The sequence below is a fragment of the Bacillus sp. KICET-3 genome (assembly GCF_033261025.1).
Lineage (GTDB): Bacteria > Bacillota > Bacilli > Bacillales > Bacillaceae > Bacillus > Bacillus sonorensis.
In genome coordinates this window covers 173015-230685 of sequence record NZ_CP137345.1, presented here as the reverse complement: position 1 = coordinate 230685, position 57671 = coordinate 173015, and the positions used below count along the sequence as shown (strand labels likewise).

The following is a 57671-nucleotide window of genomic DNA, read 5'->3' as shown; positions in this document are numbered from 1 at the left end:
TCTCCTGCATTACGATAATTTACTTCATTTCTTTTCGACTCCGTTTCTACGTACGATATGTCGGCAATTCGTGAAGCAATATCCCGAATACTAGTTTTGGTTTTTATGCTATCCAACATATTGATCTAACCTCCCTAAATAAAGCCTTTAAAAAACAGCCTTCTTAAAACTGAAGCTTACACTCATTAATTACTAACCATAGAAGAGTTGCTATCAATTTGATCTTTTTCATATAAACTGCGATACACATCACAGTTCCTGATGAGGTCCGAATGATTTCCAATCCCGTCGACTGCACCATTATTAATCACCAAAATTTTCCCTGCATGTTTTGCAATTTCTACCTTATGAGTGATAAAGATGCTAATTTCATTAGTAGCCAATTTAAAGAAACTTTCGAATATATGTTTCTCGGAAATTGCATCTAGGGCTGAACTTGGTTCATCTAACAAAAATAAAGATGCTTCCCTATAGTAGGATCTTGCAATTGCTACCTTCTGCCATTGACCTCCTGATAATTGTGTTCCATCATCAAACCAATTGCCCAGTTGAGAGTTTAATTGATATGATTTATTCCCATCCTTTAAAAAAGTGACATTTGCCATTTCCAATGTTTTATTTATTTTTTCCGGATCATTCATATTTGAAGTATCCCCCACAGAAACATTGTCTCCAAGTGTAAATTCATACTTTAAATAATCTTGAAAGAGGACAGATATACATTTTCTATAAGATTCATGGTCAATTCTTTTAAGCTCTATACCATTAATTAAAATTTCACCACTATAATTAGTGTATAATCCGCAGATTAATTTGAGTATGGTACTTTTTCCTGATCCATTGACACCGATAATCGCAAGTAAATCTCCCTTTTTGATACGAAAAGATACATTCTCTAAGGAATTTTTACTTCCATCATAACTGAATGAAACATTTCTAAATTCAATCTCATCAATAGAATTTATTTTAATTTTATTAGAATCTACTGTTTCTATTTCAAGATTTAAAAACTCATCTAGTAGTTCCATGTATAAGTTACTCTCATACAGCTGATAAATGCTATTTATTAATGATTGACTATTAGATTGAACCATACTAATCGATTTAATATAAGTTGCTACATTACCTATTAATAATTTTCCTGTAAATGCACTAATTACAGCAATGAAAACAACAACACCCATGCAAATATCTTGAATCGTATTAAAAATAAATCCATATATCATTTTCTTTTTATTAATACCATTATCTTGGTCTCTAAAGCGTTGTTTAAGCCTCCAAAACCGGTTTAAAAAATAGTTTCTCAAACCATACATTCTTATTTCTTTAAAAGAAAAATCGTGCGTCATCAAATAGCTGATGTACCAGGCTTCTCTTTCTGAATTACTTCTTTCAAAGTGAATCTTAAAGTTCTCTTGTGCAATTTTTAAGTAATAAAACAAAGATAAAAACGGGAGTAAAAAGAGGATTATTATTAGGTATGGTTTCCATAATAGCAAAATAATCGATGAAGATATGATAGTTACACATGCTGAAATAATTCCCAACAAGGCCTGAAAAGTTTGAAAGGGCCTATATCCAACTTCATTTTCCAGGCGTGTAAGTTTATTATATATATCTGAATTCTCAAAATCCCTCATTGAGAGCAAGCTACTTTTTTCGATAAGCAGAAAGTTTATTTTATATTCAAGTAGAAGCCGTAACTTACCATTAAAATAAGACGATATATTATTCAACCACTCAGAAAACAAATTAAATCCCAAATAGATAAATAACATAATACATATTTCTTCAAGTAAGCTCTTTTTTAACTCAATTGCATTCAATAGCTGTTGAAACAATAAGACAGATACGACTGAAGTCAAAGAGGTTCCAATTGTAAGGATTACTACAAAATAAAAATTTCTACCAGTTATATTAAAAATCATCTTAATCGTCTTGCACAAAAGCGTTAGATTCTTCTTAATACTTTGCATTATTATCATTCCGTTTTATTTTTTTTGTTAGCAATTTATTATACAAATTTTAAGACTCATCATTTTTCTGTATGCAGTTCCTTTCATCCCAAAATTATGTATAGATTAAAAGGACTCTAGCACTTAACCTATTATTTCTTAGGCTAGCAGTTAAGCGCTAAAGCCCTAAGACGAACAATTCAGCTTTTAATTAGAACAATATATTACGCAGTTGTTGTGAAGCAAACCCACTTCCAACAAGATCCTGGGGTACATAAATATCTACTTCCGACTTCCGGTTTGACTACATCTTTTTCACTTGCTTGTTTTACGTTTAAATCAAAATCATCAAATTTTGGCAATTTCGGTCTCTCCCTTTCTAAATTTTTCGAATCTCTATTAGGTAATTTGCAAAACCTTTGTCTCATATTCATCCAATGGTTTAATTAATGATGTAGATCTAAAGAGTGTCTCAAAAACTATGTACTCCCTCCTATATCGTTGATTGAAAATTATCTCACTTTAACTCTTTAAGCAGTCGTTGTGAAGCAAACCCATTTCCAACAAGATCCTGGGGTGCATAAATATCTGCTTCCAACCTCTGGCTTAACCACATCTTTTTCACTTGCTTGTTTCACATTTAAGTCGAAATCATCAAACTTTGGCATTATCAGTCACCTCCTGTTAAGAACCATATTTTCAGAAGTACATAAGCTCAATTAAACCTTTTGAACCGGATTTTCTATATGATATTGGTTTTGCAATTTTGATAATATTAAAAAAATATCAAGATTTTATCAAGATTTTATATTTTTTTGATATTTTGCCCATTTAATGGTTTATTTCCCATACCAGGTATCTAATATTTTATGCTCATATCAAAAACACCCTTTTTCCTTATTTCGATCAAAAGCAAAAGGGCAATGAGGTTTTCGGATACAACTTTATTACTCTCAGATTATTTCATACTAGCGAGAATTTGCTCCACAGTGATGGTAAAGTGTTACTAGTATGCAGGTTAATCTCTGCTGTCATTCTTTGACGTTACCGAAGGTATAGTTTTAATTTTCAAAGGCAATGATCAATATGCTGTCTTATGTTGCTGTGAATTGAATCCATCAAAGTTTTGAGTTTTTATTTTAAGGAATTTGTAAATTCATCATCTCTTCTATACATAAAGCATCAGCCGTAACTAAACCAATGAATCAAAACAAAATGTAATATCACATTGAATAATTCCCCACTTCATCATCTGGATACACAAGTATGAATCATTTTTAATATAGAACTCTTGGAACGCACGCCACAAACGCTGAGTCATTTGCTGACCGGATGATCAGGCTCATGGATCAATTGCAATGAAGGCGAAGCAACGTGGAACGCCTTTGATGTCATCGGTCACCTGATCGAAGGGGAAAAGAATAATTGGATCCCGCGGATTGAAATGATCATCACAAAGGGAGAAACGGAAACATTTCCTTTGTTTGACCGTTTTGGCCAGATGGAGAAAAACGCTGAGAAAACCATTGAGCAGCTGCTTAGCGACTTTACGGATCTTCGCCGGGAAAACCTGGGGACATTGCGACGGCTGATTCATTCACAGACTGATTTCGAACAAACGGGCATACACCCTGAGTTTGGAATCGTCAAACTTAGAGAACAGATCTCAACATGGGTTGCACACGATCTTACTCACATCTCCCAAATTGCAAGAGTGATGGCGAAGCGGTATCAAGAGGATGTCGGGCCTTGGAAGGCTTATTTGCGGATTTTGAACAGTTAACATTGTTATTCTAGAACCTGATCAAGCGCTCCTTTGAAGACGGCCCTTCAGACACCGTTTGTCATCGAACCAATTCTTGAGCCGCGGCCTTCTTTAATGCACTTTAGAAGTTCTTCTGGACATTAAAAAAGCCCCCCCTTTGGTTAATCCCGCCAAAGGGGGGCTTCTCATTTTGGTTTCAATTAGCCTTTAAGATGACTGAACTTTGCTTTCGATTTGGCCTCAAGACTCAACTGCCCGTGCTGTCCTTCTGTTTTCATGTTGTTTAAAATATTCACTTTGCAACTGACCCATATGCACAATGTCATGCCATACACCTTCCCTGAACAGGGCCTCCCGACTGGTTCCCTCATGGCTAAATCCTAATTTCTCATACAAACGAATCGCTTTTTTATTGAAGGAAAACACTCTAAGATAAACCCGGTGCAGATTCATTTCTAAAAACGCATAGTTCAATAGCAATATCAATGCTTCGCTTCCGTAGCCTTTGCCCCAAAAATCCTTCTCTCCAATGTCGATAATACATTCAGCATTTCTGTTCTTATCATCAATATTGATTAATGATGTAATGCCAATCGGTTTTTCATTTTCCTTCTCAATCATCATATAACTTTTGGCCGTATTGGCGCCCAGGATCACTTGTTCAATAAAGTCTCTTGTTGCGTCAATCGTATAAATATCTAAAGAAGGGTTCGTATTTCGCATCACTTCGATATCATTTCTCCATGTATGGTAAAGCTCTGCATCATCTATCGTAACTTTTCTCAGCTTCACCCTGGAAGACTCGAATAACATGACTGTTCACTCCTTTTTTGTCGGTTTCATCATTTGTTCAAGAGAAAAAAGCAATACAGACAATTGCTCCTTAACTTTTGTGTTTGCATTCCCCAGTTGAAAGGTATCCAGCATTAAACCATTAATGAACGAAATGAGATACCGCGCGATAAGTGCAGGGGGCAGCTGGAGTTGAAATTCACCTCGTTCCACCCCTTTATAAATTGCTTTTTCAATAGCACTGGCAGTTCGCTCGTAGCGTTCAGAAATATAAGGGAAATTCCCTTTATTTTTTACAAACTTTGAGGAAATGAAAAATTCAGCTCTCGCAACCAATAGAGAATGATCCACTTCTTCAATTTGAATCTGCCACCCTTCTATCCAGCGTTTGATGGCTGGCCACAACGGTCTCTCATCTAAAAATAGATCGATATTATCCTGATCATCTAATTTAAGAACTTCGATAAAAATATGATCAATATTATCAAAGTAATTATAAAGAGTTCCCCTGGAAACATTGGCTTCATCCATAATATCCTGCATCGTGGTGTTAATATATCCGTTTTTGATAAACACTTTCTTAGCCGCGTTTAATAGTGTGCTTTTCTTTTCCTCCCTATATTCTTCATCGACTTTCGGAGCCATATTGATGTCACCCTCCTTTTAGATCAAAAATTAAAAAACTATACACGTGTGTCATTTTTATAGTTCGATTATAAATGACACGAGTGTATAGTTTCAATCTTAAAATGGAAAACGTTGCGGATTTTCCGGAGCATTCTTTACCATGTGTGCTTTTTTCCAAAATAGATGTTTGTGTTAAAAACTAACGGCTCCTGTTTACAGCGTATTCCAAGTTCTTATACGCCATTATTCTGCATAGTGCTATGACGAATGAAGCCAATGAACCTTCAAAGCTAATCAAGGCAGCGGATTATTGACTGACTTCTTTTACATTTGGTGCTTTCAGTTTAGTATCTGAATGAGAAGTCAGCAAAAAAACAACAACAGCAATCGCAACCCCCAACGCTCCAATCCAGGTAATAGAGGCCAATGATACATTCTCTACAAAAATACCCCCTACTCCTGCACCTGCAGCCATAGCCAATTGCATCATCGACTGATTGATGCCAAGCAAGACACCTGACAATTCCGGTTCTAGCGTCGCTAAGTGATATTGCTGCGTCGGGCCGGTAGACCATGCGGCAAACGACCATAATATGAGGATGATCAATACGCCGATATATGAGTGGGTGACGAGCGACAGCAAAATCAGTGTGATGATATGCAATGTCATCCCGCTAACAAGTGTAAAGGGCACTCCCCATCTATCAGTGCTATATCCCCCAAACTTCGATCCAACCAAGCTCGCGATTCCAAATATAAGCAAAACTCCGCTAAGCAGGTTGCCGCTTATCCCTGAAATATTCAGGAGGTACGGTGACAAATAGGTGTAAGCAATGGCATATCCCCCGAGCCAGAAAAAAGTGACGGACAATCCCATCGCCACTTTTCGTTTCCTCAAAAGGGAAAGCTGCTGAAGCAAAGGGACGGGCTTATCCCCTTCCGTATGCGGGAGAGTCAAGAATATAATGATCATGGCAATTAACCCCAATAAAGCAATTCCGCCAAATACAGATTTCCAGCCCAACGCTTCAGCTGTCATTCTTCCGAGTGGAACACCAATGATAAGAGAAGCGGTAAATCCCATGACGACGGTAGCGATCGCGCTGCCCTGTTTGCCTTCCGGAGCGATCTTGGCGGCAATCGTTAATGCGGTGACAACAACCATTCCCGCCCCCAACGCCATAATAACCCGTGCTGCAATAAACCAGCCGTAACCAGGCAAGGCAAAGGCCAGGATATTTCCGAGCACAAACAAACCGAGAGAATATATCATTAATTTGCGTCTATCGATACTTGCCGTCAACGCCATAAGAATCGGTGTGAAAATGGCATACACGAGTGAAAAGATCGTAATGAGCTGGCCCGCGGCCGCTATGGTAATCCCAAGTGTATGCGCAATATTATCCAGAATACCGGAAATGATGTACTCTGAGGTTCCCACTAAAAAACTGATAATGGCCAAAATATAAATTTTCCAGGTGTTAGACATAGTCGTTCACTCCTTAAGTTTTTGCATTCACATATCACGAAATACCGATACGATAATTTTAAAAATAAACACATCGCAATATGTCGATATGTATGGTGTAAAAATAAACATCTTGAGATGTTTATTTTTATATCTCCGTTTTTAGAAAGTCGGCCAGTTTTTTAATGGCCTCTTCATCTCTTTTGTAGTAAGTAAACTTACCGATTCGCTCCGCCTTAATTAAGCCGGCTCTTAACAGGATGGCGAGATATTGGGAAGCCGTCGACTGCGTCATTTTCAATTTGTCTGTAATTTGGCTGACACATACCCCGATTGTGTTCATATCAATCCCTTCATGGGGTGTAAAATGACGATCAGGCTCCTTCAGCCATTGCAAAATCTGCAACCTTGATTCATTGGATAAAGCTTTGAAAATTTCAATTGGTTCCATACGGATTATTATATCGTGATATACCGATATGTCAATACGTAATTTAACTTTGGATGTTTGTCTTAAAAACACCCCTTTGGTCAAGCCAAAGGAGGGCATCTTCCATCAAAATCATCTCTTTTCCGGACAAGGGACGTTCTCCATTATTCATTGTTAACAAAATAAGAAATTAGACCTTTCCAAAACGCAGTTTCCGTCGCGCTGTTCTGTCCGTGGAATAACGAAGCCTTGCTTTCAACCGCTTATTCCTGCTCGATAAACAGATAATTCTCAGTGCGGGCCACAGTAGAAAACAGCACCAGGAATACCTTCCATCCCCGGATCGGACTTCCGCATCTAAACTTCAGCACTTTTCCTTCATCTAAGGTAAACCTTAATGTTTGGCTTGTGCACCAATCAATTTTCACTTGAATAGCATGTTCGCCAGGCTGTAAATCAATTCGCAGCCTTCCGCCATCTTTGATTTTTCCCATCTCGACACCATCAATCAGCACAGAAAAACCTCTCATTTTATTAATGTACTGTGATGTCCTGCTAATTTCAATGTACGTCTCTTGATTCACAATTACACATCCTTAAAATAATTAAGATCCCACACACGGACGCCGTTAAGGAGCGCCTTGCCATGCCGCTGCATGAACCGATAAATTCGCTAGTTTAAACAATTTAAAGCCTATTTAAGGTTACCAAAAAACGTCACGCGCTCCAAGTAAGACATCAAAAAAACAGCTCTATTCCCTATCAGGCCCGGCTGGTTCAGTGCCATTGCCAACAGAATTCTCGCTTCTTATTTCGATTGAAATAAAAAAGTACAGCATTAAAAAATCTGCGGCTGCAGGGAACCTCGATTTGGCGCACATCTGCCACATTGGGGTGAGGATATACTTTTAAAAATTTAATCACGCATTGTATATATTGTATATAATGTGTATATTGAGGCGTAGACAATTAAAAGAGGTTTTGAAATGAAAATTATAATTTCGAATAATTCAAAGCAACCCATTTATGAACAAATTTACACTCAAATTAAGGATCATATTCTTGCAAATGAATTGAAACCGGGACAGCCGCTGCCTTCTATGCGCCAATTAGCAAAGGATATGAATGTAAGTCTTATTACGTCGAAGCGCGCCTATGAAGAACTCGAGAAGAATGGGTTCATTTATTCTGTGGTCGGGAAAGGCTCTTTTGTATCAGTTCAGAATGACGAAATGATGAAGGAAGGAAAAATGAAAGCGATTGAAGAGCAATTGTTGGCAGCAATTAAAAATAGTAAAGACATTGGCATTACCCTTACAGAATTAAAAGAATTGCTTACCATTTTATATCGGGAGGAAGAATGATGGACAATGTAATTGAACTCCGGCATGTTCATAAATCGTTCGAATGTTTTCATCTTAAGGACTTTTCAATGACGGTAGAAAAAGGGTTTGTCACCGGATTTATAGGCGGCAATGGTGCAGGAAAATCGACAACAATTAAATTGATCATGAATTTATTGCAACCTGACAGCGGGACGATTAAGGTGTTTGGCTTGAATTACAAGGAGCATGAGAAAGAAATCAAACAACGAATCGGTTTTGTATTTGATCACAATGTATTCTATGAACATTTAACATTTACCGAAATGAAAGAACTTATAAAAAGAGCCTATGTCAACTGGGATGATCAAGTTTTCAATGATTATGCAAAAACATTTAACTTGCCGCTAACGAAGAAAATCAAGACGTTCTCAAAAGGGATGATGATGAAAGCTTCATTAGCCATCGCTTTGTCCCATCATGCGGAATTAATTATTATGGACGAACCGACGTCCGGGCTGGATCCGATTTTCCGCCGGGAGCTGTTGGATATCTTGCATCAACTCATTCAGGATGGGGATAAAACGATCTTTTTTTCGACTCATATTACGACTGATTTAGATACGATTGCAGATTATATCACGTTCATTCATAAAGGAGAGCATATCTTTACAAAGGACTTTTATGAAATTGAGGAAGAGTATGCGATTGTCAAAGGCGGAATGGAGTTATTAGACAGGGAGACGGAACAGGAATTTATAGCGGTTCGAAAATCAACTCATGGATTTGAAGCATTGACTGCGAATAAATCACGAACAGAAAAAATCTTTGGGGACATGGCGTTAATAGAAAAACCGACTCTTGAAGATATTATGTTCTATACGAAGAAAGGAGCCAAAGAACATGTTCAACTTAATACGTAAGGATATTGTCTTGCAGAAAAAAACGTTGGCGGCTTCGTTTTTGGTATTATGTGTTTATTTAATGTTAGATATTTCTCCAATCTGGGTTGGGGTTGTATTTAGTATAGTTATATCGATGTATGCCTTTTCAATAGATGAAAAGTCTTCTATACATATGCTTCTCAATTCTTTGCCTTATACACGAAAAGAAATTGTCAGTTCAAAGTATATTGTCGTCGTTCTCTTTACATGTATGGTGGCTGCAGCCATATTTATCGTAAACTTTATCATTCACCGGGAACTTACGATCTGGAAAGACATTTTGCTAATGGTCGCCATTGTGATGACAGCTGCTTCATTCATGCTGCCATTCTGTTATAAATTCAAAAGTAACTATCTGTTGATTGCTTCTATTGTTGCATTTGGCTTGTATATGCTAACGATTAACTTTGTTGTCCATAATTTGAACGATCAAATCAGAGAGTTCATTCACATGCTTCTAACCTTACAAAATACTTCTCTGTATCTGATCGTTGCCATATCAATTATTACGCTGTACGGGTGTTCATGGCTTCTGTCGATTCGGATTTATAGAAATAAAGTGTTTTAAAAAGGATCGGGATGCTTTCGACTTGCCAATCTTTTTTCATCATTGACAACTCTACATGGTCAGCCTGTTTTCATTCGGAGTATATCAGATAAAAAACTGCACCGTCACACTTTTCGTCAGGTTGTTACGGTGCGAGCCCGGTTGAACTTCCAGCAACAGCACTTGCCTCAACGACCTATTCCTGCTTAATAAACGAATACTCTTTCTCAACTTGGAATATAAGGCCGTTACAATCCAAAAATATTGTTAGAGAACCTCTACAACAGGAACAAACTGGACGGCCAATTCTCTAAAAAAGCAGCTGAATTATAGTGCATCTATATCGACAGGAAATGTTCGTCCAAAAAACATTAGAGCGAATGGAATATTTCAGGAAAAAGCAGTAGGAAAGAGATGAAATGCTGAGTAAGACTCTCCGCTGTTTTCTAAAAAAACAAAAAAATGCTTGCAGCCTGTGAAGAAAGCGGCGGCTATTCTGGAAGTAAATAAAAACGAAGGCCGGATGGCCCGCTGACCCTGATTTTAAATTGATTTTTTGGTGAAGGAACTTATAAGCTTTGAGCGAAATAATATAATTCAACTATAAATCAAAAAATGGAGGTGCAATATGAAGCAATATAAAGTTCTATTTCTCTTGTTTGTTCTATTTCTCGCAGGATGTTCAAGCACTAAAGAAAACAAATGGTTTGATAGCGAAGAAAAAGCCATTGAGTATGGTGCCAAAAGCGAAAATATAAGCAAGAACGATATTTTAGAAAAAGTTGATTTGGACGGTGAAAAAGTAATAGTTTTCCGATTCACTGAATCTGCCGGAAAAGGCATTTGCATCGCTAACATCATCCACAAAGACAACAAATATCAGTGGAATCGCGACTTCCAGCATATAATTTTAAAATCAGAAAAATCCAATATAGGCAATTTAGATGTTTCAGCTAAATTCAAAACACCTCAAGGAAAGAAATACAAGCTATACATAGGCGTTGCCGATAAGCCCAATTTCACTTTTGAAACTGATGAAGGTCTTGATACTACACCAACAATCGATGAAAAAACAAAAATGTACTACTATATAATGGCTGAATAGTCGAATTTCGGATTTATTTGTCGAAGGAAAATATCACAAACACCTCCTTTTATCTGGTAATATGGTTCCAAAAGGAAAATAAGGGGGATTTTGAATGAAATTGTCTATCAAAGGGCTAGTAGCTTCTAGCGCCTTAGTACTTGGTTTGTCTTTTTCTCTTCCTGCTTTTGCAGAGGAAAATACCGAACCTACAGAACCAGAGCGCTTTTACGATTCCGAATTTGATGCTGAAATTATCGCCTATGAAAATACTGAAAATGGACTTGTACCTCTGACAGAAGAAGAATATAGGTCATTTACTGAAGAGCAAGAAGTCGAAGAACCGGAATTAGAATACTCCGACACAGATGAATTTAATCTTTTAAAACCTGTAGTAGCTGGAGATTTTAAAACACAAGACTACAGAGAGTACTGGAAGTATTCCGAATCCAAAGTTACTACATATACGGGAAATCCTATCCAAGCAACCTCAACGATTAAATGTAATACTTCTGGAGGTTGTAGCATTAGCAAAAATATCTCAGTCACAGTATCATCTTCCTTCAGTGTAAATACTCAGGCAGAAAAAAACGCAATTAAAGCCGGTGTCTCTTATACATGGGTGAACAGCGCCACTTCCTCAAGTACGTATACTTTCAAGCTTAAAAAAGGTGAAAATGGCTATATTGCATTTAAACCTACAAAAAGAAAGTCTACCGGAAAACTTAAAAGATATTCTAACTGGGATGGATATCTATACAGCAAGTCTGCTTATTGCAGAAACCCTGTTAAACTGTCAAACGGGGAAGCAAAAGGCACTTATGTATTCGTTCACAAAAAATAGCGTGAAATCAAAGAGAGTAGGTCTGGAGGCCTACTCTCTTACTTGTATATGTAGTTCTTGATTTCGGTATGCCAATAGACCATAACTAAAAACACCGCCGTTTGATATCCTTGTCATCGTCTTCCTTTGATTGAATATGCCAAGGCACCACCATCTTTGATCTTTCCAGCCTCGACACCATTAATCAGCACTGAAAATCGCCTCATTTTATTGACGTACTGCGATGTTCTCCTAACTTCAATGTATGTCTCCTTGTTCACGATTACACATCCTCAAAAAGATTATTATGTATACGAGCATTGTTCAAACCGCCCTGTCATGCCGCTGTGCGAACGGGCTTCACTTCTAGTTTAAGTGCTTTTTATAGTCCTTTTAAGACTGCCAAAAATATACCGGATGGACCACTCCGGTTTAATTTTGGGTTCACTTCTGGATTCGTCTTCATCAAAATGAACTGCGGGTGACAATCAACTTCCGTCCTTCAACTCAGACTTATTATTCTTTTAATCATAAAAATACCCCTTTAGATCATCAAATCCAAAGAGGTAAAACATCGTGAGGGTTCCTTATCCTGCGATTCATTCCTCATTCTGTATAAATCACTTTTCTTAAGCCGTTATAAGCTGTTATACCTTTTTGTTCAATCAGCTCAGTGATTCGTAAACACTTTTAAATTAATGATTGGCGGTATTTTTTCCGCTTCCCCGATCGGGTCATGTTCATATGTTTTTGATACTGTTTTAGATTCCAGACCATCTACCTGCGAATAGACTTTAAAAGAACCTCGCCATTGCTTTCAATAACACCTTTATACCAATAGAATGATTTTTTCTTCATTCTCTTCATCGTACCGCTCCCATCATCGTGCTTGTCAACATAAATAAAGCCATAACGCTTAGAGAACTCCCCGGTAGAGGCGCTCACTAAGTCAATGCACCCCCAACTTGTATAGCCCATTAAATCAACACCATCACCAATAGCCTCGCGCATTGCTTCGATGTGACTGCGCAAATAATCAATTCGATAATCATCATTTATGGAGCCATCTTCTTCAACCTTGTCGTAAGCACCCAAGCCGTTTTCCACGACGAAGAGCGGCACTTGGTAACGGTCATATAGTTTATTCAATGTGATGCGTAAACCTGTCGGATCAATTTCCCATCCCCAGTCACTTGCTTTTAAAAATGGATTTTTTACTCCTTTTAGCAGGTTGCCAGGGGTCAAATCAAGTCCAGTTTTATCTTTCTTCTCTGTTAAAGACATATAATAGCTTAGCCCGATATAGTCAACTCGATGTTCTTTAATTAATTTCAGGTCACCATCGCGGATATCTAGAGATATGTTGTGTTTTTTAAAAAAACGCTCCGCAAATGAGGGATACTCTCCTCGAACTTGTACATCTCCACAGAAATAATTAAAGATGCGTTCCTCCTCCATAGCGTACAAGACATTCTTAGGATTACAATCATATGAATAGACAGGCGCAGAGATGATCATAGATCCAATTTTAGCACCAGGAATCATTTCATGGCATGCCTTAACAGCAAGACTGCTTGCCACAAATTGATGATGGAAAGCTTGGAAAATCGGTTGATATTCGTCTTCTCCCTTTTCAATCGAAAAGCCCATACTCATGATCGGGAAGTGCAAGGCACTATTAATCTCATTAAAGGTCATCCAATATTTCACTTTGTCTTTATAGCGATTGAAAATAGCATTAACATAACGTTCAAAAAACGTAATAACTTCCCGGCTTCTCCACCCGCCATATTCTTTTACAAGATTCAACGGCATTTCATAGTGGGAAATCGTTACGACTGGCTCAATTCCATACTTGTGTAATTCATCAAATACACGGTCATAAAACGCAAGTCCTTCTTCATTTGGCTCTAACTCCGTTCCATTCGGGAAGATGCGGGACCAAGCAATTGACATACGATAAACTTTGAAGCCCATTTCAGCAAATAATGCGATATCCTCTTTGTAACGATGATAAAAGTCTATTCCTTCATGATTTGGATAATACTTTTTCTCATTAATTTCAAAATTGAAACCTGGTTCTTTTAATACTTTTAGTCTCTCTTTACCCCCGGGAAGAACATCAGCGATGTTTAACCCTTTGCCCCCTTCAAGATAACCGCCTTCCATTTGGTTGGCCGCAGTCGCTCCTCCCCATAAAAAGTTTTCAGGAAATTTAGTTTCAGATTGATTCATTGTCATTACCCCCATTATCTAAATCTGCATACAAATAAATTTTCTCCTCTTGATACTGCTTGTTGATCTACGTGTACAATCTCGTCGACTTTATCAGAGTAATTTGTAATGACGATCGGTGTAATAATCTCCTTATTCTCATTTCTTAAAAATGAAATATCAAAATTTAATAAAGGATCTCCCACTTTAACAGTTTGACCTTCTTTAATGAAAACATTAAATCCCTCACCATTGAGTTCTACTGTCTCCAATCCAATATGCAAAAGGATGTCTAACCCCGAAACAGATTTAATGCCAATCGCATGTTTTGTGTGAAAAACTTGAACGACTTCTCCTTCAACAGGAGATACAAGCACACCTTCTTCCGGTATGACGGCGACACCATCCCCCATCATTTTTTCTGAGAAGACAGGATCCGGCACCTGCTCTAGCGGTACCAATTGACCAGTAAGCGGAGAAAAAATCTCCTCCTTTTTTATTTTCTTTTTGCTTTTGAAGATCTTATCTAACATTTTCTTTAACCCCTAATTCATTATTTGAATTTCATAAAACGATTAATAGAAGATCGAAAAATTTTTCGGGCTCTTCCCATTACATGTTAGAAACATAGTCAAAATCTTTTTTCTCCAATTATTAAAACGTCCGAGCCAAACATATGCATATCAATAATGGTTCTATTTTCTTCATATGACACGTCCGCTTCTCCAAAACGTCTATATTCTAAATCTATTACCGTGAATTCATAATCTTCAAGAAGCTTGTCTAGCTTTAAAACTGTGTTAACAGGAACATAAATGGCAATTTTAGTTGAATCACTGCTACTCGCAGCCCTTATCTCCTCTGTGTTTTTTAACACGATATCCAGCGGTTCCAAGTCATAAAGATCATATAATTTAAATATCTTCTTGGCGAACGCATAATCCCAGGCACCTTCAAACTTCAATGCATCTTTCCAATCATAGGGTCTGTCAAAAGCTTCGCCAATTAGTCCGAAACTTTTCCCCTTCTTATGCCAGCTCCATATTCCGTGAGCTCCATATGTAATGCCTGCACTGGCACCTGATAATAAACTTTGCCATGCAGCTTTTCTGACATCAAACTGCCCAAATCGTCCGTATAAATTTCTGCTATAACCGATTTGTTCATAACATGGCTCTGAATTAAGGGAAGGTCGTTTGACCGGCTTGTTGCTAAACTCTTCTGCAAGTTTGTAAGTCATATTTTGGAATTGGGCGTTATGCCCCGATTGAAACATATAAAAGTCTAATTTGTCACTATATAAAAACGCATCGGGTATTTCCTGCAATCTCCCTCTGATATGCAGAGTCGTTAGGCAATGCGGGCTTAATCGCTTTATTGTGTTTAAGGCTAACGAGTAATATTCAATGGCACGATCTGTTGGAAAATCAGTATCTCCACTCACCAAATAAATAGGATGATATTTAGAAAATCTAGCATCAACATACTTTATATAATCCTCAACTAATTCAAGAGGCATATTATTTACATCACTAATCTCAGATCCCCATGTATCCGGTACATAGTTACACCACAATAGGACGAGCGCTGGTACAAACCCTTTTTCCACTGCCATCGCAACCATCTTTTCAGCACGTTCAAAGTAAGCATCATTTCTCTTGTAGAAATTGAAGGAACCATCTTCCTTGTATTCAAACGGTTTTATATTCAAATCTGATTCACTGGCATCCCATTGTTGGAGAATATTGATTTGCAGTACATTAAAGCCTTGCATCTTTCTATAATCAAGATAATCTCCCCACCCCTCCAATGTAGCATTGGTGAATGCACTCCATACTGTATCTGCTAAAAAAAAGAACGTTTCCCCTTTTTCTGTTTCTAAATGTTGTTTACTTTCCGAAACCCTTAATTTTATCAATGAATTCCCCTCCCTATTCAAGAGAAGAGAAAATAGTTTTAAACTATTCTCTCTCCAAATTTAAAACTCTTAGGTTATGCCGACTTTTTTTGATCTTGATTTAATTGCATTTTTTGGCTGTACCCAAATAGGTAAGTTAAGATAAATGCAACTCCCAAAGCGACAATCAACGAAACAGCAAATCCATAAAATTCTGAATTGGCGCCTTCCGGATTAATAAACATCGGGATGCCAAAAACTCCGCCGGATGCAAATCCTCCATACATCTTCCCGCTGAAGAACCCTGCGATTGCGCCACCTGCACCGCCTCCAATACATCCCATAATAAATGGCCGTTTAAGCGGTAAGTTAACCCCATAAATTGCAGGCTCGGTAATACCTAAAAATCCAGATAATGTAGCCGTTGCTGATAACGTTTTCATTTTAGTTTCTTTCGTTCTTAATGCAATGGCCAAAGCTGCTCCTGTTTGAGCAAAGACCGTACAATACAATAAAGCATTTATAGGATCGAAGCCTAAAGTTGTTATATTATTTATGAAGATCGGAATAAACGCCCAATGAAGTCCAAATATCACCGCAATTTGCCAAATTCCAGCAAGAATCAAGCCTGTAACAGCAGGGCTTAACGAATACAAAGCCATAGCTCCTTTAGCTAACAATTCGCTGGCATATACAGAAATCGGCCCTATTACAATAAATGATAAAGGAACAATGATCACTAATATGATTAAAGGAACAAAAATTAATTGCAATGACTTCGGAATGGCTTTAAGAAGCAATTTCTCGAATTTAGCTGTAATGAATGCAGCCAGTATAATCGGAATAACTGATTGCGTATAATTCATTAAGACAACAGGAATCTGAAGAAAAGTTAACGCTTCACCGGCATTATAAATTTCCAACATCGTAGGATAAACAAGAGTTGCTCCGATAACAGCTGTTGTATATTGATTCGTTTTAAATGTCTTACCGGCTGAGAATCCGAGTAAAATTGGCATGAAATAAAAGAATGCATCTGAGGCAGCAAATAAAATCTTGTAAACGCCCATTTCCTCTGATATCCACCCAAGTACTGTTAAGGCAACCAAAAATCCTTTTAAAATACCAGCAGCGGCTAATACCCCCATGACAGGCATAAATATCCCGGACATCAGCGCTACAAACTTGCTGAACAAACCCCCTTCTTCAACCGTTTCATCTGTATCTTCAGCAGTTTCTTTTCCGATTAATTTGGATACTTCAGCATACACATTGGGAACTTGATCACCGATTACAACTTGGTACTGACCGCCGCTTATTACAACTGTCATTACTCCAGGCAATTCTTTTATCACTTCTGTTTTCGCAAGAGACTGATCTTTAAGCTTGAACCTTAATCGTGTCACACAGTGTATCACGCTGTTGATATTCTCTTTACCGCCTACCTCTTGTATAATTTGCCTTGCTAGCTTTTCATAGTTCATATTTTAAGCCTCCAATCTCGTATTTACTACTAGCTATTTAAAATAAGCAGCAAAACATCTCTTAGTATTTGTAAGGCAAAATCAACTCCTCCTCCTCAACCACATGTACACAGAAAACTCAAGTTTTGCTCAGATGGCGTTGATACAGTGGCCATTCACTTAAAAAGTTTAGTTATCGATTATCCCTTTTACAGTGGTGCCTGCAATTCCGTTTAGATTAATAGCGAGTGAATAGCATGTTTCCATTCTGAATAGAATTGCTCTCTTGTTTCTTGAGTCATTTTTGGCTCAAAGATATGCTGTTCATTTCTTAATTGATTGATCTCTTCGATAGAATTCCACAACTTTATTCCAAGCCCACCAAGGTATGCAGAACCTAGGGCCGATAACTCAGAAACATTTGAAACAATCACTTTAATACCGAGCACATCAGATAGAAATTGCATTAAAAATGCATTTGATGTTGCTCCGCCATCCACTTTTAATTCTTTAACGGCAACATTCGTATCTTGATAGATAAGCTGTATAACATCTTTTACCTGGTACACGATGCTCTCTAATCCAGCTCTTATAATGTGAGATTTGTTTGTGTTTCTGCTGATGCCCGTAATACCGGCTCTTGTATTTGGACTCCAATAAGGCGCACCTAACCCTACAAATGCAGGTACTAAATATACGCCGCCGTTATCCTCTAACATGGCTGCCAATGACTCTGCTTCATCAAAGTCATCAAATAAAGTCAAATCATCTTTCATCCACTTTATAATGTCACCTGTCGTATGAATGATTCCTTCCAAAGCATATTTAACCTCTTTATTAAGGCCCCAGGCTATAGAAGTAACTAAACCGTCTTTAGCATCTACGAGCTCTTCTGTGAACACCATTACGGATGTTCCTGTTCCAAAAGTAGCTTTTGCCGTACCTTTATGAAAACATCGCTGAGCAAACAGAGCTGCTTGCGAATCACCTATAACACCCGAAATTGGAATTTTAGGTAGTAATAATTCGCTATCTTGAATAAATCCATATATGTCATCGGAAAATCTCACTTCTGGCAGCATCAATTTTGGTATATCAAAAATTTCGAGTAATTCATCATCCCAATTCAAGGAATTAATATTAAATAGCAGCGTTCTGCTCGCATTTGTCACGTCTGTAGCGTGAACGTTCCCATTTGTCAGCTTCCATAACAACCAACTATCGATCGTTCCGAGTAAAAGGTCGCCATTTTCCGCTCTCTCTCTGACACCCGAAATATTGTCTAGAATCCATTTTACTTTAGTTGCAGAGAAGTAAGGGTCTATCGTCAGACCTGTCTTCGAATGAACCTTTTCTTCATATCCTTTATCTTTCAAAAATGTACACATTGAAGCAGTTCTTCGACATTGCCATATGATTGCGTTATATACCGGCTCACCGGTTTGCTTGTCCCAAACAATAACCGTCTCGCGTTGATTCGTTATTGTAAGGGCTTTCACTTTGTCGATTATCTTTTGATTGGATTCAGCTATTGCATTGATCGCTGCCTTTACACTTTCGTATATCTCAATCGGGTCATGTTCCACCCAACCCGATTGAGGATATATTTGCTTGTGGCTTCCTGTCTTTCTTGCAACAACACTGCCTTGTTGATCGACAATAAGCGCCTTTGTGCCAGAGGTGCTTTGGTCTATAACAAGAATGTATTTCTCGTTCATTTCAAGCAGCCTCCCTAGTTGCCCATCATTTCTTTAGCAATTGTAGAGACATTCGCAACACTCAAGCCATAATGTTCAAATACTTCTTTTGTATTGCCTGTGATCGCTGGCTCATCCGGGATACCAAGAATTTTGACAGGAACCGGGCAGTTTTGCGAAATAACTTCTGAAACGGCAGAACCAAGTCCGCCATAAATACTGTGTTCCTCTATCGTAATGATTCGTGCCGTTTCTTTAGCTGCTTTTATAACAGCCATCTCATCTAATGGCTTGATCGTATGCATATTTAATACTCTGCAACCAATCCCCTCAGATTGAAGTAAACAAGCTGTATCAAGCGCAATGCGTACAGTTTCTCCCGATGCAATAATGGTTAGATCGTTTCCTTCATGCATCGTAACTGCCTTGCCAATTTCAAAATCGTAATCTTCATTTATATAAGAATCCTCCACAGGGTTTCTGCCAATTCTCATATAAACAGGTGTATGATAATCCACTAAGGCTTCGGTCATTTTCTTGGCTTCATGACGATCAGCAGGCATCATGACGTGTAAATCTGGTATAGCTCTGGTCACAGCCAAATCTTGCAGGGAGTGATGTGACATACCAAGCGCTCCATAACTCACGCCGCCGCTAATTCCAATTAACTTAACATTCGTTCTTGAGTAAGCAATATCAACTTTAATCTGCTCTATGCTTCGCATGCTTAGAAAACAGGCCGGAGAAGCTACAAACGGTTTTTTTCCAGAGGCCGCCAAGCCTGCTGCAATACCTACTAAGTTTTGCTCTGCAATCCCTACTTCTACTAATTGATCGGGCAGCGCATCTGCGAATGGCGCCATGGACGCTGAACCTCTGGAATCACTTGTTAATACTAAAATATCTTTATTTTCTTTTGCCAAATGTAGCAGAGTATCACTAATAACTTTCCGATTTGCAATATTATTTCCAGGTTTCTTTTTAAGTGCTGCATGATTCATGATAATCCCTCCAATTGCTCAGAAAGTTCCTTCATAGCTAATTCATACTCTTCTTTAGTCGGAACGTGATGGTGCCAGCCAGCTACATTTTCTGCCAGTGATATTCCTTTTCCTTTAATTGTGTTGGCAAGGATGATTGTAGGTTTGCCAATCGTCTTGGGCACTTCATTTAGAACTTCTACTAGTTCAGCTATATCATTGCCATTTACTTCAACAACACTCCAACCAAAGCTCTCCCACTTTTTATCAAGCGGTTCATTACTCATCACGTCACTTGTACTGCCTGTGATCTGCAATCTATTTCTATCAATGATTCCTATTAAGTTATCCAGCTTATATTGTGATGCAGCCATAGCAGCTTCCCAAACAGAGCCTTCTGCCAGCTCACCATCCCCCATTAGCGTGAAGACTCTATAGGATTTATGATCCTTCTTAGCAGCTAAAGCCATCCCCACTGATACTGATAAACCATGCCCTAATGACCCAGTGTTCATTTCCACGCCCGGAACCTTATTATTTGGATGTCCTATTAATCTAGAGTTGAATTTAGAAAACGTCTTCAACTCTTCTTTCGGGAAAAATCCCCTGTCAGCTAACACCGCCCAATAAGACTCAACAGCATGACCTTTACTTTGAATATAACGATCCCTGTCTTCCCATGTTGGATTTTGCGGGTCGACATTCATCACATTATAGTAAAGAACTGTTAAAATATCGGTGTTTGATAAGGATGAACCAGTATGGCCTGTACCAGCTTCATAAATTGTTTCAAGCAACAACTTTCTGATTTCAGCAGCTTTACGCTTCAAAAATTTTATATCCTCCATAAATCTCCCTCCAATCGTATTATTTATTTATGTCACTGCCTCGCAGCCACGCTTGAATCTCTTCTACTGTAGGATCTACCGGGTCTGGTGTTAAACCCGGTATATATTGACATGCTTCATATATAACGGGTATGACATTGGCATGGATTCCAGTTGAATGGTGAATATATGGACCTTTCACTAATTTTTCTTCCCATAGCGGCCAATCATTCACTTCTACCCATACATACGATCCTCTTGAGTACGGCCCCTCAATCCCTTTAGCTTTTCCTAAAAAAATTGAATACTCTCCATGGTCACCATCAAAACGCGCTATTGTCATCTCTCCGCCTTTTATCTCCCCTTCATGCGTACCTGGTGAATGATCTTCGAATAAAAAGTGTTTATTTAATGTAGGCCTATCCTCGACACTTAGTGAAACCGGAAAATTTCCGCAATGGAATAACAACTCTCCATTTGGGTTTTCAGGGTGTCTAATTGTAATATCTGCAAAAAAAGTTGGTGACGTGTTTAAAGTTGCAGCTTGAACCATAATGGATGTAATTGCGCCATGAATATCTGTTTCGCAAGTGACTGGGATTTGTTCATCAGTTAAGATTGCATTTGCCAAACAAGGCATAATGCCTATAATGTCTTGTAATGTAGACCAGCATTGAATAGCAATAGCCGAGCTGCCCGTTTCTTCAGCATATCGCTTCATCGCAACTTTTAGTGAAGCAATACGACGTACGTGTTTTTCTTCAACCATGCTCCAGTCAAGTGTTTCTTTAATATAATCAATCGCTTGATCTAACTCTGCGCTTCCTTCTTCCTCAACTTTTAGCGTTTTCTGCTTTATTTCATCTAAGGTAATCGGGTAAATTTGAATCCCGAACTTTTCAAGCAATTCCCCTTCGTTACAAATCACTGACCAAAAATCAGAAGGTCTAGTTGAGATTTGAAGTATTCGGAGCTGTTTAAAATGCTTCACAACATTCGCTGCACCAATAAAGTTTTTAAACCCTCTTTCAAAGACTTTAGAATCAACAGCACTGTTTGTTATGTAAGTAAACGGTACATTAAATCTGCGTAGCACCTTACCAGTTGCAAAGATTCCGCACTGTGTATCCCGAAGTCGCATCCCGTTTTCCAGTGGAGCTTCATCTCTCGGCCCCCATATTAATACAGGTTTATCAACTGCTTTGGCTATTTTGGCTACAAGGTCTTCCGTGCCGAAATTACAATGCGGAAAAAATAATGCATCTACCCCCTCGGATTGAAATCGATTTACAATTGCAGCTTCATCCGAGCGATTATATAATAGACCTTCCTCATTGATTCCTTCTAAATCGACTATTTCAATTTCTAACCCAAAACTTTTTATTTTTTTCATTATTAACTCTTTGTATTTATAAGCGTCTTCTTTACTAAACACGAATCTCCGTGTTGGAGCAAAGCCCAACTTTAGCTTTTCCATGTTCTCCCCCCTCAAGACTATAATCCTATTAAACATCAACTAAACAACAACTAAACTGAAGTAGACGTTTTTTATCTAAACATTTATATTGATTTCTCAAAATTAGAGTATCACCCCAACTAAACGAAAGTCAACATATTTTATATAAATTTAATTCCTTTTTTATAAAATGTAATCGTTTTATTTTAGTTTTGTTTAGTTCTGGTGAGGGTTGAGTGCTTTATTATTTATAGGTGTTAAGCCTGATTATACATATATTTCACCAAGTTTGACACAACTAAATTTTTTCACTAAACTATGAGTAAATATGTTATTAAACATAGGCGGAGGGTATACATGAAGATTGATGACATTGCAAGGATAGCCGAGGTTTCTAAATCCGCTGTCTCATTAGCGTTAAATGGGAAACCCGGTGTCAGTCAAGAAACGAGAGAAAGAATTTTAAAGATCGCAGAGAAGCACAAGTATAATCCAAGACCTTCTTCAAAAATACAAAACAATAAGCAATCAAAGATTTTCCGTTTTGTCGCATGCACACATACCGGAATTATCACTGAACAGTATCAATCCCAGTCCTTTTTTATGGAACTTATCAATAATATAGATCAATCTTTTACATCAAAAGGATATTCTTTAATCATTTCTTCAATTAATGTTGACTCATTAGAACAAGAAATCTCCAATCTTGAAAAACAGCAAAGTTCTTCGGGGATATTAATGCTGGGAACTAACTTAACTGAAGAGCAAATCAAAAGCGTAGCCAAATTGCAACCAAATTTAGTTGTTTTAGATACATGCTTTGAAACCCTGGATATTAACTTTATCGTTATGAATAATGTTTTAGGGGCTTACCAGGCGGGAGAATATCTTATAGAGTTGGGCCATAAAAAGATTGGCTATGTTGAATCCAGTTCCAGAATGTATAATTTTGATATGAGAAAAAAGGGATTCCAAAAAGTCATGTCAGAGAACAATTTAATGATCCAACCTGAACACACATTTCAAATGTCACCTACGGATGTCTCTGTGCAAGAAGCATTCAAACAATCGATTTTGAATCTAAAAGGCAACTTGGCCACAGCATTATTTTGTGAATGTGACTACATGGCAATTAGTGTAATCAAAACACTTAACGAATTAAACATAAATGTCCCTGAGGATATATCGGTAATTGGTTTCGATAATATTGCCGAGTCTCAAATCATAAGTCCAGAATTAACTACAATCCACGTAAAGAAAGACAAAATTTCATCACTTGCTGTTGAAAAGTTAATCAGGGAAATTGATCATAATGAAGATGATAAGATGAAAATATTTGTCGATACGGAACTCATTATAAGAAAATCTTGCTGCTCACCAAATGAAAAGTGAAAAGAAAGCATCGATTTTAAAGGCTTCAGAAAGCTAGTGTAGGGCATTCATTCAATTGCCCATAATGAAATGCGCCTTGTAGAAAGACACTAAAGAATGGCTTTCTACAGGGCAACAACAGATTTCAGCCAAATTATACAGTTTCGTTCTCCAATCTGATAAATTATCTGTTCGTTTTACTGCCTTTCAACCTGATGAGGAAACGTCCTGAACATTTAACTACGACTGACAAGTCTGCTTAACACAATGCCCGACCTTCTTAAACCCTCTAGATGTTATGTTTCTTTTGGACAAAAAACCCCTTTAGACAATCGTATCTAAAGGGGTAGAATTTAATTTATTTCAAAAGTCTCCTTACTCCACCGTCACACTCTTCGCCAAGTTCCTTGGCTTATCAACGTCACAGCCGCGGTGCAGTGCAGCGTAGTATGCGATCAGCTGCAGCGGGATGACGGAGACGAGCGGAGATAGCTCCGGATGCACTTCAGGCAGGACGAAGCGGTCGTCTGCTTCTTCCAGGCCTTTCAGCGAGATCACGCAAGGGTTGGCGCCGCGGGCTGTCACTTCTTTGACGTTTCCGCGGATGCTTAAGTTGACGTGTTCCTGTGTCGCAAGGGCGATGACCGGTGTGCCGTCTTCGATCAATGCGATCGTGCCATGTTTCAGTTCGCCGCCGGCGAAGCCTTCAGCTTGAATGTAAGAAATCTCTTTCAGCTTCAGGGAGCCTTCAAGGCAGACGAAATAGTCGAGTCCGCGGCCGATGAAGAAGGCATTGCGTGTGACCGTCAAGTATTCGCGCGCGATCATTTCCATTTCATCTTTTTGGTCGCAAAGGGCTTCCATCGCGTTTCCGATGATGCCGAGTTCTTTTACTAGGTCAAAGCCGAGCGCTTTGCCATGGCTTTCTGCAGTGACAGCTGCCAGGATGGCCAAAACGGCGATTTGCGCTGTATACGCTTTTGTTGAGGCGACCGCGATTTCCGGTCCGGCATTCAGCAGCAGCGTATAGTCCGCTTCACGGGAAAGCGTTGATCCCGGTACGTTTGTAATCGTCAGCGCTTTGTGGCCAAGGTTTTTCACCTGGACGAGAACAGCGCGGCTGTCAGCCGTTTCTCCGCTTTGAGAAATAAAGATAAACAGCGGTTTCTCGGAAAGCAGCGGCATGTTGTATGAAAATTCACTCGCGACATGGACTTCAGTCGGAACTTTCGCCCATGTTTCAATGAATTGCTTGCCGACAAGACCGGCATGGTAGCTCGTTCCGCAGGCGATGATATAAACGCGGTCCGCTTCTGCCACCGCATCGGCGACATCGCCGGGAATGGAAAGCCTGCCGTTTTCGTCTTGGTAGGTTTGAATGATTTTCCGCATGACAAGCGGCTGTTCATCAATTTCTTTTAACATGTAGTGAGGGTATGTGCCTTTTTCGATATCGCTGGCATCAAGCTCTGCAATATAAGAGGCACGGGACATGATGTCACCGTCAAGATTTTTGATCACGACTTTTTTGTCGGTGACGATGACCATTTCTTTATCCATAAGCTCCACATATTCATTCGTGACTTGAAGCATCGCCATCGCATCTGATGCGACAACATTGAATGTATCTCCAAGGCCGACGAGCAGCGGGCTTTTATTTTTTGCTACATAGATGGTTTCTTTATTCTCATGATCAAATAATGCAATCGCATAGGAACCTTTCAGCAGCATAAGCGTTTGGCGGAACGCTTCCTCTGTGTCAAGGCCTCCGTTGACGAATTGTTCGATCACTTGAACGACAACCTCTGTATCCGTATCACTTTTTAGTTCTACGCCTTGCAAATATTCGCGTGTCAGCTGAACATAGTTCTCGATGACACCGTTATGAACAAGCGTAAAGCGGCCTGATGCGCTTTGATGCGGGTGTGCGTTTAGACGGCTTGGTTCACCGTGAGTCGCCCAGCGTGTATGTCCGATTCCAGCCTGGGACAGCACGTTTTCATCAACAGCTTCACGAAGATCGGCGATGCGTCCTTTTTCCTTAAACACATGGACTCCGTCTTCATTAGCCACAGCGATTCCTGCTGAATCGTAGCCGCGGTACTCCAATTTTTCCAAACCCTTTAATAAAATTTCCTTTGCATCAAGCTGGCCAATATAACCTACAATACCACACATATTGTTCTTCCTCCCGAATACGCAGGAAGGAGACGAAGAAGTCTGCTTTTCAGGCGGGGACGTTTCTTCGTCCCCTCCTACATGTTTTTGTTGGAAGATCATGAAATTTCCCTTTGTTCAAAGAGTCGCCTCTTTGGTTTGAGGAAATCCTTGCGGCTGTGATCTTTTAGGTCAGCCGGGAGGCATCCGCCGAATATTTCGATAACCTCCATCCTCGTCAACTAAGCTCTTTCATCCGTACGCTTAGTCCGGGCGCTATAACTATATAAATAAAAAATCTTCAACCCTGCCTTTCCTTTTGAATAAAACAAGACAAGCTGATTTTACTACAGGCAAAAAGAACCGTCAAACGTTTTTCACACGATTCACATTCTTTTCAAGAATTGAAACCGGTTCCCTTTATCTTATGTCAAATCAGCATGTCCTGTTCATCGGTTATCTGCGGAAATTTACTCCGCTCCCATTTCCGCCTTTACGACGTCTACAATCCGGCCGACGTATTCCTCACAAAGCTCCTTCGTTCTGGCTTCAGCCATTACGCGGACAAGCGGCTCTGTCCCTGAAGGGCGGACAAGGATACGGCCGTCGCCGTTCATTTCTTTTTCAACCTCTTCAATAACCGCTTTGACTTTTTCGTTTTCGGTCACTTTATTTTTATCAGTCACCTTCACATTGATGAGCAGCTGTGGAAATTTCTGCATTTCCGCTGCAAGCTCTGATAAAGGCTTGCCTGTCATTTTGATCGTGTTCATCAGCATAATCGCCGAAAGCAGGCCGTCGCCCGTCGTATTGTAGTCAAGGAAAATCAGATGTCCTGACTGTTCTCCGCCGAGATTATAGCCGTCTTTTTTCATCGCCTCGACGACATAGCGGTCGCCGACTGCTGTCTGAACGCTTTTGATTCCTTCAGCTTCAAGCGCTTTGTAGAAGCCGAGGTTGCTCATCACGGTTGAGACAACGGTGTTTTCCGCCAACCGGCCTTCGCCCTTCAAGTACTTCGCGCATATGTACATGATTTGGTCGCCGTCGACGATATTGCCTTTCTCATCCACAGCGATCAGCCGGTCGCCGTCGCCGTCAAACGCCATGCCGACGTCAGCTCCTTTTTCTTTTACAAAAGCGGCAAGTGCTTCTGGATGGGTCGAACCGACGCCGTCATTGATATTTAAGCCGTTCGGAGACGTTCCCATCGTCGAAACATCGGCATCAAGGTCGGCAAACAGATGGGTAGCCAGTGAAGACGTCGCCCCATGCGCGCAATCGAGCGCGATATGAATGCCTGTAAAGTCCTCATCGGCAGTCTGCTTGAGAAATTGCAGATATTTTTGTCCGCCTTCAAAGTAGTCATTAACCATGCCGAGATCGGCTCCCACAGGCCTTGGCAGATGATCTTCCGGCTGATCCATCAGGCGCTCGATTTCAAGCTCCTGTTCGTCGGAAAGCTTAAAACCATCGCCGCCGAAAAACTTGATGCCATTATCTTGGACAGGATTATGCGAAGCTGAAATCATCACGCCTGCTTCGGCATCCATTGCTTTTGTCAAATAAGCAACTCCGGGCGTCGAAATGACGCCGAGGCGCATCACTTCGGCTCCTATTGAGAGGAGACCGGCGACAAGGGCTCCTTCCAGCATATGGCCGGAAATACGCGTGTCACGGCCGATCAGCACCTTGGGACGTTCTTTGTCTTTTGTTAGGACATATCCGCCAAAACGTCCGACTTTAAAGGCCAGTTCGGGTGTAAGTTCACTGTTTGCGACACCTCTCACACCGTCTGTTCCAAAATACTTGCCCATTTATATCGCTCCTTTTTGATTCATGAAGGTTGTGAATCTGTTTCAGAATGATTCTTTTCCTCGTCATCCTGACCTTTGTCATTTTCTTTTTGAGATGTTTCAGAAGAAATTCTAACTCTAACATGTTTTTGCGGCAGCGACCATGCAATATTCTGCGGGCCGTTGACTTCAAGTTTGGCGTCGTGCTCGCCATCGCTCAGATCCGCTGCATTGATATAGAGTTCGATGTCTGACGGCTGAAGCTTTGCAATCGCGGCTTCTGAACCCTTTGCCGTGATATCCAGCCTGCCGGTTTTCGGATCGAGAAATTCAAGATCCTGGCTGTCGCTAAGCCCGACGGTTTTGATCGAAACGTTTTTCAGCTTTTTCTCTTCTTCTTTGTCTACTTTCACCTTGATGTTCACTTTTTCCGGCGACACTTTTTTGGCCCCTTCCGGCACCGGAATATCAGCCTCAAATTCAGTGTCGTCTTTAATTTTACTTAAATCAATTTCAGTACTGTCGACAAATTCTAACGAATCCAGGACATTTTTCGGCCCATAGACGGTCACTTCCCCGGGGCTTGAATCCAAGCTGGAGATGCTGATGCCCTCAGGGAGGCTTCCTTTTCGCCCAAGCTTAATGGGAACCTTTTTGCTCGGGCTTGTCACCGGAACGGTGATTTTGACGACGGACGGGTTAACTTCGACCGGAAGAATATTTCCGTCTCTGTCATACACCGTCAGCTTTGCTTCCTTTTCCACCGTTTGGTCTACGCCTTCCAAATTGATCGTCGCCTTTATGCTTGCGATTCTGTCGATCACGGCTTTCGCTCCCGTGACACTGACGTTTTTCGGATTGACGATCGGCTGCTCCGGCGTATAACCGTCCTTCATCTTATTCTTATTGTAAAAATCGGCCTCAACCGGAAATTCCTTCGTCGTTCTTTCTTCAATGGTTACCGTGGTTACAGAAGGATTGATTGTCACGCTCAGTCCTTCCGCGACATTTCTTGCCTTTAATTCCACTTTATGTCTGCCGGTTTTCAGGTTCTGCATATCGGCATAGATTTCAAAATCCTTAACCTGTCTCACTTTCTTTACAGTACTAGTCGGTCCCTTGATCGTGACGTTCACAGTTTGCGGCACGCCTGTCACCACATAGTTTTCATCATCATAATACGCTTTTACCGGGATATCGGTAAGGGTCGCTTCATCTGTCGTCGATGTCGGAAAGAAAGATTCACCCGGTTTCTTCGGGGTCGGTGCTTGCGCACTATGAACCGCAAAATACAGAAGAAACGCGAGCAATAACGCGATCACTTTGACAGACCAGGGATTGTTCAGGAATTTATCCATTTTTCTTCCCCCTCCAATACCAGCGGTATGAGGAAGTTTCCCGCGAATTTTTTTTGAACTCTGCCTCAAGCATATTTTGCAGCGCTTCTTCCGACAAATCGCGGTGAAGGTCTCCGTTTTTGGCTACGCTGATGCCGCCGGTTTCTTCGGATACGACAATCGTCAGACTGTCGGTCACTTCACTGATCCCCACTGCCGCTCTATGCCTCGTGCCAAGTTCTTTAGAAATAAACGGGCTTTCAGACAGCGGCAGATAGCAGGCTGCTGCGGCGACCTCATTGTTTTTCATGATCACGGCGCCGTCGTGAAGCGGTGTGTTCGGAATAAAAATATTGATCAATAGCTCAGAGCTGACCTTTGCATCAATCGGGATCCCTGTTTCTATGTAATCGCCCATTCCGGTTTCCCGTTCAATGGTTAAAAGTGCGCCAATCCGCCGTTTTGCCATATATTTGATCGCTTTTGTAATCGCGTCTATCGTTTTTTGCTGCTGCTCTTCCTCAGGAGTTCCGCTTCGGGAGAAGAAGCGTCCGCGGCCGAGCTGCTCCAGCGCTCTCCTCAGTTCCGGCTGGAAAATGATGATGACCGCTAAAAATCCCCATGTGATCGCCTGGTCAACCAGCCATTGCAGTGTGCTCAATCCTAAAAATTGGCTGGCCACCCGGACAAGAACAATGACTACGATTCCCTTTAAAAGCTGAACCGCTTTCGTTCCGCGGATGACCATTATTAATTTATATATCACGTACCAAACAAGGAGAATATCAACGGCATCGCCGAGGTACTGCAAAAAAGGGATATCCTCAAAAGCCATTTCCTCGTCCTCCAAGAATTCAGTCATTAGTTAAGTTTATATGTTTCAACATTGTATTATATATAATTTTATATACAGAGGCTATTATACCACACTTTAATTTTTCAAGGGAAATGGCGGTATCATAAAAAAGAGCAAAGCCGCTAATATCAGCTTTGCTCTTCATCTTTAGAATCATTCACGCCGAAAACCGCTTTTCCGGCCGATTTGATTTTGTACCAGATCCAGTCAAACGCCGCGTTGATTTCGTGGATCTGACCGGTGACTTGTCCGGCTGAAGCCGTATATTTTTCTCCGTTTACAATGGTGACATCACCATCTATTTTACCCTTGATAATCAGCTTGCCGTTTTTAACGGTGACATCGCCCTCTACGACTTCGCCTTCGGGTACGGTGACGGTGTTGTTTTTCACGACCAGATTCGGCTGATTGGATACGCTGAAGTCATGGTCATTTTTCCAGCTTGAAAAAAAGCTGCCGCCCATCAGAATGACAAACAGCGCTGCAGCCACGATAAACGGATGAGCTTTCAGCCATCTGTTAATGGAGACCGTCCGTTTTTCCTTCGGCAGATTTGCCAGCACATTGGCCGTAAAGTTTGCCGGAGCTGTTAGATGTGACGTGCTCTGCACAAGAGCGATCGATTTTTCCATTTCGTGAAGGTGTTTTCTGCATCCTTCACATGATTGCAAATGCTCTTTCAGCTGCGTCTCATCATCCGGAAGAATGTCTCCATCAAGATATTTGTGCATAAGCTGAACAATGTGCTCCGGACAGCTCATTTCATCACCCCACTTAAAGATCCCTTAATTGTTTTCTGAGAGCCTCTCTGCCTCTGTGTATTCTGGTTTTTACAGTACCCACGGGTATGTTTAGGATTTCGCTGATCTCGATCAGTGAGAGCTCGTCAATGTACTTCAATACGATGACCGTCCTGTATTTATCGGGAAGCCTTAAGATTTTTTCCTGAATGGTACTGTGCAGTTCCAAGGAAAGCACTTCATCCTCTGGAAGCGCAACATCCGCCGCAACCTGTGAATACATCGTCAGTCCTTCTGTTCCTGCCACCTCTGCATCCAAGTAATAGTCCGGCTTTTTTTTGCGGATACGATCGATGGTCAAATTGGTTGCAATTCGATAAAGCCATGTCGAAAATTTCCGGTTGATATCAAAACTGTCGATATTCACGTATGCTCTGATAAATGCTTCCTGCGCAATATCTTCCGCCTCATGCGCATTGCCGAGCATACGGTAGCAAAGCTGATAAATTTTGTCTTTATAAATATCCACGATGTCTGCAAATGCGTTACGGTCGCCTTTTTTCACCTGTTTGATTCTTTTTTTTATCATTGTTTCCATATTTATCTAACCTCTGCCTTCACCGGTCTTTATGTATACGGGTTGATCTTTAAAAGGTTTCATGAAATTCATAAAAATAGTTTAACAAAAAATTGGCAGAGTGTAGATGGTTTACACAGGCTCAGGCCCTTAATATTAGCTTAAAATTATTATACAACATAAACATTTTGAAATTGAGGTTTTCAGGCGAATGATCGGCGGCCGCTCCGCCGCCGAAGACCGTCTATAATAATTTTTCCCCAAATAATGAACCCATTAAAGCAACAGCCGTCTCTGCCGTCCTGTTTTTCTCGTCCAAAATCGGATTCACCTCTACAAATTCAGCAGACGTGATGAGGTTGGACTCTTCAAGCATTTCCATTGCCAAATGGCTTTCTCTGTAGCTGATCCCTCCAGCAACGGGAGTTCCTACACCTGGCGCATCGTTCGGATCAAGGGCGTCCAGATCAAGCGACAAATGGACGCCGTCTGTCCGTTCCCGCAAGTATTCAATCGTTTCCTCCATGATCCTTGTCATGCCGAGGCGGTCGATTTCATGCATCGTATATACTTTGATTCCTCTGTCGCGGATCAGCTTTTTTTCCCCGTCATCAAGAGATCTCGCTCCGATGATGACGATGTTTTCCGGCTTAACTTTGGCACCATCCCCATAAATCCCGGTCAGCCGTTCATGTCCGATCCCCATGCTGATTGCTAGAGGCATTCCGTGAATATTGCCGGATGGCGAAGTTTCCTTTGTATTTACATCCGCATGTGCATCATACCAGATCACACCCAGATTTTGATAATGCTTCGCAAGTCCAGCCAGCGTGCCGATCGCAATGCTGTGATCACCGCCGAGAACGAGCGGAAATGAACCTGAAGCAACCATTTTATCAACGGTCTGAGCCAGCTTTACACTCGCGCTTGTAATCGCTTTCAAATTGCGGATCTCTTCTTCTGAGGCAGGTTGACCGCCTTCCTTTTCATCCTCCCTCTGACCGATTGTGATATCTCCCAAATCTTCAATATCATCGCAAAGGCTTTCCAAACGCTCATTGACGCCGGCACAGCGAATCGCGCTCGGGCCCATATCCACTCCCCGCCTTAATTGGCCAAGATCCATGGGCACACCAATCATGGAAATCTTTTTAAACATATCATATCCCCCTTTCAGACTTTCATTGTACAGTCCAATTTAAAATTGACTCAACAAGACATTTTTTTGAATAGTTATACAATCAAGGCAAAATAAAAAGGACATCCAAACAGGATGTCCAAAAACTGGGCTAGCTGGATTCGAACCAGCGCATGACGGAGTCAAAGTCCGTTGCCTTACCGCTTGGCTATAGCCCAAAAATGGTGGAGGGGGACGGATTCGAACCGCCGAACCCTGAGGGAGCGGATTTACAGTCCGCCGCGTTTAGCCACTTCGCTACCCCTCCAAAACAGTGCCGGCCAGAGGACTTGAACCCCCAACCTACTGATTACAAGTCAGTTGCTCTACCAATTGAGCTAGACCGGCATCATATCAACATCTTATGCAGAAACCATCGCGGTTGTGTCTAAAACCGCTCCGAAAAATGGTGGAGGATGACGGGATCGAACCGCCGACCCTCTGCTTGTAAGGCAGATGCTCTCCCAGCTGAGCTAATCCTCCGCAGTACAGGACGTACAAGTGCATGCGTTGCAACAGGACGTTGCGCTCTCAGCATGCCTTCCTTTAAAAACTCTGGACGAAATACCTTACGCTTCTTAACATGCTGTCCAAAAAAGAATGGTGACCCGTACGGGATTCGAACCCGTGTTACCGCCGTGAAAGGGCGGTGTCTTAACCACTTGACCAACGGGCCAAATCACAATTTCCAACAGCTGTCGTAAAGCTGACAAAAGTTATTATATACAGGTTGCTGCCTGTTTGTAAAGAGGTAAATTAAAATTTTTATTTTCAAAATTTTTGTCTGAAATTCTTAGAAATGATGAGGGTTTTTGTTTACACTATGAGTAGCTTTACGCACGGAAAGGAGAGCACAGACATGATATTGGTCAGCTCTTGTTTGGCGGGCATTGAATGCCGCTATGACGGGAAGCACAGCTATATCGAGAAAATCAATAAACTCGTTGAAGAAAATAAAGCGATGATCGTTTGCCCTGAATTGCTCGGCGGTTTTCAAACACCAAGGGAACCGGCAGAAATAAAAGGCGGGACAGGCGAAGATGTTTTAAACGGCGACGCCGTCATTTTAACCAAATCGGGCGAAGACGTAACAGACCTTTATATCAAAGGGGCTTATAAAACGCTCGAGATCGCCAGGCAGATTCAGGCGGACACCGTCATTTTAAAAGAAAACAGCCCATCATGCGGAAGCAGCAATATATACAATGGGAGTTTCTCCGGACAAAAAATTGCCGGGAACGGCATTACGGCGGCTCTTCTTAAAAAAGAAGGATTTCGCGTCATGTCTGAACATCAACTGGATGAGCTGTAGATGCAAGCGCAGTTCAAACTGCGCTTGATTGTATTCTTCCACAGCAGCTTTTAGACCCTCTTTAAAATAAAATTTCACAATCATCAATTTTTCATTGAAATAAAATTCCAACAAAAATATACTGAAAATTAAGAAATATAATCTATTTTGATCAGGGGGATGCCGGATGAAAAACAGCAATCTCAGCTCCTTAACGACCGAACGCCGAAATGAAAAGACAAAGCAGATCCATCAGGCGGAAACATTTGACATTCTGAGAATCATTAATGAAGAGGACAAAAAGGTGGCTGAAGCGGTTGAAGCGGTTTTGCCCGATGTAAAAATCGCCGTCGATTATGCCGTCGATTCGTTAAAGAAAGGAGGGCGGATCATCTACATCGGCGCCGGTACAAGCGGGCGGCTCGGTGTACTCGATGCGGCGGAATGCCCGCCGACGTTCAGCATTTCTCCCGATACAGTCAGGGGGCTGATCGCAGGAGGAGAAAAAGCGCTATTCGAAGCTGTCGAGGGTGCCGAGGATCGTGAAGAGTTAGGCATGCGCGACCTGAAGGCGATTCACCTGTCAAACAAGGATACAGTGATCGGCATTGCCGCCAGCGGACGAACTCCCTATGTCCACGGTGCGCTGACATACGCCAGAAAAACCGGTGCAAAAACAATTTCCTTAACCTGCAACAAGCAATCGGCCATCAGCAAAGCCGCCGCTCACAGCATTGAAGTCATCGTCGGTCCTGAGGTAGTTGCGGGATCGACACGAATGAAGGCGGCAACCGCACATAAAATGATTTTGAACATGATATCGACAACGGCTATGATTCAAATGGGAAAAGTCTATGAAAACCTGATGGTGGATGTCAATGTCAGCAACGAAAAACTAAAACAGCGGGCGATCCGCATCATCCAAGCTGTCACCGGAGCCGAACAGCAAACGGCTGAAAAAACGCTTGAATCAGCCGAATATCATGTCAAAACGGCCATCATCATGTTGAAAACAAATACTGAAGCCGCTGTAGCGCAAAAACTGCTAAAGCAAGCAGAAGGCAACATTGAAAAAGCCATATCCATTCATAAAGGAAACGCGTGAAAGAAGGGAAAAACAATGGCCGCAGGCGGATTGGAAATGATCCAGACTATGCTTCACAAGCTTCCGGAATCGGAGCGAAAACTCGCTGAATATATTTTGGAAAACCCGCATGAGATCGTGAACAGCACCATCCATGAAGTCAGCTCTTCCGCAAAGACAAGCGGAGCTGCAGCGATTCGGCTGTGCAAATCACTTGGATTAAAAGGATATCAAGAGTTGAAAATGCGCGTCGCCGGAGATTTAATGAAACCCGCTGACCACGGCTACCGGGATATCATACCGCAGGAATCGATTTATTCCATCGCTCAAAAAACGGCTAACAATTCGATACAGGCCATCCGCGACACATATGGCAATATTGATCGCCAAACTCTCCAAAAGGCAATTCAAATGCTGATCGGCGCAGGGACGATTCATTTTTGCGGAATCGGCGCTTCGGGCATTGTCGCACAGGATGCCCAGCAAAAATATTTGCGGATCAAAAAATCGGCCACCGCGTTCACAGACATGCACCTTGTCGCCACATTAATCGCTAATGCCTCTGAACATGATGTTGTATTTGCCATCTCACATTCAGGGGAAACCCGCGAGATCATCAATGTCTTAAAACTGGCAAAAGAACGCGGCGTCAAAACCATCGGATTAACCCGCTTTGGACAGTCATCGGTTTCATCAATATGCGATATTGCCTTGCATACGTCATGTTCAAATGAAGCACCGTTTCGCAGTGCTGCCACCTCCTCTCGTTTAGCTCAGCTTTACATGATTGACATTTTGTTTTTGGGAATGGCCGCTGAGCGGTATGACGAAACCGTTCAGTATATCGATCAGACAAGAGCAGCCATCCGGATGATGGAAACAAACGGCTCGGAAAGAAACAAAGGGGGATAAATCATGAGCGATGAGAAGCAATACTACGGCTTGGCAAAGGACATTTTGGAGTATATGGGAGGGGCGGAAAATGTCGCAGACCATACCCATTGCATGACACGTTTACGGATCACGCCTGTCAGCAAAGAAAAAGCAGACATCGAATCGATCAAAACGCTGAACGGAGTCATCGGCGTTGTCGAAGCGGAGACGCTTCAAATCATCCTCGGCACTGGCGTCGTACAGCATGTATCAGATGAATTCGGAAAACTTCTCAAAGCAGCGGATCATTTTGATGTCAAAGAAGCCGCGGCCAAACACAAATCTGCCGTTTCCAAGAAAAACGCCACACCCTTTAAATTGTTTTTGCGCCGAATCGCCAGCATTTTTATCCCGCTTATTCCCGCATTGGTCGCATCCGGTTTGATTACGGGCATCACCAAAGCCGCAATCCAGGCCGGCTGGCTGGATGATAAGTCTCAGACCGCCATCATCCTCACCGTCATCGGCTCCGGCTTGTTTGCGTATTTGGGTATTCTGGTCGGCGTGAACGCGGCCAAAGAATTCGGCGGGTCCCCGGCGCTCGGCGGTCTGGCGGGTATTTTGATCCTGAATCCGGCTGCAGCGGATATTACCCTTTTCGGCGAAGCGCTTCTCCCGGGACGAGGCGGTTTGATCGGCGTTCTTTTTGCCGCAGTGTTTATCGCCTTTATCGAAAAGCGGGTCAGGCGTTTTGTTCCTCATTCACTCGATATCATTGTCACACCTACCGTCTCCCTGCTGCTCACAGGAATCGTCACCTACGTGATTTTCATGCCGGTCGGCGGCTTCATTTCTGATGCAATTACTTCGGGTCTTTTAGCCATATTAAACATTGGCGGCATATTCGCCGGATTTATATTGGGAGCAGCCTTTCTGCCGCTTGTCGTCACAGGCCTGCATCAAGGACTGACACCCGTTCATATGGAATTGCTCAATTCAATCGGGGATGACCCGCTCCTGCCGATTTTGGCAATGGGCGGCGCAGGGCAGGTAGGAGCCGCATTTGCGATCTATCTTAAAACGAAAAAAGCGAAATTAAAACGAGCGATCGCCGGCGGACTCCCATCAGGCATGCTCGGCATCGGCGAACCGCTCATTTTCGGAGTGACGCTTCCTCTCGGCCGGCCGTTTTTAACCGCTTGCCTTGGAGCAGGTGTCGGCGGGGCATTTCAAGCTTTTTTCAAAATCGCAACCGTATCTATCGGCGTATCAGGACTCCCTCTTTCATTTCTCGTTCATACCCATCAAATCTTTCTGTACTTGATCGGCTTATTCATCTCCTATGCTGCAGGTCTTTTCTTCACATACGCATTCGGCTTTAACGATGATATGGCGGTTGAATTTGATTAAACGTTTGTTTAATATTTCCACTAACACGTCGGTAAGAAAGGGGCTGCGGCATGAACAAAGTGGTCATCGGCGCGGTTTCAGCGCTGTTCGCTGTTTCATTTCTATTTCCGTCTCCAACATCTGCACACACGGCTTATACAAAAGACAGACACCAGCAATCATTTCCCGTTTTAAAGAAAGTGAAAAATCCAGAAGAAGCCGGCTTCTCTTCAGAAAAATTGAAACAAGTTGACAGGCTGATCGAACAGGATGTTGCGTCCGGATTTCCCGGCGCCTCCCTCCTTATAATCAAAGACGGAAAAATCGTGAAAAAAGAAGCATACGGATACAAACAGAAATACAACGGACTCCATCGGCTGAAACATCCAAAAAAAATGAAACCAGATACGATGTTTGACCTTGCCTCCAACACAAAAATGTATGCCGTCAATTTTGCCCTTCAGCATTTAGTAAGCTGCGGAAGACTTGATCTCAACGCAAAAGTTTCTCGATATATTCCCGAATTTAAAGATCAGCCGGAAGACGCCATCAAAGGAAAAGACGGGCTTCGCGTCATCGATTTGCTTCAGCATACAGCGGGATTTCCGGCAAGCTGGAACTATTATGATCCAGAGACAGCCGGAAAGCTCTACTCCCAGACAAGAAAAAAAACATTACGATTTCTTTCAAAAACACCTTTAGCATATGAACCAGGCACAAAACAAATCTACAGCGATATCGACTACATGCTGCTTGGACTGATCATTGAAAACATTACGGGCCGGCGCTTGGACAGCTATGTTGAAAAACAATTTTACCGTCCTCTCGGTTTGCGCCACACATTGTTTAACCCGCTGCAAAAGGGCTTTCAGCCTTCGCAGTTCGCCGCAACCGAATTAATGGGAAATACGAGAGACGGCGTCATCTCGTTTCCTAACATCAGAAGCTATACCCTGCAAGGAGAAGTACACGATGAAAAAGCGTTTTATTCCATGGAAGGCATTTCAGGCCATGCCGGCTTATTCTCAAACACTGAAGAAATGGCGGTGCTGCTCCAAGTCATGCTCAACGGTGGCGGTTACGGCTCTCAACAGCTGTTTGACAAGACTGTTATTTCTCAATTTACCGCGCCGTCAAAAACAGATGCCACATACGGGCTCGGTTGGCGGTTGAACGGCAATCCCGATATGGAGTGGATGTTCGGAAAGCATGCGAGCACCAGGGCCTACGGACATACCGGCTGGACCGGGACCGTCACCATCATCGACCCGGCGTATCAATTAGGCATTATCTTATTGACCAATAAAAAACATTCTCCTGTCATCGATCCGGCGAAAAACCCAAATCAGTTTGAAGGCGATTTATTTTCAACCGGAAAGTATGGAAGCGTGATCACCGGCATTTATGAAGCGCTAAACCATAAATAGGAGGGATTAATCAATATGAAAGCACTGTTTCGATACGCGCTGATCGGCATGCTGCTTGCATCAGCGGCCTTACAGTCCAATTCTGGCAGAGCCGAGGCAAAACGCGATTCCGAACAAAGCGTCAAGCAACTGGTCAGTGAAATGACGCTGGAAGAGAAAATCGGACAAATGCTCATGCCTGATTTTAGAAACTGGAAGAAAAAAGGGGAGTCAAGTGCGAAAGGATTAACAGAAATGAATGATGAAATAGCCGGCATTATCCGAAAATATCATCTTGGCGGCGTGATTTTATTCGCCGAAAATGTCACTGGGACGGAGCAAACGGTGCGCTTAACAGACGGCCTGCAAAAAGCGAGCCGCGGCGTACCGCTCTTTATTACAATTGATCAGGAAGGCGGGATCGTCACCAGACTGGAGTCGGGCACAAACCTGCCGGGCAATATGTCCATCGGCGCAACGAAAAGAGCGCAAAATGCTTACCGATCGGGAAACATCATCGGAAAGGAATTGGCGGCTTTAGGAATCAACGTTAATTTCAGCCCGGTGCTCGATGTCAACAACAATCCCGCCAACCCCGTCATCGGCGTCCGTTCCTACAGCTCCAAACCTGAATTAACCGCCCGGTTTGGTATCCAAGCGATGAAAGGGCTCCAAAATGAACATATCATCGCCACAGCGAAGCATTTCCCCGGTCACGGAGATACAGCGGTTGACAGCCATTATGGCCTGCCGCTCGTTCCGCATGATGCAGAGCGGCTGAAAAGCGTTGAGCTTTATCCGTTTCAGAAAGCGATCGACGCCGGGATCGATATGATCATGACGGCTCATGTGCAATTCCCCGCATTCGATGATACGACCTATAAAAGCAAAAAGGACGGCCGGGATATCATGGTTCCGGCAACACTCTCCAAAAAAGTGATGACAGACCTGCTGCGGAAAGATCTTGGATTTGACGGTGTCATAGTAACAGACGCATTAAATATGAAAGCCATCTCCGATAATTTCGGCCAAGAGGAAGCCGTCGTTATGGCCGTTAAAGCAGGTGTTGACATCGCCCTTATGCCGGCGGCAGTCACATCCCTGGAGACGGAAAAAAACCTGGCCAATGTATATGAAGCTCTTTTGAAAGCCGTTCGGCAGGGAGACATTCCTATTGAGCAAATCAACCGCTCGGTGGAACGGATCCTTTCTTTAAAAAGCAAGCGCGGCATTCTCGACTCCCGCTCTTCTGCATCACTTCGGGACAAAATCAAATACGCCTTGAAAACGGTCGGAAACAGGAAGCATGAAAAAACAGAGAGGAAAATGGCGAGAGAAGGTGTCACCGTCTTAAAAAACGATGATCGAACACTCCCGTTTAAACCGAAAAAAGGTGACACCATACTCATTCTCGCTCCATACGAAGATCAGGCAAAAGCCATATCCAAGACAATCAAAAGAATAAAGAAAAAGACAGTCGTAAAGGAATACCCATTTGCCGAGAAAACGTTTAATCAAGACATTCAAAAGCTGGTCGATCAAGCTGATTATGTGATCACCGGGTCATATGTAGTCAAAAATGATCCGGTTGTAAACGACGGCGTCATCGACGATACGATTGAAGACTCGAGCAAATGGGCAACCGTTTTTCCGCGAGCCGCTATGAAATACGCACAGGCCAAACAGAAAAAGTTCGTCTTAATGAGCCTCCGCAACCCATATGACACGGCTAATTTTGAAGAAGCAAAAGCGGTTATTGCGGTGTATGGTTTTAAAGGCTTCTCAAACGGACGCTTCAGACAGCCAAACATTCCGGCTGGTGTTGAAGTCATATTTGGAAAAGCGAAGCCTAAAGGAACCTTGCCCGTTGATATCCCTTCCGTGACAAAGCCCGGAGAAATTCTTTACGAATACGGGTACGGATTGAATATAAAAAACGGCAAACCGCTTAAACTGGAGGGAGCACGATGAGAAAAAAGGCGTTCTGGCTGCTCGCCGGAGTTATCGTTTTCGGTACATTAACGGCAGCAGCGGCCTGCCCGGAAAAAGAAAAGAAAGCGAAAGTCGCACCGGGTATTGAAGTGCTCATGAATAAAAAAGGAATGTTAAAAGGCAAAAAAGCGGGCTTGATCACAAACCCTACAGGGGTGGATTCCAGACTGAACAGCAGCATCGATTTGCTTCATCAAGACCCGGACATTGAGCTGACGGCGCTATTCGGGCCGGAGCATGGCGTTCGGGGCGACGCTCAAGCCGGGGACAAAGTGGAATCGTATATCGACGAAAAAACCGGTCTTCCCGTCTACAGTCTTTATGGCGATACGAGAAAACCGACTCCGGAGATGCTGAAAAACATCGACGTCCTCCTGTTCGACATCCACGATGTTGGAACCCGCTTCTACACTTACATTTACACGATGGCATATGCCATGGAGGCGGCAAAAGAAAATGACATTCCATTTATCGTGCTGGACCGTCCCAACCCGCAGGGAGGGATCAAAGTCGAAGGGCCTGTTCTCGACCCAAATTATTCGTCCTTTGTCGGGAGATATCCCATCCCATTAATACACGGTATGACGGCCGGCGAACTCGCGAAGCTGTTTAATCAGGAATTCAACATCGGCGCCGATCTGACCGTTGTCAAAATGAAGGGCTGGAAACGGCGCATGTCTTTTGAAGATACGGGGCTTCCCTTCGTCCTTCCTTCCCCTAACATGCCGACGGTTGATACTAGTGCAGTCTATCCCGGCACTGGCTTAATCGAAGGAACAAATATTTCTGAAGGAAGAGGAACGACCAAGCCGTTTGAGTTGATCGGCGCTCCCTTCATAAAAAGCACTGACCTCGCTGAAAAATTAAACAGCCTGAAACTGTCCGGCATTCGATTTAGAGCCGCTTCGTTTACACCGACATTTTCAAAGCATCAAAATAAATTATGCCACGGGGTAGAGCTGTATGTGACAAACCGGTCCGCTTTTCAGCCTGTAAAAACCGGCATTTCCATCATTAAAACCATACATGATTTGTATCCAGAGGACTTTCAATTTCTTTCCTCCAACAATTTCAATCGTCTGATCGGCAACGGCTGGGTCAAAACCATGATTGAAGAAGGGGCTTCAGTTGAGGAAATCGTCAAAAAATACGAAGCTGAACAAAAGCGGTTTATGGATATCAGAGAAAAGTATTTGCTTTACTAAGAAGAGCGACCCTTGCTCTTCTTTGCTTCTTACTAATCAATCACATCCAGTTCATGTAAGATATGAGAAAAAACGCGACGATTTAAGCGAAATTTTATATCGCAGACGTAATTTGCCTGTATTTAAACAAACGTTTGATAAAGACAATCTGGACAATACTTGAAATTCATTCTAATGAAATGGAAGCCAACTTTCCTACCGGCCTCCCTGCCGTTATCGTTCCTTTAACCACAAATTTCGCGATTGTTTCAGCGCGCCTGAAGATCCGGCAACAGAAGTGCAATGGAGTGCCAAGCCGGCTATTTGCCGCACGACCAATAATTTTGTGAAATACGGATCAGCCTGAACAGGGGTATGAAATAAATCGTCCTTCCTTGCTCTCTATTGAATCTGAATAAACGGAAGACGACACCGATATTCACGTCGGGGGAGCGTGTCCATTTGATCACAAAAGGAACTTGGCATACCTAACAGAACAAGGTCTGCCTTCTATGAAGGCAGGCTTGTTTTATTATCCAACTGATACGCTCTTTTCGACTCGCTCCTTGCCAGCAGATGCCCATACAAGGCCGCCAGAATTTGCTGGAACAGCATGCCGATCACAACGGGCACCGCCACCCGCGCAGGAAAAAAACTTGTGGCCAGGACGGCCCCAGCGCTAATATTCCGCATGCCTCCGGTAAAAATTAAAGCGACGATTTCTTCCTGAGGCCGTTTCATCATTTTGCCTAAGAACCAGGCCGTGATATAGCCGGTAAAAGCGACTGCAAACACCGTGACTGCAATCGTTAAAAAGCGAAAATCGACCGAATTTAAATAAGGGGCAACAACCGAGCTGTTGATCGCCACCACTGCTGCCAAACCCATTTTTGAAAATGGGGCGCAATTTGCGCTTAAACGCGCCGTTCTGTCAGGGGATGAAAACTGGTTGACCAGCATCCCCAACAAAGAAGGGATTACGACCATTCCGAACAGTCCCTTCATCATGCCCGCTACATCCATTTCAACCTGTGCTCCTGCAAGCACCGAAAGACTGAATGGTACGATAAAGGGGGAGAGAATGGTATCCACCAGTATAACCGACAGGGTCAGCCCAATATTTCCTTTATACATCGCAGCCCAAATCATGCTCGTTATGCCGGTCGGTATTACGACGCCGAGAATAAGCCCCGTAATCGTCAATGGGTCGCCTTTAAACACAATATGTCCGGTCCCCCATGCCAGTACCGGCATAAATATATGCAAAACAAATAGAGCCAATAGCAATGGCAGTGGATGAACCACAGCGGCTTTCAACGACTGAAAGTTGGCACTTAAACTTCCGGCAAAGGTCATAAAAGCAAAAATCCACGGTACAAAAGCAGCAAATCCATTTAAATGTTCTGAAAGCAATACCCCGCAGATGACGCTCACAGGCGTCAGCAAAGGCATTATTTTTCCCAGGGTTTTATTGATTGTCTGAAGCATAGATGGTAAACGCCCGCTCTCTTTAATACATGTAATACTTTCATTATAACAAAAGATGGAATATTAAAACAGGAAGGCAAAAATGGAAGAGGAGGTGCGGAGAAGGCCGTTTTACGCATAATGAACCGAGTTGCTTCTTTTTTGAAACGGAAAAACTGCCAATATCGAATCAAACCTAAACACTCTGATCTGTTGTTTTTGAAAACAAAACGCTTTAACATAACCATTTTGGATGTCCTTGACAAAAATCGTCCGCTTTGAAAATTCATTTTTCTTCATGTAAATGATTTCAACGGGAAATCCATCTGTCATGGCCCGGCGCAGCAATTTTTCCATCCTCTCGCTCCTTTCATATATACTCATTTTATACGAACACTTGTTCTATTTCAAGTGTTAATTTTTGAAAAATATAAGCTTTTCAGGATCATGTATGAAAACATATACAATTGGAAGAAACTTTTTAAAGGGATCATGCGTCAGTAAATACGTCACATCTCTACATAAGGAGCACTGTCATGTCCAGAACATACAGAAAAACAAGAATAGCGAAAAGAAGAAAGCGCAACAAAGCAAGGTTATTTCTCCTGTCGGCCTTCCTTCTTGTTTGCGGAATTATTTACATTGCTTTTCCGGGGACACCCAGCGATCAGCAGGAACATCATTTGCAGGCAACTGAAAAGCAAACAAAGCCAGAAAAGAAAAAGACAGGGAAGCATAAAAAAGAAAAAACCCGCAGTGAAATCGTCACGAAAAACGACAACAAACAATTGGATGATTATTTAAAAAGCATTGACTTCAGTGGAACAGCGTTGATCGTGAACGAAGGCAAAATTGTTACAAGCAAAGGCTACTCATACGCAAACCGCGAGGAAAAAGTGCCAAATACACCTGACACCGTCTATTATATTGGTTCTACACAGAAAGCGATCATCGCCGCTTCTATTTTGCAGCTTGAAGAAAAAGGCCTTTTATCTGTAACCGATCCGGTCTCCACATATATACCGGATTTTCCAAACGGGTCAAACATTACTCTTTACAATCTGCTGACTCATACATCAGGAATTAGAGGCCATATTGAAGGTAACGGATATATTTCACCGGAAGATCTTTTAAAGGATATTAAGACTCAAGGAATTAAAAATCCACCCGGGAAATGGGACTACAGAGATTCCAACTATTCTGTTCTGGCATACATCGTATCGAAGCTGAGCGGACAATCTTTACAAACATATGTTACAAATCATATTTTTAAACCTGCCGGCATGGAACACGCAGGATTCTACAAATCCTTTGCTAAAGAGTCCCATCCATCAACGGGCTATAAACTCGGTCCGCTAAAAAAGCTGTATACTCCAGACATACCTGACTTATCACAGCTGTATGGAGCAGGGGATATTTATATGACTGCTTATGATATGTATTTGTTTGATAAAGCACTTTTAGAAAGAAAGATCATCTCCGATGAAAGCTTCACAAAAATGTTTACGCCTAATAAAGCGACTTATGGAATGGGCTTTTACGTTTCTCCGGGCAGCTATTCAAATCATGGCGTAATGCCCGGCTACAACATGTTAAACAGCTTTAGCCATACAGGGAACAAATATGTGATTCTATTCTCTAATATACAAAATAACATTAAATCTTTTGGCGCCGTTAATAACCGTATATTCGCTATTTTAAATGCTTCTTGATTAAGGATTAGCGGGCAGATTCTTTTTAAAGAGCAAAGCTTCCTGTTTTATGACAGGAAGCTTTTTAGCGTGATTCCGGAAGAGGAAAGCCTGAAGATCTGCCTAATGCCTGTTAAAGGAGGGGGGGTTTAATGAAATCAAGGTGATCCCATCTCATCTAGCACGAATCTTTTTTTCGGCATTTATTTTATTGGGATTTTTGATGCCGTTCCATGCTTGAATCGCCTTAACTGGAGACACAACTCACATTAAATTTGAGGATGTTGTTGGTGTAGAAATAAAGTAAGACCTATTATTCAAAGAGCAACATAGTTACGCCATACCTTCCTTATCTTAATCGTTTTTTGTTTCCTTTCTGATTTATCCCTCCAAAATTCTAATTCATTACACCTAGTATAATTTCATTAAGCACAAGAATATAGATGGTTCTTTTTTACTAATATGCACACAATGCCCCAAATTACCTTGTTTTTCAAGCGCAATGAATTTGAATTAAAAGAAGAAGGGTGGCATTATTGTGAAAGAAAAGAAGCACAATGGTTTTAAGACATTTGTTATGATACTGACATTAATATTGGTTTCACCTGTATTTTCAATATCAGTATCAGCGTCAGAACTAACTGACAAAAAACTACATACTGAAACTTCTGGAGCATCTAAAGGAAATTCTGTGCCCGAACAAAAACTGAATAGCGAAGAATTTACGAATGTAAAGGTGAATATGAATGATGTAAAGAAATTAGAAGCTTATCTTAAATTAAACGCAGATGCAACTCTTACCTTAGATCCATCGTATACTAAACTAGATATTTCCCGTTCTGTCACAAACGAAGTTCAAGACTGGATTAAATACTTGAACGGTTTAGTAATACAAAAAGAAGCTGTCATTAACTCCGATTTTAGTGTGAAAATTTTAGCCAAAGACGGTAGTGTATTGACACTTGAGAATGGAAACAGTATTAAAATGAAAGTGGCGAAAAAAGGTTGCGGTCGATCTGGTCATAATGTCTACTGGTGGGGATATAATCTTTATTTTGACTGTAATGAAACAAGAACACTATATCAATCATTTAAAGCAGGGGGTGGAGCAACCTCTGGTCTTGCTGCAATATCAAGGTTTATACCCGTACCTCCTACACAATTAGCAAGCACAATTGCCGGAGTAATCGGATGCGGACTAGTTGGTTTTGGTCAAATGATTTAAGACGAACATGAAGGGCATGGTATTAGAATACGTTTTACTGGACTTGGATATGCAGCTGTTCCAACTGGGGTTTTTCTACAATAAAAATGAAAGAGGGGAAACTATGACTTTCTTAGTTTTAATGGCAGGGCTATTTCTTTTGATTTACATGAAAGAACCATTCAGCAAGAAAATGTATGGTTATGTTTACTTGGCTTTTTATTTAATGGTTTTAGCCCTATATATAATTAACACTACATTTGTAAATTTAATATCTAGCAAACTCTTATTAATTATAACAGTAATTGTCATTTCACCATTGTTCATTAGTTTCCTTAAATCCTCAAATGAATCTCGTTAGTTCAAAGACAGAGGAGCAGGCATAATGCCTGCCCCTTTTACTTCAATAATGCTTCAAGTTTCGCCTTTATCTTCGGTCGAGACTCCGGCCGCTCCTCCTGTGAAGCTGACGACCATCATCATTCAATACATCCGAGTTCACACTTGATAAGGGATAGGTGCGGCTCCCGTTCTGGCCATTAAAAAAATGGCCGCCAATCAGCTGCACAACATAACCATGTGCAAAAGATCAGCCTCCGCAGGCTCTCCATCTTGGACTCAATATTCATGTTCCATTTTTCTTGTCTCTATCGTATGACAAAGTGGAATAGAAAAAGGCCTCCATTTTATCCCCTTTTTTGTCGGATTTGAACATAAAAAACCTTGAAAGGCTATTGCCAATCAAGGTCATTCTTCAAAATTAATCAATTCTCAAGTCAATTTAAGCATGAATATAATAGTCTGGTTCTTCATCCATTTTCTTCAAAAATTCTTCGAGTGATGTTGCAATTTTCTTTTCAAAATAGTATACAGGACAAATACCGTTCTCTTGTTCCTGATCTAAATCTAGAGTGAGATATGTCCCCTCTCCAACTTCAAAAAACACTAACATGTTCTCTGGGTATAGTTCCCTAATGCTTGAATCTATAAAATCGTCCTCATCTAGTAAAAAATCAGCTACACTATGAGGATCCATTACTCTATCTCTATGGGTTTTATCAAGATTACAAATAAAACCATACCCTACTCTTAAATAAAACTCTCTTAGTTCATTAGGAAATTTTTTTCCTAATCTCTCTTCTGCCTCAATAACATCATCTTCTAGGCGATATATAACATGCTTTTTCTTTTGGTTTTGTGGATCATCTATTTCCGATACATATTTATTTAAGAATTCAAAATCATACATAAGGTCTTTCCTCCATATGTTTTAATTATAATATTAATCATTTAAACAATCTTTTTTCTGGTCCGTCTTTTCGGTGAATACCACTTTGGTGCTCGTCTGGTCTTTTAGCTGGATGGATATTATACCATTCATTTGGACCGCCATGCTCATTTTTTATAACATGGTGGGCATCATACTTATCACCTTTTTGAATATATACTCGCCCTCTTTTTGAAAGTATTGGTTCTGAATATGTAGGCCATTTTTGGCCTGTATTCTTTTCCCATTCATCAATTAATCCGTCTTTTTTACGTTGAAAATCCTGCCTGTGTTTCATTACCTCTTCTCTAGGTAATTTATTGGAATAATCATTTTCTCTCAACTCTTTCTTAAGTAGAGCCCTTTGGTTGTCTGGTATTTTTCTCCCTGTAATACTTTCAACGTCTTTAATATAGTCTTTTACCCCATGTATCTTCTCGGAATTCCCCGTACTCTTAACACCTTTTTCAACAGTCGAAACCTTCTTAGCCGTCTTCGCGCCTTTAGTCGCTTTGAAAACATATTTCCCTATCTTAACTGCCTTAGTCGCCGGTATGACAGAAACACCAGCCAGGATACGATCAGTGACAGATAGTTTTTCACCTGTGACTGGGTCGACACCTGTTATCGCTCTATAACCATCATAACCACCGGACAATTCTCCAGCTGTGTCTTTAGCCCAATCAAAAGCTTTTTCAATGTCGCTTTTCTTCACCTTATTTTCAGGTATGCGGCTCACAAGCTCGTACTTCACTTCACCGCCGGATATGTACTTCCGCACAATTTGACCGTTTGAATAAAGCGAGTATGAACCGCCGACGAAGTCCTTGCCTGTACCGATTTCATCGGTGACGTCGACAGAACCGAGCTTTTTGTATCCCTTCATATTATACACTTTGCCATTGATGACGCGAATCCCTGTATCAATCTTTTTAGAATGATCTGCTTTGGCAAGTGAATCAACTTCAGTTTCTTCTTGATCGGACAATTTTTTCAGCATGATTTCCATCGGTGAAAGCTCAGCATTTTCCAACTCTCCCTTGAGACCGACGGCCGGACCGTTAATGTTTGTATTCTCATCCGGTTTTAAAATTGAACCTTTTTTATAGCCTGTGATCTCGATTTTCGGACCAGTGTACATTTTCTCAAGCTGTGTGATGTATTTATGCATCGTCTCAAGGTCTTGTTCAGCAGTTTTAAGAGCGTTTGTTTGCTCCCTGTCAAAAGCATGAAGCTTTTCGAGAGTGCTGCTGATTTCCTTTTTCGCTTTCTGATTTTGTTCATGAAAATCATTGTCATTCAAATCCGGTAAATCAACAATATGGCTGACTTTTGAAATCGCGGCGTTGGCTTTGGATACCAAATGTTTCGTTGTTCGATCAGCCGCGTTTAAGCCTTGTTCCAGATCGTGATCGATAAAGGCTTGCGAAATATAACCGTTGTGATTCGGTTCGAGGGAATTCAGTGCATTTTTCATTTTTTTTAAAGATGACTGGTATTCCTCAATGAAAGATTCATAGAACCGCAAAAACGGAGTGTGGCATTCTTCGTAAAAGGCGCGAATCGCGTCGCCGCCTTTACCTTTTAAAGCATCGTCAAGAGCCGTTATCCCGTTGACGCTTTTTTTGACTTTGGCGATTTCTTCTGATTGTTTTTTTAATTGTTCCAGCGTTTGATCAATTGCATGGTGCAACGCACGGACATCAAGAGTCTTCATGGCATTCCCCTCTAATACTAAAGTTACAATCAGTATAGAGTTTACCACTATACGGAAATGGATTGGTGAATAAATCCTGTTTATCCATGAAAATGAATCTTATTGAGTAGGTCTTAAAACCCAACACGCTAGACAGAATTTTTCCGAATTCCAAAAAAGGAAAATCATTGTCAAAAAATGATCCTTTCTGTAAAATGAAAGGTATGCAGAAAAAGGAAATTGATACCCTTAATTTTTCGAATATTTTAAATCGACTATACGAAAGGATGATAGGGGCATTGACAGTCAAAATTGCAACTGAAAAAGTTATAAAAATGCTAAATCAATGGTACGGGATGATTAGACAACAAAAAGTTGAACAAGCTATTGCCATAAAGGATGAAATCGAGAACATGCTGCCATATATGGAAGAAGACCAGGACGTGCTATTGTATTTTAATGTTTTGGATTTTCGACATAAAATCATGTTAGAAAATTTAAATGAATCTAAGCTGCTGTTTAAAAAACTGGAACTGGAAAAAGAGGGTATAGAAAAGACAGATGCTCTGCTCCAATACTATTTCTATTTCTTCTCCGGACAGTATGAATTTCACAACAAAAATTACATAAAAGCAATTAACCTTTACCAAATAGCCGAAGATAAACTTAAACAAATTCCTGACGAAATTGAGAATGCAGAATTTCACTATCGTGTTGCAATTGCATATTATAGAATCAAACAACACTTCTTTTCACTATCCCACGCTCAAAAAGCTTTAGAGTCCTTTCGAGCAGATGACAGCTACTCTGAAAAAGCTATTAATAGTGAAATGATTTTAGGTGCAAATAAAATGGATCTGTTCCGTTATGAAGAAGCCGAAATGCACTATAAAAATGCATTAGATAAGTCACGAGAAGAAAAATTCCCATATGCAGAAAGCTTGGCATTTTATAATTTGGGGCTGAATTATGGACGAAGAAATATGCTATTAGAGTCTGCGAATTGCTTTCGAAAAGCTCTTGAAATCGAAGAATGTCAAAAAAGACGTTTAGCCATTAAAGTAAAGTTCAACTTAGCATTGATCCTTTATAAATTGGGTTTAAATAATGAAGCTCAAAGCTTATGTGAAGAAGGATTATTCGATGCTCAAAAAGTCGATGAAAAAGAATACATAGCAAAAATCAACTTTATCCAAGCCATATATGATAAAGAAGCCTCTGGAAAAATTGAGGAAAGTTTGGAATACTTAGAAGAGAAAAAGTTATGGTTCCACGTTGCCGAATTAATGTTAGAAGCTGCTTTTCATTACAAAGAAACAGGTAACATCACCAAAGCAGCACATTTTTTCGAAAAAGCACATTGTGCAAGAAATCAAATCTTCAAAGTAACGGAGGGATTAAAGTGAAAAAGATTTCAAAAGTGTTTTTACCTACGGTCGTAATAGCTTTAAGTATCATATTATTTTCAGTGCAATCATCGGAAGTAACAACTTCGACCAAATTTAAAGTTATGGATGACGCCGAATTTGCTGTAATTCAAACAGACAGCAAAAATACATTCGAAAAGTCAAATGAAGACGCAATTTTCGGTGCAGCTCATTTTAAACTTACTGAAAACGGTGCATTCGGATAAAGAGAGGCGGACTCATAAGAGTCTGCTTTTTTTGTTCACACAACCCTCAGATAATCCCGAGAGCTGTTGCAAGGTTATAAATGGCCTGCCGTTTGATCTGATAATATTTGTCCTTTTTTCAGCCCAATCTCCATATAAATTTCAATGTCCTTTATTTTTTGGGGAGAGAGATACTTGGCCTTTATGATATTCAATTCATCATCATCAAGACTCTGTGTTAACGCCCTGTCCATCTGTGCAACTTTTAATTCATTTAAGCATTACTTCTCCAAATACATGGTGGCAGAGATTCACTGATAGACATAATTAGACCAAGCCGACTTCATGACATGAGGCATACACATGCTACCATGTTAATAAATCAAATTGGAAAAGTGCCAGGGTTGAATATTAAAGGAATTTCCAAAAGACTCGGCCATGCAAATGTTCAAACAACCCTAAATATATATACACACGCCAATCAAGAATCAGATTTATTGGTGGCGGATGCAATTAGCAAAGTAATAAAACTGGGTGCAAATTAAGGAGTAATTCTCGATTTGCCACCCGTATGCCACCCAACAATTTTTAGACAAAAAAATAACAGTTCCATATATCGAGGAAACTGCGTCAGATCAACATATTCACTTAAGCTTCCAAGCGGGCTCGAACCGCTGACCTCTTCCTTACCATGGAAGTGCTCTACCTGCTGAGCTATGGAAGCATTGGCTCCGCAGGTAGGATTCGAACCTACGACCGATCGGTTAACAGCCGATTGCTCTACCACTGAGCTACTGCGGAATAGAAAAGGCTTCATTTCATGCAAGGTAAAGATATAAATAAACAGCTTGGCGGCGTCCTACTCTCACAGGGGGAGACCCCCAACTACCATCGGCGCTGAAGAGCTTAACTTCCGTGTTCGGCATGGGAACGGGTGTGACCTCTTCGCTATCGCCACCAAACTATGCCTTCAGGACGAAGGTACTGGGCGTTCCTCACAGGATGTGAGGGCCTTTAGCCGAGTTTCCTTGCCTTTGGCTTTTGAGAGCATTCTCTCAAAACTAGATAACGGGTAAAGACCATTCACAAATATTTAGGTTAAGTCCTCGATCGATTAGTATCTGTCAGCTCCATGTGTCGCCACACTTCCACCTCAGACCTATCAACCTGATCATCTTTCAGGGATCTTACTTCCTTGCGGAATGGGAAATCTCATCTTGAGGGGGGCTTCATGCTTAGATGCTTTCAGCACTTATCCCGTCCGCACATAGCTACCCAGCGATGCCCTTGGCAGAACAACTGGTACACCAGCGGTGCGTCCATCCCGGTCCTCTCGTACTAAGGACAGCTCCTCTCAAATTTCCTGCGCCCGCGACGGATAGGGACCGAACTGTCTCACGACGTTCTGAACCCAGCTCGCGTACCGCTTTAATGGGCGAACAGCCCAACCCTTGGGACCGACTACAGCCCCAGGATGCGATGAGCCGACATCGAGGTGCCAAACCTCCCCGTCGATGTGGACTCTTGGGGGAGATAAGCCTGTTATCCCCGGGGTAGCTTTTATCCGTTGAGCGATGGCCCTTCCATGCGGAACCACCGGATCACTAAGCCCGACTTTCGTCCCTGCTCGACTTGTAGGTCTCGCAGTCAAGCTCCCTTGTGCCTTTACACTCTGCGAATGATTTCCAACCATTCTGAGGGAACCTTTGGGCGCCTCCGTTACCTTTTAGGAGGCGACCGCCCCAGTCAAACTGCCCACCTGACACTGTCTCCCTGCCCGATAAGGGCAGCGGGTTAGAAGGTCAATACAGCCAGGGTAGTATCCCACCGATGCCTCCACCGAAGCTGGCGCTCCGGTTTCCAAGGCTCCTACCTATCCTGTACAAGCTGTACCAACATTCAATATCAGGCTGCAGTAAAGCTCCACGGGGTCTTTCCGTCCTGTCGCGGGTAACCTGCATCTTCACAGGTACTATAATTTCACCGAGTCTCTCGTTGAGACAGTGCCCAGATCGTTGCGCCTTTCGTGCGGGTCGGAACTTACCCGACAAGGAATTTCGCTACCTTAGGACCGTTATAGTTACGGCCGCCGTTTACTGGGGCTTCAATTCGCACCTTCGCATACGCTAAGCGCTCCTCTTAACCTTCCAGCACCGGGCAGGCGTCAGCCCCTATACTTCGCCTTACGGCTTCGCAGAGACCTGTGTTTTTGCTAAACAGTCGCCTGGGCCTATTCACTGCGGCTCTCTCGGGCTTGCACCCTAACAGAGCACCCCTTCTCCCGAAGTTACGGGGTCATTTTGCCGAGTTCCTTAACGAGAGTTCTCTCGATCACCTTAGGATTCTCTCCTCGCCTACCTGTGTCGGTTTGCGGTACGGGCACCTCTCACCTCGCTAGAGGCTTTTCTTGGCAGTGTGGAATCAGGAACTTCGCTACTATATTTCACTCGCCATCACAGCTCAGCCTTATATGGGAAACGGATTTGCCTATTTCCCAGCCTAACTGCTTGGACGCGGATATCCAATACCGCGCTTACCCTATCCTCCTGCGTCCCCCCATTGCTCAAATGGTGAGGAGGTGGTACAGGAATATCAACCTGTTATCCATCGCCTACGCCTTTCGGCCTCGGCTTAGGTCCCGACTAACCCTGAGCGGACGAGCCTTCCTCAGGAAACCTTAGGCATTCGGTGGAGGGGATTCTCACCCCTCTTTCGCTACTCATACCGGCATTCTCACTTCTAAGCGCTCCACGAGTCCTTCCGGTCTCGCTTCACAGCCCTTAGAACGCTCTCCTACCACTGTTCGCAAGAACAGTCCGCAGCTTCGGTGATACGTTTAGCCCCGGTACATTTTCGGCGCAGAGTCACTCGACCAGTGAGCTATTACGCACTCTTTAAATGGTGGCTGCTTCTAAGCCAACATCCTGGTTGTCTAAGCAACTCCACATCCTTTTCCACTTAACGTATACTTTGGGACCTTAGCTGGCGGTCTGGGCTGTTTCCCTTTCGACTACGGATCTTATCACTCGCAGTCTGACTCCCAAGGATAAGTCTTTGGCATTCGGAGTTTGACTGAATTCGGTAACCCGGTAGGGGCCCCTAGTCCAATCAGTGCTCTACCTCCAAGACTCTTACCTTGAGGCTAGCCCTAAAGCTATTTCGGAGAGAACCAGCTATCTCCAGGTTCGATTGGCATTTCACCCCTACCCACACCTCATCCCCGCACTTTTCAACGTGCGTGGGTTCGGGCCTCCATTCAGTGTTACCTGAACTTCACCCTGGACATGGGTAGATCACCTGGTTTCGGGTCTACGACCACGTACTCATGCGCCCTATTCAGACTCGCTTTCGCTGCGGCTCCGTCTTTTCAAACTTAACCTTGCACGGGATCGTAACTCGCCGGTTCATTCTACAAAAGGCACGCCATCACCCGTTAACGGGCTCTGACTACTTGTAGGCACACGGTTTCAGGATCTCTTTCACTCCCCTTCCGGGGTGCTTTTCACCTTTCCCTCACGGTACTGGTTCACTATCGGTCACTAGGGAGTATTTAGCCTTGGGAGATGGTCCTCCCGGATTCCGACGGAATTTCACGTGTTCCGCCGTACTCAGGATCCACTCAGGAGAGAACGAAGTTTTGACTACAGGGCTGTTACCTCCTATGGCGGGCCTTTCCAGACCTCTTCATCTACCCCGTTCTTTTGTAACTCCGTATAGAGTGTCCTACAACCCCAAGAGGCAAGCCTCTTGGTTTGGGCTGTTCCCGTTTCGCTCGCCGCTACTCAGGGAATCGCATTTGCTTTCTCTTCCTCCGGGTACTTAGATGTTTCAGTTCCCCGGGTCTGCCTTCTCATATCCTATGAATTCAGATATGGATACTGCTCCATTACGAGCAGTGGGTTTCCCCATTCGGAAATCTCCGGATCAAAGCTTGCTTACAGCTCCCCGAAGCATATCGGTGTTCGTCCCGTCCTTCATCGGCTCCTAGTGCCAAGGCATCCACCGTGCGCCCTTTCTAACTTAACCGTTAAAAAAGAATCACTAATAATAAGGATCGCCGATTAACATCACCACATCCTGTGGTAACATCGGCATGACTTGCATCGCGCAAGCCTTTGTGAATGTCTACTTTCGTTATCTAGTTTTCAAAGAACACGCTTTGAAGGAATGATCCTTCAAAACTAAACAAGATCCAAACGCACCTGTCTATAAGACCGCGAGGTCTTATATTCCGTATAATATCCTTAGAAAGGAGGTGATCCAGCCGCACCTTCCGATACGGCTACCTTGTTACGACTTCACCCCAATCATCTGTCCCACCTTCGGCGGCTGGCTCCAAAAGGTTACCTCACCGACTTCGGGTGTTACAAACTCTCGTGGTGTGACGGGCGGTGTGTACAAGGCCCGGGAACGTATTCACCGCGGCATGCTGATCCGCGATTACTAGCGATTCCAGCTTCACGCAGTCGAGTTGCAGACTGCGATCCGAACTGAGAGCAGATTTGTGGGATTGGCTTAGCCTCGCGGCTTCGCTGCCCTTTGTTCTGCCCATTGTAGCACGTGTGTAGCCCAGGTCATAAGGGGCATGATGATTTGACGTCATCCCCACCTTCCTCCGGTTTGTCACCGGCAGTCACCTTAGAGTGCCCAACTGAATGCTGGCAACTAAGATCAAGGGTTGCGCTCGTTGCGGGACTTAACCCAACATCTCACGACACGAGCTGACGACAACCATGCACCACCTGTCACTCTGCCCCCGAAGGGGAAGCCCTATCTCTAGGGGTGTCAGAGGATGTCAAGACCTGGTAAGGTTCTTCGCGTTGCTTCGAATTAAACCACATGCTCCACCGCTTGTGCGGGCCCCCGTCAATTCCTTTGAGTTTCAGTCTTGCGACCGTACTCCCCAGGCGGAGTGCTTAATGCGTTTGCTGCAGCACTAAAGGGCGGAAACCCTCTAACACTTAGCACTCATCGTTTACGGCGTGGACTACCAGGGTATCTAATCCTGTTCGCTCCCCACGCTTTCGCGCCTCAGCGTCAGTTACAGACCAGAGAGTCGCCTTCGCCACTGGTGTTCCTCCACATCTCTACGCATTTCACCGCTACACGTGGAATTCCACTCTCCTCTTCTGCACTCAAGTTCCCCAGTTTCCAATGACCCTCCCCGGTTGAGCCGGGGGCTTTCACATCAGACTTAAGAAACCGCCTGCGCGCGCTTTACGCCCAATAATTCCGGACAACGCTTGCCACCTACGTATTACCGCGGCTGCTGGCACGTAGTTAGCCGTGGCTTTCTGGTTAGGTACCGTCAAGGCACCGCCCTGTTCGAACGGTACTTGTTCTTCCCTAACAACAGAGTTTTACGATCCGAAAACCTTCATCACTCACGCGGCGTTGCTCCGTCAGACTTTCGTCCATTGCGGAAGATTCCCTACTGCTGCCTCCCGTAGGAGTCTGGGCCGTGTCTCAGTCCCAGTGTGGCCGATCACCCTCTCAGGTCGGCTACGCATCGTCGCCTTGGTGAGCCGTTACCTCACCAACTAGCTAATGCGCCGCGGGTCCATCTGTAAGTGGTAGCTAAAAGCCACCTTTTATAATTGAACCATGCGGTTCAATCAAGCATCCGGTATTAGCCCCGGTTTCCCGGAGTTATCCCAGTCTTACAGGCAGGTTACCCACGTGTTACTCACCCGTCCGCCGCTAACCTAAGGGAGCAAGCTCCCGCCGGTTCGCTCGACTTGCATGTATTAGGCACGCCGCCAGCGTTCGTCCTGAGCCAGGATCAAACTCTCCATGAAGTTTGATAATGACTACGCACATATTCATGCACGATTTATAAATAAATTAACAGGTACGTTTTGTCTTGTTTAGTTTTCAAAGATCATTTCCGCTTCATTTAGCGGCTTTAATAATATAACACCAAGCTCACTTTATTGTCAATAACTTTTTTAAAAATTATTCATTGGAGCTTTTTCATGTCTGCTGTTCATCAGCGACGATTAATAATATACCATGGGTCATCTTATGAAGTCAACCATCTTTTTATTTTATTTCTAAAGATGAATAATTGTTATGTTCTATTTTAAACAAGCATAAGATGAAAACAAAGCAGCATGGACAAGGAGGAGTTTTTCAGTGAATCATTTTTATGTGTGGCATATAAGACGTGTAAAGCAGCTGATCATTATTTTAATTGCCGCATTTGCTACAGCAAGTTTTTTTTATGTCCAAAACCTGATTCCTCTTCCCGTGTTTTCATCAAACGGAGAGGCAAGGGCGGTTTATAGAGGAGATTCGGACACAAATGAGGTTGCTCTTACATTTAATATCAGCTGGGGAGATGAAAGAGCGTTACCTATCTTAGATACATTAAAAACAAACGGAATCAAAAATGCCACTTTCTTTCTGTCCGCTTCCTGGGCAGAACGCCATCCGGACGTCGTGAAAAGAATTCAAAAAGACGGCCATCAGATCGGAAGTATGGGATATGCTTACAAAAACTACTCTCAAATGAAGAAAAGCGACATCAGGAAAGACCTGATCAAAGCGCAGAATTCCTTTCAAAAACTCGGAATCGAGGATCTCACGCTGCTCAGACCGCCGACAGGCCAATTTAATAAGGATGTTCTTGACGTTGCAAAACAATACGGTTACACAATCGTTCATTATAGCATTAATTCCGATGACTGGATGAACCCCGGTGTTCAAAAAATCGTCCAAAATGTCAATGGAGCTGTGAATGCCGGAGACATCGTCCTTCTTCACGCTTCAGATTCTGCAAAGCAAACTAAAGAAGCCCTGCCTGAGATTGTTCATCATCTGCGAAGCAAAGGGCTTAAAAATGTAACCGTCAGCGAGTTAATCGCAAATACCGATGCAAAGTCATCCGAAGTAAAGTAAAAGATCTATGAACGGCTAATGAATTTTGGCAGCATTAATACCTGAAAAGCATTGCAGGCTAACAGAGGAAGCAGCATTAAATAAAGCCAGTCCTCTTCGTTCACTCTTAACGCCGGGAACCATTCCATGACCGTATAGACGATCATTAAAAACAATGCGGAAACAAATGTTTTCTTCGAGGACTGTTTTTGTTTCATATAGGCGGCTATCATCCCGATGATTAATATAAATAACGGCAGCCATATATACGGTATCATTGATCCGCCATCCGCTCCAAAAAACAAATAGCGCAAATACGCCAAATCAAACAGGA

General features: G+C 42.3%; 49 protein-coding genes, 7 tRNA genes, 3 rRNA genes and 1 pseudogene (2 of these 60 running past the window's edge). 20 read left to right on the top strand and 40 right to left on the bottom strand.

Annotated features, from left to right (window positions below):
- From R5H20_RS01310 to R5H20_RS01300, 4 genes are all read right to left on the bottom strand, one after another.
- A protein-coding gene (locus R5H20_RS01310) for a lanthionine synthetase C family protein (protein WP_006639980.1) crosses the window boundary here: on the bottom strand, nt 1–119 show its beginning. Its footprint begins 1195 nt before the window's first position; the window shows 119 of its 1314 coding nt (coding positions 1–119); the start codon lies at nt 117–119; its stop codon lies off the left edge, out of view.
- Nucleotides 120–185: 66 nt separating this feature from the next.
- Entirely contained in the window at nt 186–1976 is a 1791-nt protein-coding gene (locus R5H20_RS01305) for an ABC transporter ATP-binding protein (RefSeq protein ID WP_006639979.1), read from the bottom strand.
- Between the two features lie 203 nt (nt 1977–2179).
- Nucleotides 2180–2383 carry a gallidermin family lantibiotic gene (locus tag R5H20_RS23490; RefSeq protein WP_081605422.1) on the bottom strand — a complete coding sequence of 68 codons (204 nt, stop codon included), beginning with the start codon at nt 2381–2383 and terminating at the stop codon, nt 2180–2182.
- Nucleotides 2384–2485: 102 nt separating this feature from the next.
- Complete coding sequence (locus R5H20_RS01300; RefSeq protein ID WP_006639978.1) at nt 2486–2623, bottom strand: gallidermin family lantibiotic; 138 nt, start codon at nt 2621–2623, stop codon at nt 2486–2488.
- Between the two features lie 680 nt (nt 2624–3303).
- On the opposite strand from R5H20_RS01300, the gene R5H20_RS01295 reads away from it, so the two are divergent.
- Complete coding sequence (locus R5H20_RS01295; RefSeq protein WP_309521058.1) at nt 3304–3738, top strand: DinB family protein; 435 nt, start codon at nt 3304–3306, stop codon at nt 3736–3738.
- Nucleotides 3739–3960: 222 nt separating this feature from the next.
- Here R5H20_RS01295 and R5H20_RS01290 read toward each other — a convergent pair whose 3' ends face one another.
- The 5 genes from R5H20_RS01290 to R5H20_RS01270 form a co-directional block, all read right to left on the bottom strand.
- Nucleotides 3961–4533, bottom strand: coding sequence for a GNAT family N-acetyltransferase (locus R5H20_RS01290; RefSeq protein WP_006639976.1), 573 nt, complete (start codon nt 4531–4533; stop codon nt 3961–3963).
- 6 nt (nt 4534–4539) lie between these two features.
- Nucleotides 4540–5157 carry a TetR/AcrR family transcriptional regulator gene (locus tag R5H20_RS01285; protein ID WP_006639975.1) on the bottom strand — a complete coding sequence of 206 codons (618 nt, stop codon included), beginning with the start codon at nt 5155–5157 and terminating at the stop codon, nt 4540–4542.
- Between the two features lie 289 nt (nt 5158–5446).
- Nucleotides 5447–6628: an MFS transporter gene (locus tag R5H20_RS01280; RefSeq protein WP_006639974.1), complete on the bottom strand. Its 1182-nt coding sequence runs from the start codon at nt 6626–6628 to the stop codon at nt 5447–5449.
- Between the two features lie 127 nt (nt 6629–6755).
- Nucleotides 6756–7058 carry an ArsR/SmtB family transcription factor gene (locus R5H20_RS01275; protein WP_006639973.1) on the bottom strand — a complete coding sequence of 101 codons (303 nt, stop codon included), beginning with the start codon at nt 7056–7058 and terminating at the stop codon, nt 6756–6758.
- Nucleotides 7059–7300: 242 nt separating this feature from the next.
- Nucleotides 7301–7621 (bottom strand): hypothetical protein, encoded by a 321-nt coding sequence (locus tag R5H20_RS01270; protein ID WP_006639972.1) that lies wholly within the window; start codon nt 7619–7621, stop codon nt 7301–7303.
- A 402-nt stretch (nt 7622–8023) separates the two neighbouring features.
- On the opposite strand from R5H20_RS01270, the gene R5H20_RS01265 reads away from it, so the two are divergent.
- The 5 genes from R5H20_RS01265 to R5H20_RS01245 all read left to right on the top strand — a co-directional run bounded on the left by R5H20_RS01265 (nt 8024) and on the right by R5H20_RS01245 (nt 11778).
- Nucleotides 8024–8401 carry a GntR family transcriptional regulator gene (locus tag R5H20_RS01265; protein WP_006639971.1) on the top strand — a complete coding sequence of 126 codons (378 nt, stop codon included), beginning with the start codon at nt 8024–8026 and terminating at the stop codon, nt 8399–8401.
- Nucleotides 8401–9282 (top strand): ABC transporter ATP-binding protein, encoded by an 882-nt coding sequence (locus R5H20_RS01260; RefSeq protein ID WP_006639970.1) that lies wholly within the window; start codon nt 8401–8403, stop codon nt 9280–9282. Before R5H20_RS01265 ends, R5H20_RS01260 begins: the two co-directional genes overlap by 1 nt.
- A complete protein-coding gene (locus tag R5H20_RS01255) occupies nt 9263–9871 on the top strand; it encodes an ABC-2 transporter permease (RefSeq protein ID WP_006639969.1) in 609 nt (202 codons plus the stop codon). Before R5H20_RS01260 ends, R5H20_RS01255 begins: the two co-directional genes overlap by 20 nt.
- Nucleotides 9872–10478: 607 nt before the next feature.
- Nucleotides 10479–10955, top strand: coding sequence for a hypothetical protein (locus tag R5H20_RS01250; protein WP_006639968.1), 477 nt, complete (start codon nt 10479–10481; stop codon nt 10953–10955).
- A 94-nt stretch (nt 10956–11049) separates the two neighbouring features.
- Nucleotides 11050–11778 carry a DUF6060 domain-containing protein gene (locus R5H20_RS01245; protein WP_006639967.1) on the top strand — a complete coding sequence of 243 codons (729 nt, stop codon included), beginning with the start codon at nt 11050–11052 and terminating at the stop codon, nt 11776–11778.
- A 756-nt stretch (nt 11779–12534) separates the two neighbouring features.
- Here the strand turns inward: R5H20_RS01245 and R5H20_RS01240 are convergent.
- From R5H20_RS01240 to R5H20_RS01205, 8 genes are all read right to left on the bottom strand, one after another.
- Nucleotides 12535–13992: a glycoside hydrolase family 1 protein gene (locus tag R5H20_RS01240; protein WP_006639965.1), complete on the bottom strand. Its 1458-nt coding sequence runs from the start codon at nt 13990–13992 to the stop codon at nt 12535–12537.
- Between the two features lie 14 nt (nt 13993–14006).
- Nucleotides 14007–14504 (bottom strand): PTS sugar transporter subunit IIA, encoded by a 498-nt coding sequence (locus tag R5H20_RS01235; RefSeq protein WP_006639964.1) that lies wholly within the window; start codon nt 14502–14504, stop codon nt 14007–14009.
- A 98-nt stretch (nt 14505–14602) separates the two neighbouring features.
- Nucleotides 14603–15889 (bottom strand): glycoside hydrolase family 140 protein, encoded by a 1287-nt coding sequence (locus R5H20_RS01230; RefSeq protein WP_006639963.1) that lies wholly within the window; start codon nt 15887–15889, stop codon nt 14603–14605.
- Nucleotides 15890–15963: 74 nt separating this feature from the next.
- Nucleotides 15964–17352, bottom strand: a complete 1389-nt coding sequence (locus tag R5H20_RS01225; protein ID WP_006639962.1) for a PTS transporter subunit EIIC — start codon at nt 17350–17352, stop codon at nt 15964–15966.
- Nucleotides 17353–17564: 212 nt separating this feature from the next.
- Nucleotides 17565–19049 (bottom strand): glycerol kinase GlpK, encoded by a 1485-nt coding sequence (gene glpK / locus R5H20_RS01220; RefSeq protein ID WP_006639961.1) that lies wholly within the window; start codon nt 19047–19049, stop codon nt 17565–17567.
- 14 nt (nt 19050–19063) lie between these two features.
- Entirely contained in the window at nt 19064–20029 is a 966-nt protein-coding gene (locus tag R5H20_RS01215) for a transketolase family protein (RefSeq protein WP_006639960.1), read from the bottom strand.
- The gene (locus R5H20_RS01210) at nt 20026–20856 is read right to left on the bottom strand and encodes a transketolase (RefSeq protein ID WP_006639959.1); all 831 of its coding nucleotides are present in this window, start codon (nt 20854–20856) and stop codon (nt 20026–20028) included. Before R5H20_RS01210 ends, R5H20_RS01215 begins: the two co-directional genes overlap by 4 nt.
- A 19-nt stretch (nt 20857–20875) precedes the next feature.
- On the bottom strand, nt 20876–22312 hold the full coding sequence (locus R5H20_RS01205; RefSeq protein ID WP_006639958.1) for an L-fucose/L-arabinose isomerase family protein: 1437 nt from the start codon (nt 22310–22312) through the stop codon (nt 20876–20878).
- Nucleotides 22313–22648: 336 nt separating this feature from the next.
- Between R5H20_RS01205 and R5H20_RS01200 the strand changes: the two genes are divergently transcribed.
- Nucleotides 22649–23683, top strand: a complete 1035-nt coding sequence (locus R5H20_RS01200) for a LacI family DNA-binding transcriptional regulator (protein WP_006639957.1) — start codon at nt 22649–22651, stop codon at nt 23681–23683.
- A 354-nt stretch (nt 23684–24037) separates the two neighbouring features.
- On the opposite strand, the gene glmS is transcribed toward R5H20_RS01200, so the two are convergent.
- The 12 genes from glmS to R5H20_RS01140 all read right to left on the bottom strand — a co-directional run bounded on the left by glmS (nt 24038) and on the right by R5H20_RS01140 (nt 32978).
- Nucleotides 24038–25840 carry a glutamine--fructose-6-phosphate transaminase (isomerizing) gene (gene glmS / locus R5H20_RS01195; protein ID WP_006639956.1) on the bottom strand — a complete coding sequence of 601 codons (1803 nt, stop codon included), beginning with the start codon at nt 25838–25840 and terminating at the stop codon, nt 24038–24040.
- A 449-nt stretch (nt 25841–26289) separates the two neighbouring features.
- Nucleotides 26290–27636, bottom strand: coding sequence for a phosphoglucosamine mutase (gene glmM, locus R5H20_RS01190; RefSeq protein WP_006639955.1), 1347 nt, complete (start codon nt 27634–27636; stop codon nt 26290–26292).
- 20 nt (nt 27637–27656) lie between these two features.
- Entirely contained in the window at nt 27657–28973 is a 1317-nt protein-coding gene (locus R5H20_RS01185; RefSeq protein ID WP_006639954.1) for a CdaR family protein, read from the bottom strand.
- Nucleotides 28966–29787 carry a diadenylate cyclase CdaA gene (gene cdaA / locus R5H20_RS01180; protein ID WP_006639953.1) on the bottom strand — a complete coding sequence of 274 codons (822 nt, stop codon included), beginning with the start codon at nt 29785–29787 and terminating at the stop codon, nt 28966–28968. The genes R5H20_RS01185 and cdaA overlap by 8 nt, the downstream gene beginning before the upstream one ends.
- 149 nt (nt 29788–29936) lie before the next feature.
- Nucleotides 29937–30569, bottom strand: a complete 633-nt coding sequence (gene rsiW / locus R5H20_RS01175) for an anti-sigma-W factor RsiW (protein ID WP_006639952.1) — start codon at nt 30567–30569, stop codon at nt 29937–29939.
- A 13-nt stretch (nt 30570–30582) separates the two neighbouring features.
- Nucleotides 30583–31146, bottom strand: a complete 564-nt coding sequence (gene sigW, locus R5H20_RS01170; protein ID WP_006639951.1) for an RNA polymerase sigma factor SigW — start codon at nt 31144–31146, stop codon at nt 30583–30585.
- A gap of 223 nt (nt 31147–31369) precedes the next feature.
- Nucleotides 31370–32284, bottom strand: a complete 915-nt coding sequence (rocF, locus tag R5H20_RS01165; protein WP_006639950.1) for an arginase — start codon at nt 32282–32284, stop codon at nt 31370–31372.
- Nucleotides 32285–32409: 125 nt separating this feature from the next.
- Nucleotides 32410–32481 (bottom strand) — tRNA-Gln (locus R5H20_RS01160).
- Nucleotides 32482–32485: 4 nt separating this feature from the next.
- A tRNA-Tyr gene (locus R5H20_RS01155) sits at nt 32486–32570 on the bottom strand.
- A 7-nt stretch (nt 32571–32577) separates the two neighbouring features.
- A tRNA-Thr gene (locus R5H20_RS01150) sits at nt 32578–32650 on the bottom strand.
- A gap of 59 nt (nt 32651–32709) precedes the next feature.
- Nucleotides 32710–32785 (bottom strand) — tRNA-Val (locus R5H20_RS01145).
- Nucleotides 32786–32903: 118 nt separating this feature from the next.
- A tRNA-Glu gene (locus R5H20_RS01140) sits at nt 32904–32978 on the bottom strand.
- A 183-nt stretch (nt 32979–33161) separates the two neighbouring features.
- On the opposite strand from R5H20_RS01140, the gene R5H20_RS01135 reads away from it, so the two are divergent.
- From R5H20_RS01135 to R5H20_RS01105, 7 genes are all read left to right on the top strand, one after another.
- Nucleotides 33162–33614: a 2-thiouracil desulfurase family protein gene (locus R5H20_RS01135; RefSeq protein ID WP_006639949.1), complete on the top strand. Its 453-nt coding sequence runs from the start codon at nt 33162–33164 to the stop codon at nt 33612–33614.
- Between the two features lie 166 nt (nt 33615–33780).
- Nucleotides 33781–34698 (top strand): N-acetylmuramic acid 6-phosphate etherase, encoded by a 918-nt coding sequence (gene murQ / locus R5H20_RS01130; RefSeq protein ID WP_006639948.1) that lies wholly within the window; start codon nt 33781–33783, stop codon nt 34696–34698.
- Between the two features lie 15 nt (nt 34699–34713).
- Nucleotides 34714–35589: a MurR/RpiR family transcriptional regulator gene (locus tag R5H20_RS01125; protein ID WP_006639947.1), complete on the top strand. Its 876-nt coding sequence runs from the start codon at nt 34714–34716 to the stop codon at nt 35587–35589.
- Nucleotides 35590–35592: 3 nt separating this feature from the next.
- Complete coding sequence (locus R5H20_RS01120) at nt 35593–36960, top strand: PTS transporter subunit EIIC (RefSeq protein ID WP_006639946.1); 1368 nt, start codon at nt 35593–35595, stop codon at nt 36958–36960.
- 50 nt (nt 36961–37010) lie between these two features.
- On the top strand, nt 37011–38366 hold the full coding sequence (gene pbp4b, locus R5H20_RS01115; RefSeq protein WP_006639945.1) for a penicillin binding protein PBP4B: 1356 nt from the start codon (nt 37011–37013) through the stop codon (nt 38364–38366).
- Between the two features lie 15 nt (nt 38367–38381).
- On the top strand, nt 38382–40316 hold the full coding sequence (locus R5H20_RS01110) for a glycoside hydrolase family 3 protein (RefSeq protein ID WP_006639944.1): 1935 nt from the start codon (nt 38382–38384) through the stop codon (nt 40314–40316).
- Nucleotides 40313–41542, top strand: a complete 1230-nt coding sequence (locus R5H20_RS01105; RefSeq protein ID WP_006639943.1) for an exo-beta-N-acetylmuramidase NamZ family protein — start codon at nt 40313–40315, stop codon at nt 41540–41542. Before R5H20_RS01110 ends, R5H20_RS01105 begins: the two co-directional genes overlap by 4 nt.
- Nucleotides 41543–42031: 489 nt before the next feature.
- Here the strand turns inward: R5H20_RS01105 and R5H20_RS01100 are convergent, their stop codons facing one another.
- The gene (locus R5H20_RS01100) at nt 42032–43009 is read right to left on the bottom strand and encodes a bile acid:sodium symporter family protein (RefSeq protein WP_006639942.1); all 978 of its coding nucleotides are present in this window, start codon (nt 43007–43009) and stop codon (nt 42032–42034) included.
- 111 nt (nt 43010–43120) lie between these two features.
- Nucleotides 43121–43345 carry a WYL domain-containing protein gene (locus R5H20_RS01095; RefSeq protein ID WP_006639941.1) on the bottom strand — a complete coding sequence of 75 codons (225 nt, stop codon included), beginning with the start codon at nt 43343–43345 and terminating at the stop codon, nt 43121–43123.
- A 179-nt stretch (nt 43346–43524) separates the two neighbouring features.
- Between R5H20_RS01095 and R5H20_RS01090 the strand changes: the two genes are divergently transcribed.
- Both R5H20_RS01090 and R5H20_RS01085 read left to right on the top strand, forming a co-directional pair.
- Entirely contained in the window at nt 43525–44700 is a 1176-nt protein-coding gene (locus tag R5H20_RS01090) for a serine hydrolase domain-containing protein (RefSeq protein ID WP_006639940.1), read from the top strand.
- Between the two features lie 517 nt (nt 44701–45217).
- Entirely contained in the window at nt 45218–45904 is a 687-nt protein-coding gene (locus tag R5H20_RS01085; RefSeq protein WP_006639939.1) for a hypothetical protein, read from the top strand.
- Nucleotides 45905–46664: 760 nt separating this feature from the next.
- Here the strand turns inward: R5H20_RS01085 and R5H20_RS01080 are convergent.
- Both R5H20_RS01080 and R5H20_RS01075 read right to left on the bottom strand, forming a co-directional pair.
- Nucleotides 46665–47132, bottom strand: a complete 468-nt coding sequence (locus R5H20_RS01080) for an SMI1/KNR4 family protein (protein WP_006639937.1) — start codon at nt 47130–47132, stop codon at nt 46665–46667.
- Nucleotides 47133–47169: 37 nt separating this feature from the next.
- Nucleotides 47170–48867 (bottom strand): T7SS effector LXG polymorphic toxin, encoded by a 1698-nt coding sequence (locus R5H20_RS01075; RefSeq protein WP_006639936.1) that lies wholly within the window; start codon nt 48865–48867, stop codon nt 47170–47172.
- A 167-nt stretch (nt 48868–49034) separates the two neighbouring features.
- Between R5H20_RS01075 and R5H20_RS01070 the strand changes: the two genes are divergently transcribed.
- Both R5H20_RS01070 and R5H20_RS01065 read left to right on the top strand, forming a co-directional pair.
- Nucleotides 49035–50252: a Rap family tetratricopeptide repeat protein gene (locus R5H20_RS01070; RefSeq protein WP_006639935.1), complete on the top strand. Its 1218-nt coding sequence runs from the start codon at nt 49035–49037 to the stop codon at nt 50250–50252.
- Nucleotides 50249–50479, top strand: a complete 231-nt coding sequence (locus R5H20_RS01065) for a hypothetical protein (protein ID WP_006639934.1) — start codon at nt 50249–50251, stop codon at nt 50477–50479. The genes R5H20_RS01070 and R5H20_RS01065 overlap by 4 nt, the downstream gene beginning before the upstream one ends.
- A gap of 46 nt (nt 50480–50525) precedes the next feature.
- Here the strand turns inward: R5H20_RS01065 and R5H20_RS01060 are convergent.
- Nucleotides 50526–50736, bottom strand: a pseudogene (locus tag R5H20_RS01060) (ArpU family phage packaging/lysis transcriptional regulator); the annotation flags it as partial.
- 72 nt (nt 50737–50808) lie between these two features.
- Between R5H20_RS01060 and R5H20_RS01055 the strand changes: the two are divergent.
- The gene (locus tag R5H20_RS01055) at nt 50809–51003 is read left to right on the top strand and encodes a tyrosine-type recombinase/integrase (RefSeq protein WP_034325988.1); all 195 of its coding nucleotides are present in this window, start codon (nt 50809–50811) and stop codon (nt 51001–51003) included.
- A gap of 106 nt (nt 51004–51109) precedes the next feature.
- Here R5H20_RS01055 and R5H20_RS01050 read toward each other — a convergent pair.
- The 5 genes from R5H20_RS01050 to R5H20_RS01030 all read right to left on the bottom strand — a co-directional run bounded on the left by R5H20_RS01050 (nt 51110) and on the right by R5H20_RS01030 (nt 56256).
- Nucleotides 51110–51182 (bottom strand) — tRNA-Thr (locus R5H20_RS01050).
- Nucleotides 51183–51184: 2 nt separating this feature from the next.
- Nucleotides 51185–51259: transfer RNA gene (locus R5H20_RS01045), tRNA-Asn, on the bottom strand.
- A 45-nt stretch (nt 51260–51304) separates the two neighbouring features.
- Nucleotides 51305–51420 (bottom strand): 5S ribosomal RNA (gene rrf / locus R5H20_RS01040).
- A gap of 132 nt (nt 51421–51552) precedes the next feature.
- Nucleotides 51553–54484 (bottom strand): 23S ribosomal RNA (locus tag R5H20_RS01035).
- A 222-nt stretch (nt 54485–54706) separates the two neighbouring features.
- Nucleotides 54707–56256, bottom strand: a 16S ribosomal RNA gene (locus tag R5H20_RS01030).
- The 16S, 23S and 5S rRNA genes sit together here with 2 tRNA genes alongside, the layout of an rRNA operon.
- Before the next feature lie 337 nt (nt 56257–56593).
- On the opposite strand from R5H20_RS01030, the gene pdaB reads away from it, so the two are divergent.
- Nucleotides 56594–57358, top strand: a complete 765-nt coding sequence (pdaB, locus tag R5H20_RS01025) for a polysaccharide deacetylase family sporulation protein PdaB (RefSeq protein WP_006640365.1) — start codon at nt 56594–56596, stop codon at nt 57356–57358.
- A 5-nt stretch (nt 57359–57363) separates the two neighbouring features.
- Here pdaB and R5H20_RS01020 read toward each other — a convergent pair whose 3' ends face one another.
- A protein-coding gene (locus tag R5H20_RS01020; protein ID WP_006640364.1) for a KinB-signaling pathway activation protein crosses the window boundary here: on the bottom strand, nt 57364–57671 show its 3' portion. Its footprint extends 292 nt past the window's final position; the window shows 308 of its 600 coding nt (coding positions 293–600); its start codon lies beyond the right edge, outside the window; the stop codon is at nt 57364–57366.

What these genes read in the sequence shown, in the direction of transcription:
- R5H20_RS01305 (WP_006639979.1), bottom strand. Translation starts at nt 1,976, where the DNA reads ATGCAAAGTATTAAGAAGAATCTAACGCTTTTGTGCAAGACGATTAAG.
- R5H20_RS23490 (WP_081605422.1), bottom strand. Translation starts at nt 2,383, where the DNA reads ATGAGACAAAGGTTTTGCAAATTACCTAATAGAGATTCGAAAAATTTA.
- R5H20_RS01300 (WP_006639978.1), bottom strand. Translation starts at nt 2,623, where the DNA reads ATGCCAAAGTTTGATGATTTCGACTTAAATGTGAAACAAGCAAGTGAA.
- R5H20_RS01290 (WP_006639976.1), bottom strand. Translation starts at nt 4,533, where the DNA reads ATGTTATTCGAGTCTTCCAGGGTGAAGCTGAGAAAAGTTACGATAGAT.
- R5H20_RS01285 (WP_006639975.1), bottom strand. Translation starts at nt 5,157, where the DNA reads ATGGCTCCGAAAGTCGATGAAGAATATAGGGAGGAAAAGAAAAGCACA.
- R5H20_RS01280 (WP_006639974.1), bottom strand. Translation starts at nt 6,628, where the DNA reads ATGTCTAACACCTGGAAAATTTATATTTTGGCCATTATCAGTTTTTTA.
- R5H20_RS01275 (WP_006639973.1), bottom strand. Translation starts at nt 7,058, where the DNA reads ATGGAACCAATTGAAATTTTCAAAGCTTTATCCAATGAATCAAGGTTG.
- R5H20_RS01265 (WP_006639971.1), top strand. Translation starts at nt 8,024, where the DNA reads ATGAAAATTATAATTTCGAATAATTCAAAGCAACCCATTTATGAACAA.
- R5H20_RS01260 (WP_006639970.1), top strand. Translation starts at nt 8,401, where the DNA reads ATGGACAATGTAATTGAACTCCGGCATGTTCATAAATCGTTCGAATGT.
- R5H20_RS01255 (WP_006639969.1), top strand. Translation starts at nt 9,263, where the DNA reads ATGTTCAACTTAATACGTAAGGATATTGTCTTGCAGAAAAAAACGTTG.
- R5H20_RS01250 (WP_006639968.1), top strand. Translation starts at nt 10,479, where the DNA reads ATGAAGCAATATAAAGTTCTATTTCTCTTGTTTGTTCTATTTCTCGCA.
- R5H20_RS01245 (WP_006639967.1), top strand. Translation starts at nt 11,050, where the DNA reads ATGAAATTGTCTATCAAAGGGCTAGTAGCTTCTAGCGCCTTAGTACTT.
- R5H20_RS01240 (WP_006639965.1), bottom strand. Translation starts at nt 13,992, where the DNA reads ATGAATCAATCTGAAACTAAATTTCCTGAAAACTTTTTATGGGGAGGA.
- R5H20_RS01235 (WP_006639964.1), bottom strand. Translation starts at nt 14,504, where the DNA reads ATGTTAGATAAGATCTTCAAAAGCAAAAAGAAAATAAAAAAGGAGGAG.
- R5H20_RS01225 (WP_006639962.1), bottom strand. Translation starts at nt 17,352, where the DNA reads ATGAACTATGAAAAGCTAGCAAGGCAAATTATACAAGAGGTAGGCGGT.
- glpK (WP_006639961.1), bottom strand. Translation starts at nt 19,049, where the DNA reads ATGAACGAGAAATACATTCTTGTTATAGACCAAAGCACCTCTGGCACA.
- R5H20_RS01215 (WP_006639960.1), bottom strand. Translation starts at nt 20,029, where the DNA reads ATGAATCATGCAGCACTTAAAAAGAAACCTGGAAATAATATTGCAAAT.
- R5H20_RS01210 (WP_006639959.1), bottom strand. Translation starts at nt 20,856, where the DNA reads ATGGAGGATATAAAATTTTTGAAGCGTAAAGCTGCTGAAATCAGAAAG.
- R5H20_RS01205 (WP_006639958.1), bottom strand. Translation starts at nt 22,312, where the DNA reads ATGGAAAAGCTAAAGTTGGGCTTTGCTCCAACACGGAGATTCGTGTTT.
- R5H20_RS01200 (WP_006639957.1), top strand. Translation starts at nt 22,649, where the DNA reads ATGAAGATTGATGACATTGCAAGGATAGCCGAGGTTTCTAAATCCGCT.
- glmS (WP_006639956.1), bottom strand. Translation starts at nt 25,840, where the DNA reads ATGTGTGGTATTGTAGGTTATATTGGCCAGCTTGATGCAAAGGAAATT.
- glmM (WP_006639955.1), bottom strand. Translation starts at nt 27,636, where the DNA reads ATGGGCAAGTATTTTGGAACAGACGGTGTGAGAGGTGTCGCAAACAGT.
- R5H20_RS01185 (WP_006639954.1), bottom strand. Translation starts at nt 28,973, where the DNA reads ATGGATAAATTCCTGAACAATCCCTGGTCTGTCAAAGTGATCGCGTTA.
- cdaA (WP_006639953.1), bottom strand. Translation starts at nt 29,787, where the DNA reads ATGGCTTTTGAGGATATCCCTTTTTTGCAGTACCTCGGCGATGCCGTT.
- rsiW (WP_006639952.1), bottom strand. Translation starts at nt 30,569, where the DNA reads ATGAGCTGTCCGGAGCACATTGTTCAGCTTATGCACAAATATCTTGAT.
- sigW (WP_006639951.1), bottom strand. Translation starts at nt 31,146, where the DNA reads ATGGAAACAATGATAAAAAAAAGAATCAAACAGGTGAAAAAAGGCGAC.
- rocF (WP_006639950.1), bottom strand. Translation starts at nt 32,284, where the DNA reads ATGTTTAAAAAGATTTCCATGATTGGTGTGCCCATGGATCTTGGCCAA.
- R5H20_RS01135 (WP_006639949.1), top strand. Translation starts at nt 33,162, where the DNA reads ATGATATTGGTCAGCTCTTGTTTGGCGGGCATTGAATGCCGCTATGAC.
- murQ (WP_006639948.1), top strand. Translation starts at nt 33,781, where the DNA reads ATGAAAAACAGCAATCTCAGCTCCTTAACGACCGAACGCCGAAATGAA.
- R5H20_RS01125 (WP_006639947.1), top strand. Translation starts at nt 34,714, where the DNA reads ATGGCCGCAGGCGGATTGGAAATGATCCAGACTATGCTTCACAAGCTT.
- R5H20_RS01120 (WP_006639946.1), top strand. Translation starts at nt 35,593, where the DNA reads ATGAGCGATGAGAAGCAATACTACGGCTTGGCAAAGGACATTTTGGAG.
- pbp4b (WP_006639945.1), top strand. Translation starts at nt 37,011, where the DNA reads ATGAACAAAGTGGTCATCGGCGCGGTTTCAGCGCTGTTCGCTGTTTCA.
- R5H20_RS01110 (WP_006639944.1), top strand. Translation starts at nt 38,382, where the DNA reads ATGAAAGCACTGTTTCGATACGCGCTGATCGGCATGCTGCTTGCATCA.
- R5H20_RS01105 (WP_006639943.1), top strand. Translation starts at nt 40,313, where the DNA reads ATGAGAAAAAAGGCGTTCTGGCTGCTCGCCGGAGTTATCGTTTTCGGT.
- R5H20_RS01100 (WP_006639942.1), bottom strand. Translation starts at nt 43,009, where the DNA reads ATGCTTCAGACAATCAATAAAACCCTGGGAAAAATAATGCCTTTGCTG.
- R5H20_RS01095 (WP_006639941.1), bottom strand. Translation starts at nt 43,345, where the DNA reads ATGGAAAAATTGCTGCGCCGGGCCATGACAGATGGATTTCCCGTTGAA.
- R5H20_RS01090 (WP_006639940.1), top strand. Translation starts at nt 43,525, where the DNA reads ATGTCCAGAACATACAGAAAAACAAGAATAGCGAAAAGAAGAAAGCGC.
- R5H20_RS01080 (WP_006639937.1), bottom strand. Translation starts at nt 47,132, where the DNA reads ATGTATGATTTTGAATTCTTAAATAAATATGTATCGGAAATAGATGAT.
- R5H20_RS01075 (WP_006639936.1), bottom strand. Translation starts at nt 48,867, where the DNA reads ATGAAGACTCTTGATGTCCGTGCGTTGCACCATGCAATTGATCAAACG.
- R5H20_RS01055 (WP_034325988.1), top strand. Translation starts at nt 50,809, where the DNA reads ATGAGGCATACACATGCTACCATGTTAATAAATCAAATTGGAAAAGTG.